This is a genomic window from Pseudoalteromonas sp. 0303 (genome assembly GCF_013349995.1).
Classification (GTDB): Bacteria; Pseudomonadota; Gammaproteobacteria; order Enterobacterales; family Alteromonadaceae; genus Pseudoalteromonas.
In genome coordinates this window covers 1-57,671 of sequence record NZ_JABVXF010000015.1, presented here as the reverse complement: position 1 = coordinate 57,671, position 57,671 = coordinate 1, and the positions used below count along the sequence as shown (strand labels likewise).

Genomic DNA, 57,671 nt, shown 5'->3' with positions numbered 1-57,671 from the left:
TGATAAAGATAATATTTTTGCTATGGGTGGCAGTGCAGGTGGCTTGCTAATGGGGGCTGTTGTGAATCAAGCGCCTGAACTTTATAAAGGGGTCATTGCAGCAGTGCCTTTTGTTGATGTAGTCACGACCATGCTAGATGCCAGCTTACCACTGACAACAAATGAGTATGACGAGTGGGGTAACCCGAACGATAAAGTCTATTACGATTACATGCTGTCATATTCGCCGTATGACCAAGTTAAGAAGCAGGCTTACCCAAATATGTTAGTCACCACCGGCTTACACGACTCTCAAGTTCAGTATTTTGAGCCTGCAAAATGGGTTGCTAAGCTACGTGAATATAAAACCGATGATAACCTATTGCTGTTCAAAACCGACATGGAAGCAGGGCATGGCGGTGCTTCTGGGCGCTTTAAAAGCTTGCAAGATACCGCTTTATATTACGCCTTTATGCTCGATTTGGCGGGTATCGAAAAATAATAACAACACAGGCATCCGTGATTAAGCGGGTGCCTGCATAGCTAAATTAAAACGAAATTCACTGCCTTTTCCTAAGGTACTTTTTACGTTTATTTCACTATCCATTAGGGTGAGCAGTTGCTTGCAAATAGCGAGTCCTAAGCCTGTTGAGCCTCGTTTTATACTATTACGTGCTTGGTAATGAGGTTCGAAAATCGCATTGAGTTCATCCTCATGAATACCAACCCCGGTATCAGACACTGCCACGTATAACTGATCACTTTGCTGGCTAACCTTAACGGCAATTTCACCGCCATTTGGTGTGTGCCGAATGGCATTTTCGATTAAGTTTGTAAGCACCCGCTCTAATTTTGCGATGTCTGCCGTCACGGTAAAATCGCAAATTTCGGGAATAACCTTGAGTGAAATGCCTGCTGATTGCGCTGTTAGAGCAAGCTTTGCTACACAATCATAAATCAACTCGCCCAAATTAAAGGTCTCGGATTGTATTTTCACTTGGCCGCACTCTAAATTAGCCAGCTCAAAAATTTGTTCAATCAGCTGTTTTAGTTGCTGGCAGTTATCCATTGCAAGGTTGAGATAATGACGTTGCTCAGGCTCGTTTAAGTGGCTATCCGGTTTATTGATCACCTCCAAAAAGCCGTGCAGTGAAGAGAGCGGCGTACGTAAATCGTGTGATAAATGAGTGAGCAACTCACGGCGTTGTCTATCAGCGTGCTGTAATGACTGAAACTGCTCATCAATGCGCGCCAGCATGGCATTGACGCCTTTGCTTAAATTGCCAATCTCATCATGAGCCGTATAGCTAGAGTCCAATGACATTTTGGTTAGTCTGTAGTTAGCCGCTTCTATTTTATTAAGTTCTTTATTGAGTTTTTTTAACGGTAAGGTGAAAAACCGAAATAACAGCAACATCGCAATAAAGAGTGCAACTAAGGCGGCTACAAACCACATTGCGGCAAGCCAAAGGTTATCATTGGCTTTAATGTTTTTAAGGGTTGTATCGTAAGCTTGCCCGCCAATAATTACGTATAAATAACCTTGCAGTTGCTGCTGATTATAAACGGGCGCGGTCGAAAATATTTTTACGCCATCCTTGCTACGCGGATCGTCACCATAAATTGGTGTGGCAGTTGGATTGTCGAGTAGCTGCTGTATTGGGGTTAAGTTTATTTGCTGCCTAACGACTTGCCCTGGTTTAGCTGAATAAGTCAGTAAATGGCCTTCTGGGTCTACAAAATAAAACTCAAATGCAGGACCAAGTATCATCAGTGTGTGAAATAAGTTTTCTAGTGCTTCATAGTCATACACACCTTGTTTGATCAGTGGGTTGTCATGCACTAAATGTTCGGCTAGTTGGAGGTGCAAGTTTTGCTGAGCATGATGTACCGAGCTTTGTTCTAATTGCTTACTCCAATTTAAAACGAGTGCGCACAATAGGCTAAAAATAATTACCAAAGACCAAGCAAGTTTTTGATAAAGCGTCATTGATTTCATAAGTTTGCACTCAACTGACCTGGATTTAGTTTATAACCTACCCCCCAGACTGTTTCGATAAAGGTTGCAGGGTGATGTTGCTCAAACTTACTGCGTAAACGGTTTATATGGGAATTGACCGTATGCTCGTAACCGCTGTGTTGATAACCCCATACTTGGTCAAGTAACTGTTGGCGGCTAAAAACATGGTTTGGGTGTTTAGCAAAATAGACCAGTAAATCGAATTCGGTGGCGGTTAAGTTAATTGCTTGGTCAGCTAAAAATGCTTGGTGGCTGGCAAATTCAATGTGTAGTTCTCCAAGTTGAATTGCAGCTTGAGCGCTATCCTCATGGTGTGATTGAGCTGCTATAAGTTGTGACCTATGCCGTAATTGTGTTTTTATTCGTGCTTGTAACTCTCTAGCAAAGAACGGCTTGCAAATGTAATCATCAGCACCCATTTCCAAACCAATCACTCTGTCCATATCGCTACTGAGTGCGGTCAGTAAAATAACGGCAATACTTGGGTAGTGTTCTTTTATTTTGCGACATAAGCTCAAGCCATCCATTTCTGGCAGGTTAATATCAAGCAGTACTAAGCCATAACTTGAGCTGGCAAGCTTCTTTATTGCAGCCTCTGCGCTCGAGGCTTCATCAATATGTAAGTTTAGGCAGTGCAATTGTGTGCTGATAAGTTGGCGTATTGCTCTATCATCTTCGACGATTAATAATTTTTCTTGGCGCATTGCTCACTCCAAATCACAGAGGCACATCCTTATGACCTCGGTGTAAGGAGTGCGATTATTATTGCGTCCGCGTTATGGTGAACCGAGCTACCGGGTTATCAAACTTATGCTGGCTGGTGAGCACTGAGTTTGTCAGGCCATCATTTTGGCTGACCACACCTGGGTGCATTGCAACACGGTCAATATCGTCGCGCATTTCGTTGTAACCTTCGCCAGAATCAGCAGGGCCGGGGATTGTCCCAGCTGCTTCAGAGTTAGCTTCGGTGCCTGCATCATAGGCAAAACTAGTACGTGACAGTGACTCATTTACCGCTAACGAAGACACGTCTATAGCATTCAGACCGGTAAACGCGTCATTTGTATTCACCAACATGGTCGCTAAGCTGATTTTTAATTCATCAAGCTGCTCCGTGCTCAACATTAAAGTGACTTGCTCTCCTGGAGGGAGTGGACTCTCAGCTGAGCTTGAGGCCATTGCAAAATCAGTTGCTAATAATTCACTGTTATCTCCTCCTTCAGCCATTAATTCGAGCGCAGCTGAAGCTGGTTCACCTATTTGCCAAAGCATACCCTCAGAGTGAGCAATGGCTGCAATCGGTGACAATGGTTGGGCATTGGTTAAATTCGTAACTTGTACTGTAAATTCATAGCTCATAACGGGCATTACAGGATCTGTTACTTCCACCTCGTTATTATCTGAATCCCCACAGGCCGCAAGGCTGGCACTCAATGCGAGGATAATTAAGCTTTTTGAAAAGCGCATAATAACCTCCTATTTAACCGTAACTGTTAGCATCGCAACTGGGTTTAACCATCTGTGTACGGTGTTATCGAGGTCACTCATCCCCGCTTCTAAATCGTCGTCGCCTAAGTTACCCGGATGAATATGCACCATCATATTCGTTTCGCTACTGGTGACGCCGCTGCCATTCATACCCGCATTGCCACCCGGTGCAGCAGGAATACCTGGCGTGCCCGGCATGCCTGAGCCCTCAACAACAAGCTCATCATTGGCTTCGGTGCCCGCATCATAGGCATTGAGATAAACGGTGTAGGTACCAGCTTCTGTTGGGATCATCCAACTATCTAAACCTACAAAGCCATCATTGGTAGGCAGTAGCATGGCTGTTAGAGATAAGTAGTTATTGCCATCGCTGGTGGATAAGCTCGCCATCGTTGAGCTTGCTGGTGCCAGTAAACCTTCAGCTGGATTGGCAACCATGTCGCTGTTTGCGGCTGTGGCTTCAGTCATTAATGGCTCGAGATTACCACCTTCAGCCATAGTCTGTAGGGCTGTAGAAGCAGGCATAGCAACGCTGAAAAGTTTGCTGTCACTGTTATGAGCTGTAATGAGGATAGGGGTAAAGTGTAAACCTTGCGTCAGGTTAGTTAGTTTTATATCAAGCTCAGCGGCTTGGCTTGCAAGGCTGGTTACTGCGCATGCAGCGAACAAAGTTAAAGGTAAAGCTTTCATGTTAGATTCCTGTTTTTGATGATTCAAAACCAGTATCGAATAGCAATATCCAGAAACCCTCACGAAGTTATCACATTTTTATCACAACGTTGATTACAGTCTTTAGTGTTGGTCGAGAGTATTAAATTTAACCAATTTAGCTAGGGTAAAAGGTCATTAAGGTTTATAGTAGAGAGACAAACAGACCCATAACAAGGAATTTAAAATGGATGATAATCAAAAAGTTGAAATAATTGTGGCAGATAAAGAGCAGCGCACATGGGCAATGTTTTGTCACTTAAGTGCCTTAGCTGGCTTACTTTTCCCGTTTGGCTCGGTGATTGGGCCTTTGATTGTTTGGCTTGTAAAAAAAGAAGAAATGCCACTTGTAGCTGAGCATGGTCGCAAGTCATTAAACTTCCAATTAACCATGATGATTGCTTACATTGTGTGTTTTATGCTGATGTTTGTTGTCGTTGGTGTCATTCTGCTGCCATTAGTAGCGCTATTCTCATTGATTATGGTGGTCGTATCGGCGATTAAAGCCAACGATGGTAAAGAAGTTAAATATCCAATGGCGATAGAATTTATAAAGTAAACTAATTGCCATATACTAAAAGCTCAGCCATTTGCTGAGCTTTTTTATGTGATGTTTATGGCCTACTTATCGTTATTTCTCAGCGCGTTTATTTCCGCAACCTTATTACCTAGCTCTTCAGAATTAGTGATGACAGCTATGATAGCCAGTGGTGATTATCTACTTTGGTTGTTATGGCTAAGTGCAACCGTGGGTAATGTGCTTGGGAGCTGTGTTAATTATTGGCTGGGCACGCAAGTCATGCGATTTAAAGACCGTAAATGGTTTCCCGTTTCACAAAACTCGATAGACAAAGCCGAACAGCAATTCAATAAGTACGGTATTTACAGTTTGTTGTTTGCTTGGCTGCCTATTGTCGGCGACCCTTTAACGGTTGTTGGCGGAATTTTTAGGGTTAAGTTTTCAATCTTTTTGTTGCTCGTGACCCTAGGCAAAGGCGCACGTTATTTAGCTGTGCTTGCCTTTGCGGTAGGACTAGGGCGTGTTTACCTTTTATGATTAATTTTGCAGCAGGTGTGTTTGGTATTTAGACAAGGCAGAGCCTATGTAGTGTGGTTGTTTCACATAAATAGGTGATAACGCAGCATCAATGCCAAACACGCGCTGCCCTTCGGGTTCTTCCTAGGGGCGATTAACTCTTTGTTGCTCGATTTTTACTTAGCCCATTAGGTTACAAATCTCGCGCCGCGATTAAATCGCCCCTAGAGTGAACAAATTTTAATCCACAAAGGTGAACACGCCCTTATTCTAGCTTTTTTGCCAATCTAGGGTCAGTGATACAGAATCCGCAAAGCGCAGCGCGTGAGGTTTATCGACACGCACTTTGGCATAGTGAACACTTTGATGCTGGTGGCAAATTGCTAAAATTTCAGCAACCAATTTTTCTAACAGCAAAAAGTGGCCTTCTTCGACAAGGCTGATCACTTCTTTGGTGATGGTCTTGTAGTTTAGCGCCTTATCAACCGCATCAGTTTCACAAGCTTGATCCGCAGGGTAATGAATTTCTAAATTAATCACTACATCTTGCTTTTTCTCACGTTCCTCAGGGTTAAAACCAATAAAGGTTCGTAGCCTGAGGTTAGTGACATTAATAATTGCGTTGGCCATCATTACCCTCTAACTAGTTGTAAGAACTCGTTACGGGTTTTTGGATCGGCTCTGAAGTTACCTAGCATAACTGATGTACGCATGCTTGAGTTTTGCTTTTCAACGCCGCGCATCATCATACACATGTGTTTTGCTTCAACGATTACGCCAACACCTTTCGCACCAGTTACTTCTTCAACTGCTTTAGCAATTTGATGGGTTAATTGTTCTTGAATTTGGAAACGACGGGCATACATATCAACAATTCGCGCAAACTTAGATAAACCAAGCACTTTGCCATCAGGAATATAAGCAATATGGCAGCGGCCAACAAATGGCAGCAAGTGATGCTCACACATAGAGTAAAGCTCAATGTCTTGGATCAATACCATGTCATCGGCATCTGAAGTGAATACCGCATTATTGGTAATTTCATCTAATGTTTGACGATAGCCTTTAGTCAGATACTCCATCGCTTTTGCTGCGCGTTTTGGCGTGTCGAGTAATCCTTCACGAGCAGGATCTTCACCTACCGCGGTAATTATTTGTTGGTAACTGTTTTTTAAATCATCGTGCATAGCTTTCTCAGTAATTCGTTATTTTAAATGTCTGCCACCATCAACAGGCATAGAGCGACCTGTGATGTAGTGACTGTTTAGTAATAGTTCTACGCTGTTAATAATCTCGGCGCAGCCGGGCTCAATGCCCATTAGCGATTTCTTTAATGTTTTTGCCTTGTATTCGTCGCTATCGTGCTCGTTAAAAATAATAAGCGAGGGAGCGATAGCATTCACTTTAATGGCGGGTGCAAATTTAGCGGCAAACGACTTGGTTAAATTATCAAGCGCCGCTTTACTTGCTGCATAAGCAAGATGCTTAGGGCTACCTTTTTCAACCACATAATCGGTTAGGTGAATAATATCTGCGGCTTGGCCACTGTTTTGTTGATAATGCAGTAGCAAATCAGAAGCTGCTAAATTAATTAAATAGGGCGCTTTGGCGTGGATACGCATCATGTTATCAAACAGGTCTGCGTAATCGTGGTTATTTGCTTCGCAATCCCAGCTAGACGCATTATGGATAATTGCCTTGAGCTGGTTGGTATGGGTTTTTAATTCTTCGATAAAATGCCCGATAGCTTGGTCACTATTAAAATCAGCATGGATGCAAATAGCGCCTTTACCTGCAAGCACATCAATTGCTTCATGGCGGGTACGGTAAGTGACTATGATTTCTTGCCCTTGCGCTAAAAAGTGCTCGGCCAGAGCGAGTCCAATACGTTGGCCTGCGCCAGTAATTAAAATGGGCGATGACATAAACTAATATAAAACCTTAGATTTTTGATTTGAAATGTAATGTATTTAACTGTAACAACTATAAACCAAATTACAGAACTATTTCATCTTTACTGCAATCATGTTGCTAACTTTTACGTCAAGCATAGCGCTCTAGATCATTTAGCGCGGCCGATAATGAGTGATTGAAGGTTTTGAATATTGCTAAGGGTCTGTACGAGGAAGGAAAAAGGGCAATTATTATTGCCCTTTTAGTGTTTTAACCGTTTTTAAAGTTCGTCGTATACCGTTGGGATCGCTTGGCGCTTATGTTGAGTACGTAAGTAAATTGCTGTTAGCTTTTCTTCGACTTCATTGCTGACTTCTTTACCTTCTAAGAAATCATCAATTTGATCGTACGTTAGACCAAGCGCTTCTTCGTCAGTTAGACCTGGGCGATCACACTCTAAGTCGGCCGTTGGTGCTTTGTGAACCAATACAGCTGGTGCCCCTAAGTGCTCAGCAAGCGCACGAACTTGACGCTTTGATAAGCCAAATAAAGGTGCTAGGTCACATGCTCCATCACCAAATTTTGTGTAGAAGCCAGTGATGTTTTCAGCACTGTGATCGGTACCAACAACTAAGCCTTGGCTGAAACCGGCAATTTCATACTGCGCAACCATGCGTTGGCGTGCTTTTACATTACCTTTGATAAAGTCGATTTTAGCTTGCTCTGGTAATTCAGCACCACCACCAACAACCGCTGCCATTGCTTGTTCATGCATGCCATCGACAGCCGCTTTAATGTTAACCGTCATACGCTTACTTGGTTGAATAAAATCTACGGCTAGTTGTGCTTCGTCTTCATCTGCTTGTACGCCGTAAGGTAAGCGCACAGCAATAAATTGATATTCGTTGGTGTTATGTTCTTGGTTTAATTCATCAACCGCTAATTGGCATAAACGGCCACAGGTTGATGAGTCAACACCGCCACTGATCCCTAATACAAGTGAGCGAGAGTGCGCAGCAATAAGTCGGCTTTTAAGAAAGTTAACACGACGGGTAATTTCCGCTTTTACATCAATAGTTGGTTGGACTTTCATTTCCGCCAGAATGTCGGCACGCATGGTAGAGCTCCTATTTTTCGTTGTGGTTGTCAGCGTTTTGAGGGCCACCTCTGATGAGAGGCAAGAACTATATTATGTTACGGGCGCGGTTTTTATTAAAGACCTAAATGCGCTTTTATTGCGTTAATTTGTTGCTTAAGATCTTCGATTTCGCTTCGTAATTGTTGCACTTCACTACTGTTATCTTGAACTGGCTCATTAGCAGCCATGTCCTCAGTAATGCTGTCTGGGTCAACAAATAAGTGCATGTAGCGGCTCTCTCGCTTGCCGGGCTCTCGTGATAAGCGTGCAACATGTTCTTGTTCAATGAGTGCGTTTAATGCGGCTTCGACTTCATTGACGTTACTGAACTCAGCGAGGCGGTTGCTGCGAGTTCTCAGTTCGCCTGGTGTTTGCGGGCCACGTAACAGTAACAAACAGATAATGGCGCGTTGCTGCTCTGTAAATTGCAAACTGCCAAATTCGGTATTACAAAAGCGGTGAGCATATTTATTTACACGCCCAGATAGCCCTTCATCAACCGTCACTAAGCGTGATTCAATAAGCTCATCGAGGGTATCTTGTACTTGCGCTTCAGTGAGAGACAGTACAGGTTCACGGTTAGATTTTTGATTACATGCATTAGTCAGTGAATTTAAAGATAACGGATAATGTTCGGGTGTTGTACTTTGCTTTTCGAGTAAGCAGCCAATAACGCGTTGTTGTATTGATGATAATTGCATGGGTTTACTCTCTTTTTATTCTTCAGTGCTTAGCCACACTGTTAACTTTTTATTGAGCGAGTCAAACTTAAGAGGTTTGGTGACATAATCGTTCATACCTGCGTTTAAACAACGCTCCTTGTCACCTTGCATCGCGTTTGCTGTTAGAGCAACGATATTAACCCCTTGATGAGCTGCGCCTGCTTCACCTGCCCGAATGGCTCGCGTTGCTTGGTAGCCATCCATTTCTGGCATTTGGCAATCCATTAACACTAATTGATAAGGGCTTTGCTCCCGGCTCGAAAGTTTTGCAATCGCTTCAAGACCATTTTCGGCAATATCAAAACTAAGGCCGGCTTGTTTTAGCAAAGAACCCGCCACCATCTGATTTACTTTGTTATCTTCAACCAGTAAGACTTGCGACTCAGTATTATCGCTACTGGTCACGGCCTTGGTTATTAAGGCTTCTTTATTAACCTGTTGCTGTTCAATGTATTTGTCGTTAGCCAGTGAGTTAAATAAATCAGACTGTGTTAATGGTTTAAAGATAATACTCTCAACTTTTAATGTTTGTCTCGTTTGTTTTTCAGTGAGACTCATTGGTGCCATCAAAATCCGTTTACAGTGGGTGGCATTAAAGTATTTTAAGAATGCTTGTTGGTGCTCTTTTGTTGCGCTGCTATAAAACTGATAATCCACTAAAATTGCATCGCAGTCTTTATCGTTTTGCATTGCAGCACGATTAAGTAAGCTTGGCATATCACTATAGGTCTCGACCTCTGCTCCCCATAGCTGCAATTGTTTTTTGGCAATATTGATACTGAGCTTACAATCATCAGCAATTAAAATATGCTTTTTATCTATAATATGGCTTGGCTCTGGTACTTGCTTTGAGTGATCACGCTTAACTTTTACAGTAAAATTAAAGGTGCTGCCTTCTCCGTATGAACTAACCACACTGACATCACCCCCCATTAAATGGCACAGCTGTTTTACTATCGCAAGGCCAAGCCCTGTCCCGCCATATTGGCGTGTAGTTGATGCATCAGCTTGAGTGAACGAGTCAAATAGAGTGGCTTGCTTTTCGGGCTTAATCCCCACACCCGAATCAATAACAGAGCAGTTCAAGAATAATTCTTCGTCGCTTGTCTCGAGTTTGGCGATGACGATAATTTCACCATCTTTTGTGAATTTAACCGCATTGCTAACTAGGTTATTGATGATTTGTCTAATCCGATTTGGGTCGCTAATGATAAAGCCGTGATTAAGTTGTGTGGTATCTAGCAGTAACTTGGTATTGTTTTGTTCTGCTTTAATGGCAAACGATTCGATAGTATCGCCAAGTAGTTTTGATACATTGAAGCTCACATTTTCAATATCGAGCTTACCGGCCTCAATTTTAGAGAAATCTAAAATATCGTTAATGATATGCAATAGTGATTCGGCCGATGATTGCGCCAAATCTATATGGTGGTTTTGTTGGGTATCTAGTTTGGTTTGTTTGATGATATTGAGCATCCCGATCACGCCATTCATAGGGGTGCGGATCTCATGACTCATGCTTGCTAAAAATTCACTTTTGGCTTTTACGGCTTGTTCTGCTGCTTCTTTCGCTTGAACTAGTTGCTGTTCTGTCTCTATGCGGCGCTGACTGGCGTGTAAACTACCTATTAATGCCGCAACAGCGATTAAAAAGCTTTTCTCATTTTTACTCCAATGTCTGCGGTTATGACACTTTTCGGCGCACACAACCCCCATAGTTTTGCTACCAGTAGGGATTATTACAGTCAGCATTGAGCGTATATTAAACCAATCAAGGTAGTTGCTGCGTAAGTCACTCGTCAGAGGATGTTGCTGTGCATCACTGGCATTAATTACAGCGTGATTGTTAATGGCATCAAAATAATTCTGAAATTCAAACTGTTGTAGTGAAATCGGCTCGCTAAATTCAGGCTGGCTTTGGTCGTGAATAGCAAAGGTATTGAGCGATTGGCGATCGTCACTAAATAGCCAAATACTAGCGCGATCAATATCAAAAGCGTGACAAATTGCTTGCACAATCACATGTTTAGATAAGTTAAGGTTACCTGTCAGAACGGCATCATTAACAGTGAGAGACGCTAAAATCTCGTTATGTAAGGCTATTTTGTTATTTTCGAGCTCAACCCGCTTACGGGTATCAATATTTTGCAGTGAGCCAAATAGCTTTATACAACGGCCATTTTTATGCTCGGCTTCACCATGTAACAGTACCCAAACTTCATCACCTTCAGCAGTGATGATTTGAACTTGGGTCTCAAAACTCTCACCATACTTGATTGCGCGCTCGTTAAGGCGACGAATTTTATCTCGGCTTTCACCAGCTTTGAAATGTGTAAAGTTAGCAGGCCACTCTGGCTGTACATTAAGAGGAAACTTAAAAATTTGCTTGGTCATATCAGACCAATAGACGGTTTTTGTCTCTAGATTAAAAGACCAAGCGCCGACTTTAGCAAGGCTACTCATGGTTTCTAACATACGTTCGCTTTTGTACTGTCTTTCGACCATGCGTAAAAAGAATACAGAGGCGCCAGCAAACAAGATACAGAATAAAATAATGGCCAGTCTAAGCGGCCAAATAGCAGAACTTGGTGGCTGCCATCCAGATTTTGGTGTGGTGTACATCTGCCACTCACCACCTGGAAAGTTAATTCTAAAGCTCAGAGGGTCGGTGTTGAGCACTTCCTGTGAACCGTAGAAAAAATCACCTTTAGCACCAAGGCCATTCCTGCCTTGCAGGGCAATATCATAGTGCTGACTTAGCGCGATTAACCCCGAGTTTGTGTAGATTTTATCTATATCGAGGACAACTGACAGCAGCCCCCAAAAAGTGAGTTCTGGTGGAGTGAATACGGGCATTCTTGCTATTAATGCTTGACCACCTTGCACCAACTCTAAGGGGCCGGCCATAACAATACGGTTTTCATCTCGCGCTTTAATTGCGTCATCACGCTGCGCTGGGTTTTCTAAAAAGTTTAGCCCGATAGATTTCTCATTACCCACAAGAGGATAAGTCATCTGAATAACCATATCAGGGGCTGCGCCGATGTTTCTAAGCTCTGAGGAGGTTGAAAATAAGGGGCTAGCAATTTGCGTGAAGCGGCTTTGGTCTAAATTGGGCTCGGCTGAAACGGCAACCGCCAAGCCGCGTACAAGTTGAATGTTAGATATTAAGGTGGCTTCAAGCTCTGCACGATAGGCGCTTACTTTTGCCAGCTCCTGGGCTCGAAAAGCATCTTTCTCGCGGCTGTAATTAATTTGGTCGATTACAAGGCCAATCACGATGATACAGGCAAGTGAAAACCAGAAGGCTAGCTTCAGTTTTTGTAGTTTTTTATTATCTGTATCGGTCGCTAGCGGCATGAGAAATATCAGGTTTTATACTATCTACCTACTATAGACAATTTCTTTGGTAATTAACAATGAACAGCAAACTAAGAGTACTAATTTCAATTATTTGTATCGCAACACTATTCTTTCACAAAACTCAGGTTAATATACCAGGTTAATACAGTGTTACTCTGGCGCAAGGATAATTGGCATGTTTAAGATAATCAAATGGTTACTCATAGGTTTGTTCGTGGTGGTGTTACTCGCAACCGGGCTTGTTTATGGTGTACTAAACTTAAGTTTACCGGCACTTGATGGTCGCGGTAAAAGCGACGCGATTTCGCAATCAGTTAAGATTGAGCGAGACACGTTGGGGCAAGCTATTATTCATGCCGAAAACCGATTAGATGCAGCCTATGCTCTTGGTTTTGCTCATGGTCAGGACCGATTCTTTCAAATGGATTTACTGCGCCGTAATGCTGCAGGTGAGCTTAGTGAGTTATTTGGCAAAGCCGCGGTTGGGCTTGATAAAAAAATGCGCTTTCATCAGTTACGTAAACGCAGTCAGATTGCTGTCGCGCAGTTACCTGCTAAAGATAAAGCGCTATTAAAAGCGTACGCGAATGGGGTTAATGAAGGCCATGCGCAAGTGGGTTTCGATAGCTTTGAATATTTACTCACAGGCGCTGAAGCAAAACCTTGGCAAAGCGAAGACAGCTTACTAATCATTTTTAGTATGTATTTAGATTTACAAACGGCCACCTTTGAGCGCGACAAAACACTGATCGAAATCGAAGATTTATATGGTAAGGCGATGGTCGACTTTATTACTCAGCCTAGCCTTTATCAAGCGGCACTCGACAACAGCCAATTAGCGCCTTATGACGGCGGTATTCCTAATCTCAAAGACCCTCAATGGGCTATGACTGAAATTGCAGACCGTAAAGAGTTAGGCAGTAATAACTGGGCGGTTACTGGGCAGTTAACTGAAACTGGTGCTGCGATGTTGTCTGACGATATGCACTTATCGTTTGCTGTGCCAATCATTTGGTACCGTGCTCAGCTCAATTACCCACTCAATGGAGAAATGCAGCAAATCACTGGCGTGTCTTTACCAGGCGCTCCTGCCATTGTTGTTGGTACTAATAATAAGATAGCGTGGGGATTCACCAATGGTTATTTAGATACAGCCGATTGGATAGCCCTTGAGAGTAAAGAGAAAACCTGGCAGATAGATGAACCTATCTTACTCAATGACGGCAACATCGAAAATTACGCTTTAACCATGAGTGAGTATGGCCCAGTTAAAGAAATTAACGGCAAACCTTATGCACTAAGTTGGGTTGCTCACCATGAGTATGCGGTTGATATGGAGTTACTTAAGCTTGAGCAGGCAAACACGGTTGATGATGCACTAGCGCTTGCTGCTGAGGTGGGTATTCCTGTACAAAATCTGATGGTTGTTGATGATAAAGGTAATGCAGCTTGGAAGAATATGGGAGCCGTGCCTGCCCGTAAAGAGCCCCATCAATTAGCTGTGGCTGAGCAAGCGTATCCTGCACAGTGGCACGAAAACGAAACCCAGCGCCCATTTGTTAAAAACCCAGAAAGTGGCCGTTTATGGACGGGCAACTCACGCGTTGTTTCCGCAGAGGATGACCAGCGCTTTGGTAATGGTGCTTATGCCATGGGGGCTCGCTCGGCACAAATTCGCGACCGCTTATTTGAAAAACAACAGTTCAACGAACAAGATTTTTATGACTTACAACATGATAACGAAGCGCGTTTCTTAACGGCTTGGCATAAACTGCTGGTCAAACAGCTTAGCACTGCAGGCGATAAATATGCCCTGTATTTAAAAGAGCTAAATAATTGGCAGGCGTGTGCTTGTAGCGACTCAATTGGCTACACCTTAGTAAAGCGCTACCGCAGTGAAGTGATTAACGGCTTATTTAGCCCATTAGAGAATAAGCTAAAAGCCCTCGACAGTAGCTTAAAACCAGTAAAACGAGACTTAGAACCTGCTGTTTGGCAACTTATCGAAGCGCAGCCTCAGGCATGGTTAAACCCTGAGTATGCAAACTGGCAACAACAAATGATAGGAGCTTTTGACCGCGTTATCACTAAACTAACCGAGCAGTATGGTAACAACCCGCATAGCTGGGAGTGGGGCAAGGTTAACGAATTAGTGATTGAGCACCCATTTGCCAAGCAAATACCCGCACTGAAAAGCTTATTGAATATGCCTACGGAGCCTGGGTTTGGTGATACTTTTATGCCTTCGGTGCAAGGACGTAGCTTTGGTGCTTCACAGCGCTTTATTGTTCAACCTGGGCACTTAGATAAAGCTATAATGGCTATTCCGGGTGGGCAGTCGGGACATCCATTGTCAGAATTTTATCGTGCCGGGTTTAACGATTATGTCAGTAATGGTTTAACGCCATTATTACCGCAGGAGATTGCCCACAGTATCACCATAGATGCGGTTAATTAACCGCATCAGCATCTTTGAAAGCAGGGCGATGGCCTTTAGCAATAGTTGTTTGGTTGCGCCCTGCATGCTTACTTTTATACAGCGCTTCATCGGCGTGTTGCAGCATTTTTTCTATTGAAGCGAGCGGTTGCCATTCAATAAGCCCAAAACTCATCGTGACATTGAGATCAGGGAATTCATGATGCGCTTTTAGTTCGGCGATTTTGATACGTAAAGTTTCAATTTTTGCGAAGGCTTGTTTTGCATCAGTGTTGGTTAATAAAATTAAAAACTCTTCGCCACCCCAGCGTACGGCAATATCGTCATCATTAATGAATTGGCGAATTAGCTTCGCAATATTAATGAGTATTGTATCTCCCTTATCATGGCCGTAATTGTCGTTAATACTTTTAAACTTATCAATATCAGCCATAACAATACAAAGATTGCTCTCTTGCTCAATACTTTTTTGATGTGCTGCGGTAATTAATTTTTTAGCAAAACGGCGGTTATAGAGCTTGGTGAGAGGGTCGCGGGCTGCCATTTCTGTTAACTCAACCCTTTGTGACAAAGTGATTTCTCTGATTAGACCCATGCCATAGACCATAGGTAAACCGGCAATAATAATATTGATTACATTTACATGTGGTAGTAACTCTGGGTAAGCAAAGCCGTACTGAACATCTGAAAAAAATACATATAGCAGGGCGAATATCGCAATCATCACTAAGCTATATAAAGCTGCACGCTTAAAGGTTAATTGATAATCGATCATTAAAATACAAGACACGGTCCATAGGTAAAACTGGAACCCTGCGCCTAAGCCAAGGGTGGCACAGACAATTACCGCATGAATAATTACTTCAAGGCAAAATACTCTAAGTGCCAGTGAAGTCAGTCCTTGCTTAATTAAGAAAATACCGCTTGCCCAAGCAAGCACACTCAAAATATTCACTAAAGCAAGCGTAATAGCCCCTATGTGAGCAAATACGGGGATAAGCAATACATGAACTATCAGCGCGAAATAGGCGATTTTACAAATAATCAGAAATTTTACGTGTTCAATCTCTTCTAAGCCAGATTGCTTTGATTGTTTTAATAAGTGTTTGATCAATCCAACCTCAAATACACGCGGAGAGTAGCATAATTATAGATGAAAAGTTGAGCAATGCAGGTTTATAATTGCTCGAATTTGCTTTGTAAACGCTTGTCGCTGATGTTTATGAATGAAGCTAAGCGTTTGTTCACATCATGTTTGTTAGGCTTTGGGGCTTGGCAGAGTGGGCATTTGATGCCACTCTAGTTAAAGCTAATCAAGAAACATGCTGAGCAATGTTTGCTGTGATTATTCTCTCGTGCCTTAAAAGGAGTAGCTATGCCGGCGGAAAAAACGCATTTAGAGATCTGTAATCTAACCAAAGAACAGTACCCACAAATAAAGACCCTCATGGATCAAGCGTACCCAGGGCTTGGAGGTGCTTGGCCAAGTCACACTATTTTTAGGTTGATAGACCAGTTTCCGGAAGGGCAAATAGGCATTGTTGACGATGGTGTTTTAGTGGGTATCGCCTTGAGTGTACAGGTCGATTACGCGCGCTTTTCTAACCCACATACCTACGAAGATATTGTTGATGGTCACGACCGAGTATTTAGTGATCCTGAAGGTGATGCACTTTATGGTCTAGATGTAGTGATTTCATCAACTCACCGAGGGATGCGATTGGGTCGTCGCTTATACGATGCACGTAAAGAGCTGTGTCGTCAGTATAACTTACGCGCTATTTTAGCGGGTGGGCGTATTCCGCGTTATTACAATCACAGTGCAGAGATGTCGCCGATGGAGTACATCGAAAAAGTTGACCATAAAGAACTGTACGATCCGATTTTAAGCTTTCAGCTATCTAATGACTTCCAAGTTAAACGTTTACTTAAAAAATATCTGCCTGAAGATCAGGAGTCAGTTGGTTATGCCACTTTACTTGAGTGGAATAACATTATGTTTGAGCCGACTGATACAGTACTTGAGTCGACCAAATCAATTGTCCGTGTCGGTGCCGTACAGTGGCAAATGCGCTGTGTTGAGTCTGTTGAGGAGCTGCTCAAGCAAGTGGAATACTTTGTTGATACGGTGTCTGACTATAAAAGTGACTTTATTCTGTTTCCGGAGTTTTTCAATGCCCCGTTAATGGGTCTCACTGAGCAAAGTAATCAAACGGAAGCCATTCGCTATCTGGCCGAGTACACCGAAACATTCCGTGATGCGATGTCGCGCATGGCGGTTGAATACAATGCCAATATTATCACAGGTTCCATGCCGCTTGCTGAAGATGACAAAATTTATAATGTCAGCTACCTATGCCACCGTAGCGGTAAAATTGATGAGCAGCGCAAAATTCATATTACGCCCCATGAGCAAAATGATTGGGTGATCCAAGGTGGTGACAAAATTGCCGTATTTGAAACGGATGCGGGTCGTGTCGGTATTCAAATTTGTTACGATGTTGAGTTCCCTGAGCTGTCGCGTATTCTCGCTAAGCAAGGGCTGGATATTTTGTTCGTGCCATTTTGGACGGATACTAAAAACAGTTACTTACGTGTTCGTCATTGTGCGCAAGCACGTGCAATTGAAAATGAATGTTATGTTGTGATTGCAGGTTCGGTTGGTAACTTACCAGAGGTAGAAAGTTTAGACGTACAGTATTCGCAATCAGCAGTGCTTACTCCTTCTGACTTCTCGTTCCCGCATGATGCGACCTTGAATGAAGCAACACCGAATACCGAAATGCTGTTATTTAGTGATTTAGATATGGATAAACTGAAAATTCTTCACAGTGAAGGTACCGTCAGGAACTTAAAAGACCGCCGTGAAGATTTGTATGACGTGATCTTGAAAAAGCGAGATCACTAATGGCGTGGTTGTATTTAATTGTCGCAGGTCTATTAGAAATTGGCTGGCCTGTTGGCCTTAAGATGTCTCAACAGCCAGACAGTCGCTGGTTAGGCATTGCGATAGCCATCGCCTTTATGGTCGCTAGTGGCTTTATGTTGTGGTTGGCGCAGAAGGATATTCCGATGGGGACATCCTATGCTGTATGGACAGGAATCGGTGCAGCGGGCACTTTCTTGGTCGGTATTTTATTTTATGGTGATGCCGCCACATTTGGCCGCATTGCCGGAGTACTGCTGATAATTAGTGGTGTAATAACCCTAAAAATTAGTCATTAAAAAAGCGGCAATAGCCGCTTTTTTAATGACTAGAAACGCACCTAGTTGGGTAGCATTACCAGAATGGCAGCCAGTGCAATTAACACAAGCCCCGCCGTGTCTTGGCGTTTTAGCGGTTGTTTTAGCCAAAGAATCGATACCATAATGGTAAAAAATACTTCAATTTGCCCCAGTGTTTTTACATAAGCAACATGCTGCAAGCTCATGGCGCTAAACCAACCGATGGAACCTAAACAGCTACACACACTAACAGCGGTCGTGGTGCCTTTGTGATGCCACATTTTCTTAAATGTATCGCGCTCTTTGAGGGCAATATAAACGCACAGCATCAACGTTTGTAAGCTGATTATCAGTACCAATACCCAAGCGGCCGAGTGCGGGAAAGTCAGCCCTGAATTTAAACTTGCTTCACGGATCCATGAAGATGAAAGAGCAAAAGAAGTACCACAAGCAAGCCCAAGCAGTGCAGTGCCCAAATTAAAGTGTTTAATATTCGCGATGCCACTTAATAGCAATACCGCAATTGCACCAATAAATACGCCAACCCAACCTAGCAGTGATAGTGCTGAGCCAAAGAACATTACACCTAAAATGGCCGCCATTAGCGCTTCACTTTTAGCAAGCCCTGCACCGACTGCAAAGTTATTCATTTTAAACAGTTTTACCATCAAACCAGTGGCAACGATTTGGACGATACTGGCGCCAACAATGTAGCCAATAAAAGCTAGGTTAAAATCAGGAAGTGCGGCGTCTTGATACTGATAAAGTACAAATAAATACAGAGCAGCAATTGGGCTGGCAACGATAAAGCGAGCAAGCGTTACCCCGGCAACACTCACTGTTGCACTGAGTTTACTTTGCAGAGCGTTGCGCCACGACTGCATAAAAGCTGCAAAAATGGTTAAGAAAATCCAAGTCATATTGAAAATAAATTAATAAGGAGAGGCGCTTAGAGTAACAAAACCAAAGTATGAGAGCATTAGCTTATCGACCAACTTGAGAAAAACTCAGCTGTGACAATATGCCGCAGGGCTTTTATGTTGGCTTTAGACTATAGTGACAATGATGCTATTGCTGGCCGCTGCTGTTTTAAGTAGCGGCTTTTTTTTGTTTGCGGTAGGGTGAGCTATTACAGTTAAAAGATAAGGAAGTATCATGACCACATTGATTATCTGCGCACTCATCGCAGTGCTCATACCTTATTTAGCTAAAGCCCCCGTGGCTTTTGCACAAAATAAGTTGTCAGGCTACGACAATAAGCATCCGCGTGAACAACAAGCTAAACTAACCGGCTTTGGTGCTCGTGCATTAGCAGCACATCAAAATAGCTTTGAATCTCTGATTATTTTTGCAGTAGCGCTGGCGGTGGTAATCGGTAGTAATAATATCTATCAGGTGACTGAAATCCTGGCGATTATGCATGTTATCGCCCGCGTGTTGTATTGTATTTTCTACTACATAAACCAGGATATTTTACGCTCATTAGTTTGGCTTGTTGGTTATGTTTGTGCTGTGGCGATGATTGCTGTTTGCCTCTAGTCACAAGGCAATGAGTTAAAAACCACAAAGCAAGCGGCTTAAATAAGGCGCTTGCTTTAGGGTCTTAATGGCTTCTCTTACTTAGAGCTAACTTTAATTTTCTCAATTAAATCCTTTGCTTGATAGTTTTCGTCTAAGGCGAAATCGAGTTGTACTAAGGCGTTTTTAAAGCCAGATTCAGACGGCGCATATTGCCATTGTTTTAAGGCTCTTTTCGCTTCTCGATTGAAAACATTCTCAGGCTCTGCACTTACCACACTAACATTGCTGGTGGCGCCACTTGGTAAAATATCGTATTTCAAAACGACTGAACCGCTAATGCCTTGCTCTGCAGCTTGAATTGGGTATATCGGCTCTACGCGCATAACCGCTTGATAGTCTTTTGTCTTTTCAACTGACATAGGCTGTTTTGCAATGGCAAAGCTGCTAAGCATGCCCGTTGTAAAAATAACTAACGCTGTTTTTGCGATAAATGAGCTGTTGTCGATCTGCTTTATTTGATTTAGACGTTGTAACATGGTGTTTTTATCTCCGTATTGTGAATAAGCCATTAAGCCTGTTCTGCTAAAGCTTGCACAGTGCACTAATGCCTTACTGTATAAAATTCGTTGCTCTGTCGATTTATTTTTGAGTACCTGCTCATCACATGAAAGCTCTTGAATACGGCGCAGGCTTGCATAGCCAAGCCAAGCGATTGGGTTAAACCACTGCACAATAGTGGCACTCAAAGCGATGGCATTAATTAGATTGTCTTTACGTTTAATGTGCACAGATTCATGCTCTAAAATAAGCGCTAAAGCATGGCTATCGTAGTGGCTTTGATAGTTTGTAGGCAGTACTAACTTGGTGTTAATAACGCCTACAACCATGGGGGAGCTCACCTGTTTGCTTTGGTATAAGCGCATACTTTGGCTGTTGTGATGAACAACCGTAATTGGCTCTAATTGCAGTTTTGCTAAAAAGCGGAAATGAAAATATATGGCAGTGATCAGCAGTGCTGCACTAATAAAGCCATAAATAGCAAACCAAGTGAGCGTAAACTGCGGCATTATTGCTGTGTTTGGCGTGATAGTCAGCTTACTGATAAAGTCGTTTTGTATCGGCTTTAAGTGATTTGGCAGGTTCGCTAACAGTAAGCTAATAGGTAGTAGTGCCCACAGCGTATAAACCAAGCGTGCTGATAATTGGCTCAATAATTTTCGCTCTAGCAGCAATAAAAACAAAATTGCAGATGAGATCAAAAGCTGTTGTTCTAACAGCCAATTAAAAAATGCATCTAACATAACAAAGCCTTACTTTTGCTGTTTTTCCCAGTCATCAATGACCTTTTTTAGCTCATCAATATCATGTTGCGAGAGTTGCTCTGATTTAGCAAAACCACTCACCAATGGCGCAATACGGCCATTAAAAAAGCGCTCAATAAAGCTTTGACTTTCTTTTAATGTGTATTCTTCACGGGCGATGCAAGGAGTGTAGTTATATTGGCGGCCTTGTTTCTCGAAGCTAAGTGCGCCTTTTTTAACTAAACGGCTTAGTAGCGTTTTGATGGTTTTTCCGTGCCATTCTTTATCGTCACTTAAACGCGCAATTACTTCACTTGCCGTGGCTGGGTAGCCAAGCCATACCGCATCTAATACTTCGAATTCAGCTTTAGAAAGTTCAATCATTTTTATGCCTACAGATGTAATCTTTAATTTAAGATTACACGCGTAATCAATTAATGCAAACTTTTTTGCTAGAGAATGTCACATTTTTTGATATTGACTATCTGTCCTTCGGGCAAGTTCAGCGTAGTGAGTGATAGCTTTGCGATATCTGTGCGGTACAGATCGATGACTTTGTAGCCACAAAAACGAGCCATTTTTCGTATTTGCCGATTTAAGCCTTGTTTTAAGACGATGCAAAACTGCGTTTCGTTGACTTGAGTCACCGTGCAAGGGAGGGTTATTTGTTTATCGACAGGCACACCGCTCGCCATTTTTTCACAGAAGTCGCCATCAAGGGGCTTATCTACCGTAACTAAATAGCGTTTGGGTTGGTGGTAATCAGGGTGGATCAGTTGATTACAAAACTCACCGTCATTGGTCAAAATCAACAAACCTCGGGAGTCTTTGTCGAGCCGACCAATTGGGTAAACCCGAGTGGTTTTAGGTAGACTATGAATAAGACTGGTTGGGTCGTCAGCATTTAATTTGCAATCTATACCAACGGGTTTGTTATACGCAAAGTAGGTGAGTGGCGCTTTTTCTGATATTTTTTCGCCAAGTACAATCACATCATCGTGCTCATCAACATGATCTATATGATTTGCAGCACGACCATTTACTGTTACCTCACCTTGGTCAATCAAGCGCGATGCTTGCTTTCGAGAGCAGATACCTGCATGGGCAATAAATTTGGCGAGTCGCACTTTTTCAGTCATGGATGCTTTTTGTACAATTAATTTGATCACAGTATACCAAAATCACGTATAAATAGTTCCACCATCAAAGAGGAACGCACATGCCTATCAAGTTATCAGAGCTTGCAGATCATCAGCCACTGCAAAAGGTTATCCTTCACTCGTTGGAAATGGCACTGTATCAGGTGTCTGTGGTCATCAATAACGTTGAATATTATGTCACTGATGAGCAAGGTGAGTTTATTCGTGATATTAGCCCGTTGCACATTCAAAAACGTCTTGATCACCTAAGTTATGGCGATATGGTTTTACGCCACACCAGTGCTTATGATGAGATGTGCGGTCAGCCCGAAAAGCTGGCGAGTAATATGCTCGAAGTACCTTATGGTAAGAACCACTTATACTGATTAACGATATAAGCGTATACTGAGTCATAACATTTTATAGGTATGCTATGTATCAATTAAAAAGTGATGACTCAGCTGATTTAAACAACCAGCTCAGAGAACATATTGTTGCTTTCAACGCCGCGCATTTTAATGCCGAGCGTATTCCTTTAGGCTTTAAGTTCGTTAATAAACATAACATTGTTGTAGCTGGTATTCATGGCCAAGTATTTGGTAACTGGCTACTTATCAGCTGGCTTTGGTGTGATGATAAGACTCGTGGTAAAGGGCTTGCGACACGATTACTCGCTGAATTAGAGAGTAAAGCTAAAGCGCTTGGTGCAAACACCGCACAACTTGATACGCTCGATTTCCAAGCTAAACCCTTTTACGAAAACAACGGCTACCAAGTTAAATACGAAATGAGTAACTACCCACTCGACGGCTGCCGTTATTTTATGGAAAAAAGCCTTTAAATATCAGCTTTACTCACTTCGCTTTAAGCACGTCTTGCTCGGTAAAAGTAACACCTAAGAAAGGCGTTGTCTCAGGGGCAAGCATGAAAGTGCGAATGTTCATATGGTCTTGCCCTTCAGGATTGGGCAACACATCATCACGATAAAACGCGCCAAAGCAATCTAGGGTGTTTTGTTTACTTAGTTGATTAAGCTTTGCAAAGGCAAAAATTTTACATGAGCCATTATTTTCATTTGCTTCGCTAAGCAAGCCATGATTGTTAAAACCGCTTGGGGTAAAATCATAATTGCTGTCTATAACCGCCATGGTATCGGTAAACTCAATTTGCTGTGGTGTGCTTGCTAATGTCGCAAGGAATTCGTTAAGAGTCATTGCTTGTCCTTAAAAATTGTTCTTTATCAACTCTAACTCATTCACTTGCTGATTGATATTAAACTTAAAATTCTCTAAAAAGTTCATACCTAATAAGCCATAGCCAGCATGATTTTTTATTACCAGCACTTCAAAATTACTAATACGTTGTTGACCGACTTGAAATGATTCGAGCTGATAACGATGTGCTTCAACAATTCCATTAGCTGTGTTTACCTTAAGTGTGCCAAGAAAATTGGCTGGGGTGTTAAGCGAGTTTAATAATGTTTGGTTGATTACAGTAAAGCTAGCGCCTGTGTCGACCATCAGTTCGGTTTCAATATCATCGTTGATAATACTGTTTACTAAATAATGTGAACCTCGAGCGGTTAATTTTATAACTTCAACACCTGCTAAGGCTTGTTGAATCAATAGGTGTAATTGCTCGGCCTGTTGTTTATAGTCATGATCTTCAGGCAGTTGATCTAGGGTTATTTGGCTCGCGACATAATCTTCTAAATGATAGTTAGCTAATGCATAGTTATATAAGTACTGCGCGTTGCCAGGCGTGTAATCAAGCCATTGTTGACTGCTATTAAGTAGAGCTTGCCATTGTTGCGTCGCAATAAGTTCATCAATATAGGATGTGCTTAGCTCGTCTATTTGTTTGTTAAGCTGTTGCTTATCATTGCTGTCTAACTGGTTGCTAAGAGCCAGTAAATTGATAATACCTTGTTGGGTATCACCTTGTGCGATTAAACGCTTAGCTTCAAGTTCAAGCATGGTGACATCGTAAGGGTGGCTATTTAAAAAGGCCGTTAAAAATTGCTCACTTAAAGTGAATTTTTTATGGGAAAGCCATGATTCTAGTTGCTGTTGCCAAGCTTGCTTTAGCTGCCTTGCATAGCGAGGTTCATTCACAAGTAATTGAGTGTACTCAGCGACGGCTTTATCAAATAACTGATTGCTAAATAGTGCAACTGCTTGCTGGAAGTGGGCAGGTAAGACCGTGCCTTTTTGTACTTTAGGCGCTGGTGCGACAGTTTCTATTTTTACAGGCTTTGCTGGGTTAAAAAGCTGCCAAATAAAGTAACCATTTAAACAAAGAGAACACAGTAATATTAATTTAAGTAAAGCATTCATCCGTTTCGCCCACCTGTTTTAAATCTTCGTTGCCTATTTACTCAGCATAAAATAAATCTTTGAAAGTCGTTACTTTTTAACTAAATGATTGAGCGACATGATATTGTTTATTTCAATATCAGCTAATCCTTGATAACGATATTGCGTTGCTTGGTTATTTAGCCAAACACTTTGGCAGCCGGCATTATTGGCGCCTTGCACATCAGTATCTAGGCTATCGCCAATGTGCAAAATTTCCTTGTGAGGCACCTTTAAGTGTTTGGCTGCGCTATCAAATAAGGCGCTATGCGGCTTCGCTTTTCCATGTGGGCCAGCTTGTAAAACTAACTCAAACACGCCATTAAGGTTAAACTTTTCTACTTCGACATTACCATTGGTGATGGCGATGAGGCGGTAGTGTTTACTGAGGTTAGCAAGTAATTCAAGCACTTCATCAGTCACGGTTATTTGACTGCGGGCATCAGCGAATGCCTGATAAGCATTTTCGGCATGCAACTGAGCTTGCTCTGCTGAAAAACCCAGATCGGTCATGGCATAGTGTAATGCAGCTTGTCGCCAGCGCGTAACATCATCAATTAAAGTTGCATCATGTTTTAAGGCATTATCGCGGCATGTTAACCAGTAGCTCATGCTATCGGCTGGCCATTGGTCTAGCGCTTCGAGGTAATCAGCTTGTGCTTGTAAGGCTGATTTTATGATCGGATGGTTGTTGTAAAGTGTGTCGTCTAAATCAAAACTTAAAACTGAAACTGGCGATAGGGCACGGTTAAATCGGATCATAATGACAAGGGTTTACTCTGATGTTGAGCGCTTTTTAGCGCGTGGATGGGTATTATCGTACACTTTAGCTAAATGCTGAAAATCTAAATGTGTATAAACTTGCGTTGCAGACAAACTACTGTGTCCTAACAGTTCTTGTACGGCACGCAGATCCCCAGATGATTCTAAGATATGTGACGCAAATGAGTGGCGTAATTTATGCGGATGCACTTGCGAGCTGATCCCTTGCTTAATACCCCACTCTTGCATGCGAAGGCGAACTTGGCGTACGGAAATTCGCTTTTTTTGGCTGCTAACAAACACGGCTATTTCATCAGGATGTGCAAATTGAGGGCGAATTTTCAGCCATGCTTTTAATGCACTGAGCGCTTTGCTGCCTACAGGTAATAAACGTTCTTTGTTACCTTTACCACGGACTAAAATTTCGCCTTCAGTCGGGTTTATATCTTGTATGTTAGCACCAACTAACTCGCTAATACGCAGACCCGATGAGTACATTAATTCCATCATGGCTTTGTCACGAATAGCTAAAGGCTCATCATCGGGCAGTTCTAGTAGCTTAGCCATTTGATCAACGTCCAAATTTTTGGGTAAAGGTTTGGAAAACTTCGGACCTTTAATGGCTTCTGCTGGATTGTGATAATGTGCCTGACTGGCTATATTTTTGGCTTTTAAAAATTTATATAAACTGCGAATACAACTCAGTTTTAAACTGATTGTGCGACCACTCAATTGTTTGCTGCGCATTTGCATGCTGTAACGGCGAATATGCTCACCTTGAACAGCAAACCAGTCTTCACATAGCTTACTAAAGTACAAAGCTGCAAATCCTAGCTGGCTCGTGTATTGGTTTACTGTGTGCGCTGAGTATTGTTTTTCGTAGCGTAAGTAATCTGCAAAAAGTTGGATGGGTGTACGCCAAGCATCACTTAATTCATCAATGTTTGGCGTCGTCACATCGCTCATGCGAGTTCCAATAAGCGCAGTTGCAATGAGCGCACAAACTCAAGGACAAAAAAGCTGTCTTTTGCCGGTTCGAAGTGGTTTACGTCATCACTACCAAACGCCAAAATTGCCACAGGGTGTTTCGTGTTACCAATTAAATATAAAGCTGTCGATTGAGTCGTGTCTGAAAACAGTAAGTCTCTTTCTTGTTGGCTTACTCGACCCAAGTAAATGCCGTCGTTTTGCAGGCGGTGAGCAATTAATTCATCAAACTTTTTATCGTACTTAACTAAGTGGCATTCGTTAATGGATGGATTAGTGCAAATAATATTGCGCAAATTGCTAGCCAGTGTCGTAAAGTCGTAGTTAGTCCATAACTGACGATGACAGTCGCTAAATAAGCGGTAAATTAACTCGTTTTCTTTTGCTTGTTCAACGAGCTGATCAATCTTATTTTTTAATAACGTATTGTGTTCGCGTAATTGGCGCTGTTGGATATGTACCAAAGAGGTTGTTCCCGCCGTTTGCTGTTGTAGTTCAGCTTCGGCGAGCACATCAGGGTTTTTAATAAAAAAATCAGGGTGTGCTTTTAAATATTCAGCAATTTGTTGTTCTGTTAGTTTGCTCATAGTGCCACTTGTCCATCAAAAACATGCTCAGCAGGGCCTGTCATTCGTACAGGGTGGCCTTCGCCTTGCCAACGCACTTGTAAACTGCCGCCGGGTAAGTCAACTTGTACGGTAGTCGCAAGTTTACTCTGAATTTGACCAACCACGACCGCAGCACAGGCACCTGTACCACAGGCTAAGGTTTCACTAACGCCACGTTCCCACACTCTTAGTTTAATGTGATCTTGCGAAATTACCTGCATAAAGCCAACATTTGCGCGTTGTGGAAAGCGTTCATGATTTTCAAGGAGTGGGCCTAAGGTGGCGACTTCTGCGGTATGAATGTCATCAACTTCTAACACGCAATGTGGGTTACCCATCGACACTGCGCCACTAAATACAGTGTGTTCTTCCGTACGAAGAATATAGGTCAACTCACGCTTGCTGGCTTTTAATGGGATTTTGTTCGGTTCAAAACTGGGGTGGCCCATATTTACCGTTACTTGGCCATCTTTCTCTATATAAAGCGTGAGGTTACCAGATTTTGTTGAAACCGATATTTTATGCTTATTGGTCAGGCCTTTCATACGTACAAAGCGAGCGAAACAGCGCGCGCCGTTGCCGCATTGTTCAACTTCGTTACCATCGGCATTGAAAATTCGATAATGAAAATCGAGATCAGGAGAGTAAGGGGCTTCAACCATAAGCAGTTGATCGAAGCCAATGCCGAAATGGCGATCTGCCAGCTTCTTTATTTGATCACGTGATAAAAAAACATTTTGAGTAATGTTATCAATAACGACAAAGTCATTACCTAGGCCGTGCATTTTTGAAAAATTAACTAACATAACGCTCTAATTCGGGTTTGCTCTGAGCTAATCATGCCACAGAGCTGCCCGGTTATAAAAACGTTTATGGTAAAATTTTCTCACCTTGCCAAAGGCTTTCTAAGGTTTCGCGTTGGCGAATTAAATGGCTCTGCTGACCATCCACCATAATCTCTGCAACACGAGGGCGTGAGTTGTAGTTTGAGCTCATGGTAAAACCATACGCGCCAGCGCTGCGCTGCGCTAAAAGGTCACCGGCTTGAAGTGCAAGCTCACGGTCTTTACCTAAAAAGTCGCCGGTTTCACAGACAGGGCCGACAATGTCGTAGTTGTAAGTAGGCGTATCATCTGCGCGAGGCTCAACTGGTACAATACTTTGCCAAGCTTGATACAGCGATGGACGCAACATGTCGTTCATGCCTGCATCAACAATAGCAAAGAACTTGTCTTGGTTTTGTTTAATAAACTCAACTTTAGTAACTAAAATACCTGCATTGGCTGCAATCGCACGACCAGGTTCAAAAATAAGTTCTAAATCTTGGTAGTCTGCTAATCGAGCGGTAATTTTATCAACATACTCGCTTGGGTGAGGAGGCGTTTCGCCATTATAAGGCACGCCAAGACCACCACCGATATCTAGGTGAGTTAGCTTGATGCCAACCGCTTTTAACTCTTCGATAAGAGTCAGTACTTTTTCAAGTGCTGCTAAGAAAGGTTTTATTTCCGTTAGCTGCGAACCGATGTGGCAATCTACACCGGTAATTTTTAAACCGGGTAATGATGCTGCATGTTGATACACAGTTACCGCAGTTTGAATATCAATACCAAATTTATTCTCTTTCAAACCGGTTGAGATATAAGGGTGCGTTTTTGCATCTATATCTGGGTTTACCCGAATCGAAATCGGTGCCACCAAGTTAAGATCCGTTGCCACTTTTGAAATTCGCTCAAGCTCAGCCACTGACTCAACGTTAAAACACTTGATCCCCAATTCAAGTGCATAGGCAATTTCATCAGCGGTTTTTGCAACGCCAGAAAATACAACCTTATTTGCGTCTCCGCCTGCTTGAATAACGCGCGCAAGCTCACCTTTTGAAACGATATCAAAACCTGACCCAAGTCGCGCTAAAATATTCAGTACGGCAATATTTGAGTTGGCTTTTACGGCATAGCACACCAAGCTTTTATGTGACTTAGCAGCGTCTGCAAAAGCTAGATAATGACGTTCAAAGGTTTTGCGTGAATAGATATAACAAGGCGTACCATATTGTTCGGCAAGCTCTTTGACAGCGATGTCTTCAGCGAACAGCTGATTATTATTGTAGTTAAAAAAGTCCATCTATTGGTCCTGTTTTTGCTCTGGTTGTTCGGATGGATCAGCTTGCGGCTGAGACTTTGCAGGCGGCTTAGTATCATCTGGCAGATAAAGAGCACCACTTTGTCCGCAACCTGCTAGGGTTAGTAGAAGGGCGCTTAGAGGTAAAATGGTTTTTAATTTTTGGCTATGAGTCTCTTTCATTAGATTAATACGGTTGCTGGCTTTATAATCGCAGAGTAACAGAATATTTAAAAAATGCAGCTATTCGCGGATGAATTTATTCCTGTTACACTTGATGTACACAATCTGCCCCCAGATCTAGGCTTAAAGCCAGTTAAAGGACATTAAAATGACTGATCATGAATACCACACACTAGCCGATGCATTAATGCTAACTATTGAAGAGCAAATCGATGAATGTGATGCCGATTTAGACTATGAATCAGCGTCAGGTATTTTAGAAATCATCTTTCCTGATCGCAGTAAAATTGTGATCAACAAGCAAGCACCATTACACCAAGTTTGGGTAGCGACTAAATTTAATGGTCACCATTTTGAACTACGCGACGATAAGTGGATTGATAACCGCTCGGGTGCAGAGTTTTGGCAATTTATGTGTGATGCGGCAACTCGCCAAGCAGGTCAAACAATTGAATGGCGTTCTGAACTATGAGTTTAGAGTTTGTTGAATATCCAGCGCAAGGCGATCACAAAGCAACGGTTATCTGGCTACATGGTTTAGGTGATTCTGGTGATGGTTTTGCCCCAGTTGCACCGCAACTTGCTTTACCACAAGAGCTTGGCGTGCGTTTTGTGTTTCCACATGCGCCAGTACAACCGGTCACCTTAAATGGTGGCATGGCGATGCGCTCTTGGTACGACATTAAATCAATGGATTTAGATAAGCGTGCTGATGAGCAAGGAGTGCGTGAATCTGCTGCAAAAGTGGCTGCAATTATTGACCAAGAAATTGCAAAAGGAATTGCTGCTAACAAAATTATTCTTGCCGGTTTTTCGCAAGGGGGTGTGGTATCGCTGCACTTAGCGCCACGTCTAGATTATAAATTAGCGGGTGTAATGGCACTTTCAACCTACATGTGTGTGCCTGCAAAATTAGCCGATGAAGCCAAGCAGCAGGGGTTAAATATTTTTATGGCACATGGTCGATTTGACGATGTGGTACCGCATAGCGCAGGCAGACAAGCATTTGACGTGCTTAGCGCTAATAACATGGAAGTAAGCTGGCAAGACTATCCGATGGCGCACCAAGTTTGTGGTGAAGAGTTAATGGCTATTCGTGAGTGGTTAATTGCTCGCTTGAGTTAATTTTTGGTTTTAGAGGCCAACATGACAAAGAAACTTGTAATTACAGCAAATATGAATGCCGTTGAATCGGCAGGTTCAACTCCTACAGCAGTGACTTACCAATGGCATTGGCGACGCATTTTTATGGTTAGCAGTGTTATCTTAGTAGCATTGGCTATTTTAGTGTATAGCTTTATTGGTGCTGTAAATGCTGAACAATCACCGCAAGATGAACCGCAAGCAGAGTTTACAAATGCTGAATTACAAGCTCCTTCAAATGACGCTGAGCAAGAAGAGCCAAAAGAAGTCGATGCTTCGTCAATGAATGAGCAAACACCGGAGGCTGATAACACTGAAACTGCTGAAGCAGAGGTTGTGAGTTCAAACATTGTAGAACCTGACGTTACAACAGTAGAGAATGAGATCGACAGTGAGCAGGTTGTTGATGAGCAACAACCTGAAACACCAGCTGTCACCCTTGATGGTGAAGAAGTACCACAAACTGAACAGCAAGTAGAGATTGCTGCAGATCCTGATGCTCAGCAGCAGTTTTCGCAGTCAGCACATATTGCCAGTGTCGCAATTGGCGCTAAAATAGACACAGATAAAGTAAGCCGCGCGGTATTAACAACCGATGTTGTTGATCGAGAACCAGTAAACGTTTTAAAAAACGATGTAAAATTAGCGCAAATAAGCAATAGCCTGAGCTTTTTTAGCGAGCTTAGAAATTTGCAAGGGCAAACTGTTCGTCACCAATGGTATTACCAAGGTCAACAGCTTGCTTCGATTGAATTGGCCGTAAGTAGTCCACGTTTTCGTACTTATTCAACGAAAAACATTATGCCAGAACAACTAGGTGATTGGCGTGTTGAAGTTATTGACGCAGATGGCAACTTACTGGCCCAAAAAGAATTTAGAATTTTAGCTGAGTAATATTTAGTATCAGCCTGATAATTAATTGGATTTTTCATGACACAGACAACAAAACTAGTTCGTATCGCTACCCGTAAAAGTGCACTTGCTTTATGGCAGGCTGAATTTGTAAAAGCTCAACTAGAGCACTTCCACGACGATGTAACGGTAGAGTTGGTTCCTATGTCGACGCAAGGCGATATTATCCTTGATACACCATTGGCCAAGATTGGTGGTAAAGGCTTATTCGTAAAAGAGCTTGAGCAAGCCATGCTTGATGGTCGTGCAGATATCGCGGTGCATTCAATGAAAGATGTGCCTGTTGAGTTTCCTGAAGGGTTAGCGTTACACACAATTTGTGAGCGTGAAGACCCGCGCGATGCGTTTGTATCAAACAACTACAAAAGCTTAGATGAGTTACCACAAGGCGCTATTGTTGGTACATCAAGCTTACGCCGCCAATGCCAAATTCGCGAAGCTCGCCCAGATTTAGACATTCGTGATTTACGCGGTAATGTTAATACTCGTTTAGCAAAACTAGATGATGGTCAATATGATGCAATCATCCTAGCTGCAGCGGGTCTAATTCGTTTAGAAATGCCTGAGCGTATTACAGCTTTTATCGAGCCAGAGGTATCATTACCTGCAAATGGTCAAGGTGCTGTGGGTATTGAGTGCCGTATTGATGATGAAGTGACAAAAGCACTGTTAGCGCCACTCGAACATAATGAAACACGTATTCGTGTTAATGCTGAGCGTGCTATGAATCGCCGTTTAGAAGGTGGTTGCCAAGTGCCAATTGGTGCATTTGCATTGGTTGATGGTGAGCAAGTGCATTTACGTGGTTTAGTGGGCGCTATTGATGGCAGCCAAATGCTGCGTGATGAAGTGACAGGTCCAGTGGCTGACGCAGAGCTGTTAGGTATTACACTTGCTGAAAAGTTACTTGAGCAAGGTGCTGATAAAATTTTAGCTGAAGTATATAGAGACGCTTAATATGCATATTTTGATAACTCGTCCAGAAGGAAAAGGCACTGAGCTTGCTCTTGAGCTTCAGCAGGCGGGTTATCAAACAACCCTGTGTCCAGTCCTTACCTTAGATTACCTCACAGTAAATAGTAGTGAGCTCGCGCCGCTAGAAAATGCCGATAAAATCATTTTTATCTCGCAAGATGCCGTGCATGCCTTATTAAAACTCACACCAACCATCAACAAAGCAGCGCAACTTTATGCGGTCGGTCAGCAAACGGCTGATGCGGTTTATGAAGCCTTTGGGCGACGAGCCGCAGTGCCCAAACAGCATGATTCAGAAGGTCTGCTTGAATTAAAAACACTACAAGATGTTGAACTAAGTAACATCGTTTTAGTGAAAGGTGAAGGTGGGCGCACGACCATAGCAAAAACCTTAAAACAACGTGGTGCTTTATTAAATCAGTTGGTTGTTTACAAGCGGAGCGCAATTGAGAGCGAACCGAGCAAGTGGATGGACCACTGGCAAACAATTGATGTAGAAGGTATAGTCATTACCAGTAATGCAGCGGTGGATGCCATTTTTAATGGCTTAAATGAGTCTCAGCTTGCATGGTTGAAAGAGCGACAATTTTTCGTTGCTAGTGAGCGTATCGCTGACTATTTAAAGCAACAAAATGTCGCAAGAACACAGATACATATTGCTGCAGGGGCGAGCGATGGCGCTATGTTTACCTGCATTAATCAGCAAGGTAGCAAAATGAGTGAAGCAGAATCAAAACAACCCGCAAAGTCAGTGACTGCACAGCCAGAGAAAAAAGCGCAAACGGCAAACACTGGGGCGAAAGCGCCCGTACAAGCTAAAAAAGGCATCAGCAAAACAGGTAGCTTAGCGTTACTTATTTCACTTTTAGTGGCTGGTGCAGTTGGCTATGAGTTTTATCTAAAATTAAATAGCGATCAGCAATCGGCTGTGGCATTGACTGAGCTGACAGATGAAAATCAACGTTTACAGCAGCAAATTGATGCATTAAAAAGTGCACAACAAACAATGCAGCACTCGCTTTATAACAGTGAACAAAAAGTCACTGAGGCGCTAAATGAAAGTGCTGAGCAAACGCAGCAGCAATTACAAGCGGCTTTAAAACGTGCCGAGCAGCAAACTTTCACGCTTAATCCGCAAGAAGTCACAAGCCTGCAGCGTATGGCCGAGTTTAAATTGTGGGCAGAGCACGATTATCAAGGTGCTGCTGCTGTGTTATCTCGCTTAGATAGCTTGCTTGCAGAGCACCCTGGCACTGGAGCTATTCGCCAAGCAATTCACCAAGATTTGCAAACCTTGCATGCTATAGAACCTGTAGCTGTTGAAGCAATTTATTTAAAACTGCATGGCATTAATCAAAAAGTTGATGAATTGGTATTTAATGCTATTTCTCTACCTGAAGAAGTCGTCAAAGAAGACCCAAATCAACTAAGTGAAAATGTTAGCGAGTGGCGTCAAAACCTTGCGAAGTCGTGGCAGCAGTTTAAAGACTTCTTTGTAGAAGTGCGCACACGTGAAGATGTGGTTATCGCACCATTTTTAAGTGAGCAAGAGCGTCACCTAGTAAAGCAACGCCTAAGTTTATACTTAGCTCAAGCGCAAGACGCTGTATTAAGTAAACAAAGCAGTGTGTATTTTAGTGCTGTTGATGCTGCACATAGCTTGGTAAAAGATTACTTTAAGCAAGATGATGCACAAACAAAAGCGGCCTTAAAAAGTCTTGCTGAGCTTTCTAAAGAGCAACTCGATTTTAGCCCAAAAGTGTCACTGCAAAGTACTGAGCAGGTGAAGGAGTGGGCGCAATGATCCGCTTTTTATTAATTATTATTGCGATAGCCGTCTGCTTGGGAATTGCCCCCTTTTTTATTGATCAAAAGGGTTATGTGCTAATTGCCTTTAATAAAACAACCATTGAAGGCACTATTTGGGGCGTTACTGCACTCTTACTGTTAGCACTAACTGCAATATACGTGCTTTATAAATTGAGTCGTTATTTATGGTCTTTGTATAGCCACACTCGTCATCGCTTTTTTGCTCGCAGTGAAGAGCGTAAACAAGCGGCTATTGAGCAAGGTGTATGGAGCTTAATAAATAACGATTATACGGAGCTTGAGCTTGCACTTGATAACAACAGTGTTGCAGAAAAGTGGAGCGATATACGTTTTGCGCTTCTAGCTAAAGCGGCACTGGCGAATAATGAAAATGAAAAAGCAATTAGCTATCTTGATAAAATAAGCCAAGATAAGCAGCTAAAAGTGGCTAATTTATGGATTGCTAGCGGCGAAACCAGCACTATTTTTGCTGACCTTAAAGCGTTAGCTGAACGTAAAAAAGCCTCTCGTTTAGAGCTTAAAATGTATGCCCATGTTTTAGTGCAAGAGCAAAAGTGGGCGGCACTTAATGACTTTATGCCACGTTTATTACGCAAAAAAGTACTTTCAGAGCAAGAATGGCAACAACTGTTTGACCTTTACTTTGCAGCCCAGTCAAACGGGGATTTAACTGAGCGTTATGAGCAATTAGCCAAAAACTTGAAGCCACACGCAGAGGTAAGCTATTTAACGGCGATGGCGAAGGCAGGTGAGTTAAACAAAATTGAGCTAAGCTTAATTAAAATGATCAAAAAACCGCTACAGCATAAAGATTTAGCACGTATTTTACGTACTAGTAGCGCTGGCGATGCACTCAAGCTGCAATCAAGTTTGCAGGATGTATTAAAAAAAGACACCGAAAATACAGACTTATTACTAGCCCTAGCATGTTTAGCTAATGCTCACGGTGAATACGACTTAGCCGCGCGAGTGTTTGATAAAGCGCTTAATGCAGATAATCGCCATGCTTATTTGCAGCAAGCGGTGCTAAGCTACAGTAAGAGTGCCCAACCAGAAAAAGCATTGGTACTCTATCAATAATTTTACTCCAGCCAGCAAAGGAGCGATGGCTTGAAGAACTTATTTACACTGACAATAAGCATTGCACTTGCTTACTTTCTTACAGGGTACTTAAGTAATTCATTGCTGGCGATTGATGGCTATGCGGTTGCAGCATGGCCGCCTTCAGGTATTGCGCTTGCCAGTATCTTGCTACTTAGAAATCGTGTCTTGCCAGGGGTTCTGCTAGGGGCATTCTTTGTAAACCTTATTCACCTTGATAAAGCCACTGATATTTTTCACTGGCAAATGATGCTGCAGGCAATTGGCGTAACAACTGCATCTACATTCCAAGCTTGGCTTGCCTATTACATTATCATTCATGTCGTTAAACGCCCGATTGAATTATCATCATTAAAGCAAAGTATGCTTGGTTTAATGATTGGCGGCCCTTTGTGTAGCTTGATTGCTGCATCAATTGGCACCGGCTTACTGGTCATTAACAATGTTATTCCGAGTTATGCGGCGCTTAATAATTTTATCGCATGGTGGATTGGCGATAGCATTGGGGTACTGATATTTACGCCATTAATTTTAGCGGCATTTAGTTACCACCATACTCGCCAACGGCTGCAAATCATTGTGCCGTCGCTATTAATTTACGTGGTTATTTGTGTCAGCTTTTATGGAGCAGCCAGTGTAAAAAAAGACAAAGACTTTCAGCGCCAGCAAGCTAAAGTCAGTGCTATTCACACGAACCTTGAACATAAAGTCGATGAAATTAAGTCGCACTTATCTTTATTAGCGACCTTTTTTGCTAGTAGCGATATGGTTGATTTGAATGAATTTAAACGCTTCACATCAAGGCAACTACAATACAGCGAAGAAATTCTTGCCCTTGAGTGGGCGCCTAAGGTTATTCACTCACAACTAAATAATTATCAAAATTTACTGCGTGATGAACTCGGCGCTGACTATTACGTGAAAGAAAAAAATGCCGCAGGGCAGTGGCAGCCAGTGAGTCAGCGAACGGTTTATTTTCCGGTGCAATATATTCACCCATTAGCAGGGAACGAAACCGCGCAGGGTTTTGACTTAGCCTCAAACGAGTTACGCAAACAAGCATTAACAGACTCTCGGTTAATTAAAAATGTCACCGTCAGTGAGCCTATTACCCTGATGCAAGGTGATGGAAACGAAAAGGGCGTTTTATTCTTTAATCCTGTTTACTCAGACATTAATCATCAGGTCGGGTTTAGAGGTTATGTTGTCGCCGTGGTCAATTTAGAAGTGTTAGCACAAACACTTAATTTTAATCAGAACACTGATATAGATGCCAGCTTCTATGATGTTACTGACGGCAGTAATCCTGTCGAAATTTACAGTCCACACCGTGTAGGTACAACAGCTATTGCGAGCTTCAACTTTATTATTGGTGAGCGCGTTTGGCAGGTAAAATTATGGGAGTCAGTTGCACAGTCGTCATGGTTGCCTTATTGGTTGGCGCAAATAGTCGGTATGCTGTTTGTTTGGTTATTGATCACCTTTTTGATTTCTGTAACTGGTACTAATATTCAAATTCGTCAGCAAGTGGCAAAGCAAACTCAAAGCCTTCGCGAAGAAAAATTAAAAGCCGATAAAGCCGGCCAAATTAAAAGTGAGTTCTTGGCGAATATGAGCCATGAAATACGCACGCCTATTAATGGTATTAAGGGTTTGCATTATTTAGCAATGCAAGAGCCTGACTGGCAACAAGCCCGTGGTTATATTGATCAAGCCGATGGTGCACTGAATGTATTATTACGGGTAATCAATGATGTTTTAGATTTTTCTAAAATAGAAGCTGGGCGATTGGAGCTACATCAAGAGCCTATTGATGTGAATGCGTTGGTTAGTGAGCTGACTAACTTATTGCAGTTTGAGCTTAACTCACGCTCTTTAGAATTTAGAGTTGAGCTTGATGCTTCTGAACACTTACTGATCCACACCGACCCAATTCGTTTAAAACAAGTATTGTTGAATTTGTTAAACAATGCGGTGAAGTTCACTCAAGAAGGCACGATTACATTACGTATTTGGCAGCAGGGTGAATTTACTTACTTTAGTGTTATTGATACAGGCATCGGCATCAGTAAAGAGGCTCAGCAGCGCCTGTTTAAACCATTTTCACAAGCCGATAGCTCAACCTCTCGTCGTTTTGGTGGCACAGGTTTAGGCTTAAGCATTTGTCAAAAACTCATTGTTATGATGGGAGGCGAGATAAGCCTAACTAGCACTGAGGGGCAAGGTTCAACGTTTACAATTTCGCTGCCATTTGAGTCTCCTCTTGAAGAGGTGATTCATAGTGATGATGAGTTAGCTGATATTGATGTGACTGCTGTTTCATTTGCCAATGATGCAATTTTATTGGTTGAAGATAACCCATTGAATCAACATGTGGCGAGTTCGATTTTAAAAACTAAAGGTTGCCAACCTGATATCGCTAAAGATGGCCACGAGGCTATTAAGATGATCAGTGAAAAAAGCTATGACCTTGTACTCATGGATATTCAAATGCCGAATATGGATGGCTTACAAGCGACTAAGGTTATTCGCAACGAGTTACTGATCACCGATTTACCGATTATTGGCTTATCGGCAAATGCCCACGATAATGATCTTAAGAAAGGTTTAGCCAGTGGTATGAATGGTTATTTAACTAAACCAATTGATGCTGATAAACTTTTTAAAACCTTGTGGCATTTTTTGCATAATGTTAGCGGCCATTAAAGCAGACATTTGACCTCAAAAAAGTAAATAAAATCATCTAAACTTGAAATATCGCCGTGGGTACGTATGATCCGCGCAAATTTACTGAACCTGAGTGCTAATTATGATCAATAACAAACTCCCTTTGCTTGATATTCACCGTCATCTAGATGGTAATGTTCGCCCACAAACGATCTTAGACCTTGGTCGTCAGTTTAATCTTGAATTACCTGCTGACAACATTGAAGCGCTTATTCCGCACGTACAGGTTATCGACCCTGAACCAAATTTAGTGGCATTTTTACAAAAACTTGATTGGGGTGTAAAAGTACTGGGTGATTACGATGCTTGTCGTCGTATTGCTATCGAAAACGTTGAAGATGCGATTGCCCAAAACCTCGATTACGTTGAGCTTCGTTTTAGTCCATATTATATGGCGCAAAGCCAAGGCTTACACCCGCAAGGAGTTGTCGAAGCGGTGGTTGATGGTGTAAAAAGTGCGTGCCAAAACGCGCCAATTAAAGCTAACTTAATCGGCATCATGTCGCGTACATATGGCACCAAAATCTGTCAGCAAGAGCTTGATGCGCTACTTGCTTTTAAAAATGATTTAGTAGCGGTTGATTTAGCTGGCGATGAAATTGGTTTCCCGGGTGAGTTATTTGTTGATCACTTTAAGCAAGTTCACGATGCATACTTAGCTGCTACTATTCACGCTGGTGAAGCACGCGGTAGCGAAAGTATTTGGCAAGCAATTAACGAGCTTGGTGCAACGCGTATTGGTCATGGTGTAAAAGCGATTGAAGATGCTGCTCTAATGGATTACTTACGTGATAAGCGCATTGGTATTGAGTCTTGCTTAACCAGTAACATTCAAACCAGTACTGTTGCTGAGCTTGCAAAACACCCGTTAAAAACCTTCTTAGATCATGGTATTTTGGCATCAATTAATACTGATGATCCAGCAGTTGAAGGTATTGAAATAGCGTATGAGTATCAAGTAGCAGCACCTGCGGCAGGCTTAAGCCAAGCCGATATGGAAAAAGCGCAAGCTAATGCGCTTGAAATTGCTTATTTAAGCGATGCAGATAAAGCTGCTTTAAAACAGTTAGCTGTTAATCGTTAAGCAGCTAACTTACACTTGGTGCTCTTGGCATGAGACATAGTTTTCATACAATGCCTTGAGCACGTCTCCCCGGCTGATCATGCCAACAACCTTACCATCTTCAATAACTGGGTAGTTTTTTGGCTTTCCAGTTTGCATGCCATCAGCCAGCTCAATGATGTTTTGATCGCTACTCACGGTAACAACATCGGTGCGCATTAGCTGTTTTACCTTCACTACACCATCACAGAAATAACTGTTTTGCATGAGCGGTTGCAGCAGCTCTTGTTCAGAAATAAAGCCAACTAGGCTTTTGTTGTCATCAAATACAGGTGCGCCTAGTAATTTAAACTTTTGCAGCTCGCTAATCGCGGTGGTCATTTCAGTTTCAGGCGTAATGTGTGGCAACTTACGTTGCATAAAGTCTTGTACTTTTGTATTTAGCATTTGGGTCTCTCCCCATCGTTATTCTAATCAGAGTATGGTCAAGGAAATGCAGTTTGTGAAATCGTTTAGACGGATTAAGGCGATAGGTAAAACAAATAAAAAAGGCATCCAATTGGATGCCTTAAAAATAACCGGTATGAGTTAGTTATTTAATGAATGCAAATGCATCGGCGAACATGTTCTCACGTACCGCACCATGATTAATAAAATCATCGCGAACCACGCCAATCATGTCGAAGCGGCCTGCCATGTATATATCATATGGTTCTAAAGACACGATATCTTCCATAACAGCCTTGTGGACGTAACCGGTTTTGCCATTCCAGCTTTGCGGCGCATTTTCAACTACTGGAATGTATTGGAAATGTGGGTTGCTGTTTGCCCATGCTTGCATTTCATCATGAGCATAAAGTGCAGCTTGCTCACGTACACCCCAGTAAAATAATACAGGACGCTCACAGCCGATTTCAGCAAGGTGATCAGCCATTGATTTGGCATAAGAAAAACCTGTACCGCCAGCAAGTAGAATAATTGGGCGCTCACCCTCAACTCGCAACTGTGATACACCTAAGCCCACTTCAACATTAACTTGCTGTTGCTCTGTATGAGCTTGACGTAAATGGTCAAGCGCTTGCATTGCATACGAATCAGCACCCGCGGCACCAATGTGTAGTTCAATCTGTTCAGTTTGCGACGGGCGGCTTGCAATAGAAAAGGCACGCTTATCTTTTTCGCCTAATACTAGTTGCATATATTGGCCTGCCTCGAATGACACAGGTTGCTGTGGTTTCAAAATGACCTTATGTACGTGGTCTGTAAGCGGGCTGATCGCAACAACGTCAGCGAGTAGTGTTTGCATAGTTTACCTTTATAAGCACAGAAGCAAATTCGGTTATGAATCGCACTCATAACCGTTAAATTTTGAGCAGTTTAACATAGACACAGCCTAGAGAATATCTAAGCTGTCCCATAATTCATCAACACGTTCTTTGATTTTTGGATCCATGACAATGGGCTCACCCCATTCACGATCTGTTTCGCCTGGCCATTTATTGGTTGCATCCATGCCCATTTTTGAGCCAAGGCCAGAAACTGGTGATGCAAAATCTAAATAATCAATTGGCGTGTTTTCGATCATCGTCGTATCGCGAGCAGGGTCCATACGCGTGGTAATTGCCCAGATCACGTCGTTCCAATCGCGTGCGTTTACATCATCATCGCAAACAATCACGAACTTGGTATACATGAATTGACGCAAGAAAGACCACACCCCCATCATCACGCGCTTGGCATGACCTGGATATTGTTTTTTCATCGTGACCACAGCCATACGGTATGAACAGCCTTCAGGTGGTAGGTAAAAATCTACAATTTCCGGGAATTGCTTTTGCAGAATTGGCACGAACACTTCGTTCAAAGCAACCCCGAGTACTGCTGGCTCATCTGGTGGACGGCCTGTGTAAGTGCTGTGATAAATTGGGTTTTCACGATGTGTAATGTGAGTCACCGTCATCACCGGAAACTCGTCTACTTCGTTATAGTAACCTGTGTGATCGCCATAAGGGCCTTCTGGTGCTGTTTCACCCTGCATAATATAACCTTCAAGCACGAACTCTGCGGTAGCAGGCACTTGTAGGTCATTTGAAACCGATTTAACAACTTCAGTTTTACTACCGCGTAGTAAACCAGCAAACGCATATTCGCTTAGGGTGTCTGGTACTGGTGTTACAGCGCCTAGGATTGTCGCAGGATCGGCACCTAATGCGACAGATACAGGGTAAGGTTCGCCTGGGTGCTCTTTACACCATTCACGAAAATCTAATGCACCACCGCGGTGCGATAGCCAACGCATGATAATTTTGTTTTTACCCAATAGCTGTTGACGGTAAATGCCTAAGTTTTGGCGCTTTTTATAAGGCCCTTTGGTAACCGTTAGACCCCATGTGATCAAGGGAGCAGCATCACCCGGCCAGCAATGTTGGATAGGCAGCTTAGTTAAGTCAACATCATCGCCTTCAAGTATAACTTGCTGACAAGGCGCTTTTTTTACTTCTTTAGCTGGCATATTCAGTACTTGTTTGAATACTGGGATTTGCCCTAGTGCCTCTTTAATGCCTTTAGGTGGCTCAGGTTCTTTTAGAAAAGCTAATAACTTACCCACTTCGCGCAGTTCACTAACATCATCTTGACCCATGCCCATTGCAACACGCTTAGGCGTACCAAAAAGGTTGGCAAGAACCGGAATAGTGTGGCCTTTAGGGTTTTCGAATAACAGAGCAGGGCCCTCGGCACGTAACGTGCGGTCGGCAATTTCGGTCATTTCAAGGTAAGGATCAATTTCTTGTTTGATCCGTTTTAATTCACCTTTTTGTTCTAATAACTCGATAAATTCGCGAAGATCTTTATATTTCATTATAGCCGCTTAAACGCTGAATAAACTGTCGCTATTATACTCAAAACCACTGATTAAGCTAATTTAGCCACGAAAGCTTTTGCTATTACTGAGTTAAGCTACATTGGTACTTTTTACCTTTTAAAATCAACATGGCTTCATCGCCTTTTGACCAAAACAGCACATTATCGGCACTGTATTTAACCCCTGAGCCGCTTACTTGGCGATTGAGTAAAAATTCACTTTCCTTAAATGTCAGTCTTGCTTCCTCATCATTGTATTCAACAATACTGGCGCTAAGCGTTTCATCGCACTGATAATTGCTCGGTGCACTTTGCTCAGCACACGCGCACAAGGTAACTAATGCGAGCCCTGAGAGAAGTGGTTTAATCATAGAAACACCTCTATTTTTGAATGAGCTATAAGCCTAACAAAGAAAAATTAACCGTTGGTGAAAATGGTAGGATAAGTTATGTTGATAGTGTATTTAATGGGCAAGGAACTACCATGGCAGGCACTAATTTACTAACCTTACTTGATGATATTACAACACTTTTAGACGATATTGCGACGATGAGTAAAGTCGCAACAAAAAAAACAGCAGGGGTGTTAGGTGATGACCTAGCTCTTAATGCTCAGCAAGTCACAGGGGTAACTGCCGATAGAGAGTTGCCTGTAGTTTGGGCTGTGGCAAAAGGCTCGTTTATTAACAAAGCCATCTTAGTGCCCGCAGCATTATTGATTAGTGTTTGGTTGCCTTGGTTAATTACTCCGCTGTTAATGGTTGGCGGGCTGTTTTTGTGCTTTGAAGGTGCAGAGAAAATTATCGAAAAGCTGTTTGGTCATGCTCAACAAGAAGATGAAACTCTGGCTGAACAACAAGACTTACAAGAATACGAAAAGCAAAAAGTGAAAGGGGCGATCCGCACTGATTTTATCCTCTCTGCAGAAATTATCGTGATAACGCTAGGCACGGTTGCTGGCGCAACACTGGTGAATCAAGCTTTAGTGCTCAGTGTAATCGCAATTATTATGACCATTGGCGTGTATGGGTTAGTTGCCGGGATTGTTAAACTTGATGATGCTGGTTTGTATTTACTGCAAAAAGCGCAGCAAAGTGGCGGTAAGTTTAAAGAGCTAGTAGGTAAGTTTTTACTTGCTGCAGCGCCTAAGTTAATGCGCTTTTTAGCCTTTGCAGGAACGGTTGCTATGTTTTTAGTTGGCGGAGGCATATTGGTACATGGCATCCCCGTTTTGCATCACGCCCAACAGGGTAGCGCTGAGTTTGTAACGGGTTTACTTGGTAAAACAGGTGAGCTGGCTACGCCGATTATATTTGATGGATTATTAGGCGTTGTAGCCGGAATTATCGTTGTGTTAGTAGTTGAGTTTGGGCATAAAATTCGTCGTTAGAAAGTATTAAATAGGCCCTTATTTGTTAGGTTTTTATAGTAAATACAGGGTCTTTGCTTTAACATTGTTCAGCTAAATATAACAATTAAATCGTTAAATGGAGTTAATCATGTCTCGATACCTCACTTTTATGCTGGGGCTAGCGTTATTTACGCTGTCATTTACCAGCTTCGCTAAATCTGCAAAATTATCTGTAGAAGATTTTAGTAAAGGTAATGACTTTAGTCGTGTAACCATCTCTCCTGATGGCAATTATGTCGCAGCTATTAAAAAGCACGAAGGTAAGAATTCACTCATCATTGTTGATACAACCAAGTTTGCAGTGACCCATGCGGTTGCTTTTCCGGGTAATGCACAGGTTGGCGAATACCATTGGGTTAACAATGAACGAGTTATTCTTGAAAAAGAGTATTTAAAAGGTTGGCAAAATACCCCTATTTATTATGGTGAGTTATTTGCCGTGAACGTCGATGGTAGCCGTGGCGCATACGTAATTGGTTATCATGGTGAACAGCAAACTGGTACTCGGTTAAAAAAGCAAACACCAGTTCAAGGAACGTCATACCTTTTAGATCCCTTACTTCATGATGATAAAAAAGTTTTGGTTGTCACTTACCCATGGACTGCAACCAATGAACCAACTACCGTTGTATATGAAGTCGATGTTTATCGCGGTCTGCGCACCCTAATTACGCGATCACCTGCACCTATGGGACGTTTTTTAACAGACCATGATGGCAATGTTCGTATCGCTGTATCAAGTGACGATTACCTCAATGCGACAATTCATGTGCGAGAGCCTGAAGGCGGTTTTTGGAAAGAGCTTGATTTAGAAGGTATTAATTACACCGATATCTCATTAAAGGCGTTTGATAAATCTGGTGAGTCTGTCTATGCCACTGCATCAAAAGGTGGAGAAGCAGAAAGCCTTATTAAAATTAACCTAAAAACCAAAGAAGTGACGAAAATCTTTCAAGATAAGCATGTTTCGCCGTCGCATATTTGGGTTGATGAAATCTCTAAAGAGTTATTTGCAATAGAAACTGAGGCTGACTACCCAAGCTATGCGTTTGTTGATAGCAATTCGCCTAAATCACAGCGTCTTAAAGATTTATTGGGCGCACTGCCAGGCAGTCAAGTACAGCTAGTCAGCAGTACAGAAGACGATTCAAAAAATATTATTTTCGCATCGAGCGATATCAACCCTGGGCAATATTATCTGTATGACGCAAAGAAGAATAAGTTAAGAGTGCTATTTTCTGCACGTGGTTGGATAAACCAAGATGATATGGCGCAAACCACACCACTGCGTTTTAAAAGCCGCGATGGTCTAACAATTCTTGCTTATTTAACTGTGCCAAATGGTAAAGCTGAGAAAAACTTACCTTTAGTTGTTATGCCACATGGTGGCCCAATTGCACGTGATAACTGGGGCTACGATCCAGAAGTACAAATGTTAGCCAATAAAGGTATGGCGGTATTAAAGGTTAACTTTCGAGGTTCGGAAGGGTTTGGTATGAACTTCCAAGAAGCTGGCTATCGCCAGTGGGGGCAAAATATTCAACACGATATTATTGATGGTGTGAAATTATTAATTAATGACGGCACAGTTGATAAAGATAATATTTGTATTATGGGAACCAGCTTCGGTGGTTACTCAGCACTACAAAGCGCGATTATCGAGCCGGATATGTTCAAATGCGCAATTGGCCTGATGGGGGTTTACGACTTGCCTCTTATGTATGAAGAAGGTGACACGCAAGCCCGAAGCTATGGTATTAATTACCTTAAAACAGTGATTGGTACTGATGAGGCAGAACTAAAAGCATTCTCGCCTGCTTATAATGTCGATAAGCTAAAAGCACCTGTGCTTATTGTGCATGGTGGTGAAGACGAACGAGCTCCAATTGAGCAAGCAGAATCATTAGAAGCAGCGTTGAAAAAAGCTAAGCACCCATATGAAATCACTATTCTAGATGATGAAGGCCACGGTTTTTATAAAGAAGAGCACCGAACTCTTTACTATAAAAAAGTATTGGCTTTCTTAGATGATCATTTAAAGCTTTAAAAGAAAAGTGCCGGCGAGCAAGCTCGCCGGCAAGGATTTAGCACGGGAACGTAAGCGTGCTAGTGTGCAAGGTCTTCCTTCAAGTTATACAAACTCAAAAGATGATTCTTTCATCAGGCTGCGTAATCTCAAAAGCAGAGCAGAGAGAGTAACTCGGCTTTAAAAGAGTATAAATACTACGCCACTACAAAAATGTTATAACATAACAAATTCAAAGTAAATAGTGAGAACCATATAATTTGGCTGGTTTCTTATGTGTGATATTTATGGGTAATAGATTATTGAGTATTCAATTTACTACAATCGTAGCTCAAGCATAGCTCTGCGAGCTCAATCTTTGCTTTAGGATTCCCTTGTAAGGTAGCTTTGTTGAGCCAGTAAGCTGCTTTTTCGTTATTCACTTCTGTCCCTTGGCCATCACGATACATCTGACCCAAATTTAACTGCCCCCATGCATAACCATCTTCCGCAGACAGAGTAAAACTTTTCAACGCTTCCTCGTATAAGCCATCTTTGAAGTAAGTAATCCCTTCCTGATTATGTTTATCGAGCTTAACGCCCGTATATAAAGGCTTAGGTCTAGGGGGGTGCATAACAAAACCACCAAATAAACTATAAAGCTCAGGTCGCATAATTTTATAAATGCTGCCTTCATCATAAAGCTGCTTTATTTGTGACTTACTGAAAGTCAGGGTTTTACTAGAAAAGTAATCATCTTGAACTAGCATGCTGGTACGCATGGCAATTTCGATGTCTTTATTGTATTTGTAAGTGTAGTTAGCAACTCTAAAAGTCATGTCCTTGTCATCGAATTCAACGAGCTGAGCTACTTTTAAGTTGTTTATACGCTTTGGTTTGCCAGTAAATTTATCTGAATAGACAAAATAGGTATCAAATAACTTTGGCTCGTTTAAGTAATTTTGCTCATTTTCAGTTTGTTCATTCGCACCGATTAATGCATTTGTTAATAGGTAAACGATAATGAATAGACCAATAAAGTATTTTATGAACGACGCTAACTCTAAGACGGGCAATGAATACCAAGGTGCAGGAGTAACATAGCCACAGTCATCACATTGTCTTTGATAATTAATAGAAAGTGGCATGATTGGCAAAATAGTAAAGCGCAAAACTTTACTGTGATTGCTTAAAGAATAATGTTCACTATGACAGTGAGGGCACGTTTTTTGTTTTTTATAGAAAACATCAGCTGCAGCGGTATTAAATAGAAGCATAGTTTCTTCCTGAAGGTTGCTATCAATAAACTAGAACAAATGCAGAGAGTTAGAAAGCAGCAAACTGTAAGCAAATATGAATTAAATATGCTGAACAGTGTTTTCGTTTAGAGAAACAGCACATTCTCTGCTATGATCCACAGCATCTTCGAGGATGTCCCTCAATTATCAAGTTTGGAATATTACTGTGACTGCTACTGCTTTTTCATCTTTGGCTTTGCCGCGAGAGTTAACCGATAACTTATCAACTTTAGGTTATACGCAAATGACGCCAGTGCAAGCGCAAAGTTTGCCAGTGATCTTGCAAGGCAAAGATATTATTGCCCAAGCCAAAACGGGGTCGGGTAAAACGGCTGCATTTAGTTTAGGTGTGCTGGCTAAGTTAAATGTGAAACGCTTTCGTATTCAGTCTCTCATTTTATGTCCAACCCGAGAGTTAGCAGAGCAGGTAGCTGAAGAAGTTCGTAAGCTTGCCCGTGGTATTCATAACATTAAAGTTTTAACTTTATGTGGTGGTGTCTCTATTGGTCCACAAATTGGCTCATTAGAGCATGGTGCGCATATTATCGTTGGTACTCCAGGTCGTGTTGATGACCATATTCGCAAAGGCACATTGCGTTTAGATGATGTCGAGACCCTAGTGTTAGATGAAGCTGATCAAATGCTAGATATGGGCTTCCAAGATACCCTTGATGCTATTGTTGAGTGCATTCCTAACCAACGCCAAACATTATTGTTTAGTGCGACTTATCCAAAATCAATTGCTGCGATAGCTGAGCGAGTGCTTAGCAACCCAGAAATGATTAAGGTAGAAGAAGAGCAAACAAAAAGCACAATCAAGCAATACTTTTACAAGCTAGATAATAATAAACAGCGCTTTAACACATTGAAGCTGTTGTTGTTGAAGTTCCAACCAGAAAGCTGTGTGGTTTTTTGTAACACCAAGGTTGAAACACAACAGATTTGTGATGACCTTTACGCTGAAGGGTTTAGTGCTGTTGCCTTGCACGGTGATTTAGATCAACGTGAACGTGAGCGTACTTTAATTCGCTTTGCTAATAAAAGCGCCTGTATTCTTGTTGCAACGGATGTTGCCGCGCGTGGCTTAGATATCAACGATATGGACATGGTAGTGAATTACCACCTAGCGCATGACCCACAAACCCATGTACACCGTGTTGGCCGTACTGGTCGAGCAAGTAAAAAGGGTATTGCATGTTCTATTTATGGTGAAGCTGAGCAATTTAAAGTGGCACAAATTGGCGACCACTACGAGCGTGATTTTGACCCTGAACCAATTCCGCCATTTAGCTTGCTAGAAAAGCCCGCTTATAAGCCAACCATGGCAACTATTATGATTGATGCAGGCAAGAAGCAAAAAATTCGTGCCGGTGATATTTTAGGAGCATTAACAGGTAAAGAGGGAATTGCCGGTCATCAGGTAGGTAAAATTAACGTACTTGATAATGTTGCCTTTATTGCTGTTGAGCGAGCTGCTGCAAAACCTGCGTTACGTAAATTGACTGAAGGTAATATTAAAAAACGCAAGATCCGTGCGCGACGTTTGAGCAGGTAAATTGTTGAGTTATGAGCAGCTTACTTTAAGTTGCTCATATTCGAGTTGTATTTTCTTAAACTCAGTTGCACAGCCTTGGCGATCAGGGTGATGTTTTAATGCCAGTTGTCGCCAACGTTTTTGTAACTGTTTTTCTGAAAAATCAGTAGGTAGCTGCCATGCCTTTAGTAATTGTAATAGCTGCTGCTGAGGTAATGAGTGAATGCCCTTGTTTGGGCTAAATGACGAAAAACGCTGCCAAAAATCACTTAACAACGCATCTATTTCATCGCTCGTTGTATCAAAGTTTTGCCAATCTAAATAGTAATCCCGTAGTGGATCATGACTTTCTAATGCGTTACCCGTTTGCTTACTAACAAGTTCAATGTGAAGTGACGCAATCTGTAGATGTTGCTCAGGTGCAAGTTGTGCTTGTAGTTGATAAAGACCATTCATAACTAAAAAGTTGCGTTTAAACAGATCTTTTTGTGGGTCATTATCTAATTGCTTTATTTTTCCTGATTCACTAAGTGCGCTGGCAAGCGTATGAACCTTCCAAATAGGCTGTTCCAAAAGAAGGTAAAAAATCTCATCAATCAGTGGGTTAACCATTGTTCGCAAGCCTATCTTTAGTGTAATCTACAGTGGTATACGCTATCACAGCTGCTTTTTTGAAACTACGCTAATGTTTTTAGATACTAGGGAATGCATTTAGCCGAGCTTAAATAACTTCATTTTCAGGCTAAGTTGATTTTAAGGGATTTCGCCATATGTTCACATCACTGCGTGTAAGCTTGTTCACTGCTTTATTGTTCAGCTGTAGTTTGTTTGTTTCGCAGTCTAGCTTTGCATCCACTTCGCTGATAGAGCAATTTAGCCAATCCGAGCAATGGCAAGAAAAGCAACAGCTTGCCAAAAAGCTGCTTAATCAAAGTACGACAAATCAAGAACTAAGCCTCGATATATACATGCAGCTTGCCGACTTTGCTTTAGATAAAGGTAATTTCTCTGCGGCGGTAAAAAACTACCAATTGGCAGAGCAAGTAACTAGTTTTACAGCAACGCCAAATCGCTATTTTCGTAGCCTAAAAATGCAAGGCGTCACTTATTATTATCAAGGCTTGATGCAACAAGCGGTGCTTGCTTATAGCAAGGCATTAAGCGTTGCAGAAAAACTACCAGAGCCAATTGCCGAAGCAAACTTACTCAGTAATATTGGCCTTGCTTACTTTGACATGTTCAATATGGATCAAGCACTTAAATATTACAAAGAAGCGAAAGAAATTTATGAAGAGCATGGTAGCGAGCAAGATAAAGCCGATATTTTACACAATATAGCGGGTATTTATATTCGTTTGTCGAGCTATGATATTGCGCTTGATATGTATCGAGAAACGCTAGAGATTTTCCAAAAATTAGGTGATGAAGATGGCGTTGCTCAGTCGTATGGCAATATGGGAGTGGCTTACTCAGAGCTTGGCCAGTATCAACTTTCTTTACACTACTATCAGCGTGCCTTGCGCTACTACCAAGAAACGAATAACGCTTACTTTCTCTCTTCACGCCACGCTAATATTGCTAATGTGTATCTGCGCACCGGTGATTTATAGCTTGCCTTAAGTCATGCAGAAAAAGCCGTTGAGTTTGCAAAAAGAATTGATAATAAAACATTAGAGCTAGCTGGCTTATTGTCGCAAGCAAAAATTGAGTTATTACAAGGAAAGCTCACTGAAGCTGAGGCCACTCTGACTACCTCAGTTTTTATGGCTAAACAATATAAAGATGATTTGAGAGTACAAGACGGCGCCGGAATGATGGCCCTAATTAAGTCAGGTAAGGGTGACTATGCAGCAGCCGTTGCTAGTTTTGATGAGTTTGTTCGCGCTTTCAAAAGCGAGCAAAGCCTAAAATTATTAAAGTCTATGGGTGAGCTGCAAAGCCAAATCCAAGCAAGTCAGCTTAATCAAGAAATTGTTGAATTAAAGCAGCTACAGAATGTGCAAGAGCTCGAAATGTCTAAACAACGTCAGTTGGGCATTATGCTATTTATCTTGTTTGTGATGATAGTGGTGACGGGTATTACTATTTATCGTCGTAACATTGAAAAAGGGGCAAAAGAGCAACTTTCGTTAATGGTTGCTAAACGCACCAAAGAGCTTGAAGAAACCGCAGAACAATTACGCAGCGCTAATGAAATTAAAAGTCAGTTTTTAGCAAATATTAGCCATGAAATTCGTACACCTTTAACAGCAATCCTAGGCCAAACCGATAATTTGATGAATGGTTATTATAAACCAGAGCAGTTAAACGATGAGCTGGCTGTTATTCAAAAACAAAGCGATCACTTAAAAGAGCTGATTAATGACGTACTTGATATCAGTAAAATCGAAGCTAACAAGCTAGAGTTAAGCCTAAAAGAGGGGGATTTAGTTCGATTACTTACTGATGTTCATTCTATGCTTAGTGGTCAAGCCAAAGATAAAGGGCTGAACTTTTCATTTCATAATGAGCTTGGCGAACAGTTTTACAGTCAGCTCGACTTTACCCGCATTAAACAGATTCTTATCAACCTATGTGCCAATGCAATTAAGTTCACTAATCAAGGTGAAGTGGAGTTAAAAGTCTATAAAGTAGAGCAAGGCGTATGGTTTCGTGTAACTGACACCGGTATTGGTATGAACGCTGAGCAGCTTAAGCAAATCTTTGAATGTTTTAGGCAAGGCGACAATAGCATCAGCCGTCGCTTTGGGGGCACCGGGCTTGGTTTAAGCCTATCGCAACAGCTTGCGATGATGATGGGTGGCTATATCAGTGTTGAAAGTGAGCTAAATAAAGGCAGCATATTTTCGTTTTACTTGCCGTGCAAAGAGCGTACTCCAAGCACGGAAACAGTTGAGCTTGCAAAGTATGTCCAGCCAGCAACAAAAGGCCTATCAGGTAAAGTGTTACTTGCCGAAGACCACCCAGATAACCGCCGTTTAATTTCTCGTTATTTAGAGTCGATGGGCCTTGAGGTGATTGCGGTTGAAAATGGTGAGCAAGCTGTTGAGCATTGTCTCAAGGAATTCCCTGATGTGGTGCTGCTGGATATTCAAATGCCAGTATTGGATGGCTTACAGGCGCTCAAGCTATTACAAGAATGTGGCTTTACCCAGCCTGTGTATGCATTAACGGCTAATGCAATTAGCCATGAAATCGACAGTTACCTTGAAGCTGGTTTTACAGGTTACCTTGCCAAACCAATTGATAAAAAAGTGTTTTACACGCAACTTGCGAAGCATTGCAAAAAAGACAGCACCACAACTAAATCCCAGCATGATATGAGTGACTTAGTGGCAAGCTTTATCAATAGCTTTGAGCATGAAAGCGCATTGATACAACAGCACTTTGCAGCTCATGAATTGTTTAACTTACAGCAGGATGCTCACCGTATAGGTGGTGCAGCTAAAATGTTTGAGTTAGATGATGTCGCGATGAGTGCCATGGCACTTGAGTCGGCATTAAAGCAAGATAAGCTTACTGACTTAACAAGCTTAGTTGCTCAGCTGCTTGAGCAACTGCATAACGCATCGGTTGATCAAAACAGTTCTATATCACCGTCTTGAATTTGCTCAACTTCTTGAGTCATTTCGAACCTAGAGCGATCAACACGCTGTTCTTGATTGGTTTCTGGGTGAGTGATCAGAAACATTGATAGTTTTTCATCTAAAGAGTGTGCAAGGCGCACCAAGTCTTTGCTCGATACAGCTTGTATTTGTGAGCTTGAAAGTGCATCAGAGTTAAGTTCAACCATAGCATCTATACTGGTTTGTGCTTCATCTGACATTTGACTTTGCATCGCTACTTGCTCATGAACGCTTTCAGAAAACGCATTAATTTCAAGCATCGCTTGTTCAATTTTATTGGTTTCTTTAGTTGATGCTTCAGAGAGCTTTACCGTGCGCTCGGTTTCTTTAAGTGCAGTTTGCATTAGTGAATTTGCTTGTTCAGTACTATGCTGAATTTTAGAAACCATCTCACGCACTTCTTGTGTCGATTGACTAGTACGGGCAGCTAGGTTTCGTACTTCATCAGCGACCACGGCAAAGCCTCGACCTTGTTCACCCGCTCGAGCTGCTTCAATTGCAGCATTTAGCGCAAGTAAGTTAGTCTGCTCGGCAATACTATTGATAACGTCAATAACTGAGCCAATCGCATCACTGTCTTGCTTAAGTAAAATAATCTGCTCACTGGTAAGATTGATATTATCGGCAAGCTTGATAAGACTTGCTTGGCTTTTATCTGTGTCTAAGCGGGTTTGTTGTACTGATCTAGTGGCATCTGATACTGAGCTTAATATTTGTTCAAGACTTCTATCCAGCTCTTTAGATACTTCAATCATTCGATTAATCGTATTTGCTAAATCAATACCGTGGGCATCTTGTATCGTGGCTTTTTGAGTCATTGACGCATAAGTGTCACGCAGTGCATCAGCCATAGGTAACAAGCGGGCCGATGATGCATATATTTCGCCAAGCATATGCTCAGCCATTGTCAAACCTGCGTTAAGTGCATGACACGCATTTGGCAGCTTGCTATCGTTTTCGTCAAAGCGAAAAGTAAAATCGATACCCCTTTCAGAAGCCGTCTGTGTTACAAAGTAGCTTAAATAGTCTTGTTGCTTTTGATCTTTTGTATAAACAAAAGCAATCAAAGCAAGCCATGGAATGATTACAACAAGTGTAAGCACAGCCATAGCAGCAGTAGAAAAATCAAATACGGCAAAACTAGCAATACAACTAAGTAAGCTTACTATAAATAGAGCTACAGCTACTTTAATGCGAGTCATTGAGGGATCCTTACCTTTTAACCCTATAATGTATAGAACAAATTTCTATTAATTACCAATAAACTTATTCTCTTAAAGTATAACTTTTAAGGTGTTATGTCCTTAGTTTTACGCAAAAAAAATGCCTGTATTAAACAGGCATTTTTAAAAACTAGTAATCGTTACTGACGTTTCATCGAGTCAAAGAATTCATCATTGGTTTTGCTCATTGAAAGCTTATCAATTAAGAATTCCATCGCGTCAATTTCTGACATCTCATGAACGATTTTACGTAAGATCCACATTTTTTGAAGTTCATCAGGTTTAGTGAGTAACTCTTCGCGACGTGTACCAGAGCGGTTAAAGTCAATCGCAGGGAATACACGCTTTTCAGCAATCTTACGATTTAAGTGTAATTCCATGTTACCTGTACCTTTGAACTCTTCGTAGATAACTTCGTCCATCTTCGAACCCGTATCGATTAGGGCTGTTGCGATAATTGTTAAGCTACCGCCTTCTTCTACGTTACGAGCTGCACCAAAGAAACGTTTTGGTTTGTGTAATGCGTTCGCATCAACACCACCAGTTAATACCTTACCTGATGAAGGGATAACGGTATTGTAAGCACGAGCAAGACGCGTGATTGAATCAAGTAAGATAACCACATCTTTTTTGTGCTCAACAAGGCGCTTCGCTTTTTCAATTACCATTTCAGCAACTTGAACGTGACGGCTTGCTGGCTCATCAAACGTTGATGCTATTACTTCACCTTTAACAAGACGCTGCATCTCTGTTACTTCTTCTGGACGCTCGTCGATAAGAAGCACCATAAGCTCACAATCAGGTTGGTTGTAGCTGATTGATTGCGCAATGTTTTGCAGTAGCATCGTTTTACCCGCTTTTGGCGGAGCAACGATAAGCGCACGTTGGCCTTTACCAATTGGAGAGGCTAAATCAAGTACACGTGCTGTAATGTCTTCAGTACTACCGTTACCACGCTCCATACGTAAACGTTCGTTTGCGTGTAGTGGGGTAAGGTTTTCAAACAGAATTTTTGTGCGAGAGTTTTCAGGTTTGTCGAAGTTTACTTCATTTACTTTTAATAGTGCGAAGTAACGTTCACCGTCTTTAGGTGGACGAATAAGACCTGAAATAGAGTCACCAGTACGCATGCTGAATCGACGGATTTGACTCGGTGATACATAAATATCATCTGGGCCGGCTAAGTAAGATGCTTCTGATGATCTTAAGAAACCAAAACCATCTTGTAAGATCTCTAGTACACCGCCGCCATAGATGTTTTCACCGCTTTTAGCGTGCGCTTTAAGGATGGCGAAAATAATGTCTTGTTTTCTTAAACGGGCTACGTTTTCGAGCCCCATGGACTCAGCTAAGTTTACAAGCTCTTTGATAGACTTGTCTTTTAATTCGCGTAAATGCATATTGGTGGGTTCTTTATTACAATTGTCATACTCAAAATCATCGTTTGATACATGAGTGAGGTTTGTTGGTATAACTAAGGATTAGTTGGCTTTATAAACTAGCAGGTCACTAGCAAGGCGTCCAGTCTTTAAACAAAATAAAGCTAAAAAAAGGGCAAAAAGCCCTTTTTCTATATTTTCATTAGATGTTGTTTTCTAAAAACTCTACTAATTGAGTTTTAGAAAGTGCACCAACTTTAGTTGCTGCAACTTGACCATCTTTGAAAAGAAGTAATGTAGGGATACCACGGATACCGAACTTTGGTGGTGTGCCTGCATTTTGGTCGATGTTAAGTTTACCAACGGTAACTCGGCCATCAAACTCGCCAGCTACTTCGTCAAGAATAGGGGCGATCATTTTACAAGGTCCGCACCATTCAGCCCAAAAATCAACAAGTACAGGTTTGTCTGATTGTAGTACGTCAGCTTCAAAGCTATCGTCAGTTAATTGAATAATTTTCTCGCTCATTGCGATCTCCGATTAGTTAGGCGAAATATTTAATGCGTATTTAAACACTCTTGTTTCTTATTGCAAGTTTAAACGTTATGCTTAAACGCTATGACTAAGACACATTTGACCGATAAAAAGTTTTCAGACTTTGCTATCGCACCGGAAGTGGTTGCCGGTTTAACCGAAAATGGGTTTGAATATTGCACACCCATTCAAGCTAAATGCCTACCTTTTATTTGTGAAGGCCGCGATATTGCGGGCCAAGCGCAAACAGGTACAGGCAAAACGTTGGCGTTTTTAACTGCCACGTGCCATCGGTTATTACAATCTAGCAAAGCATCTAGTAAACATCCAAGAGCCCTGATCATGGCCCCAACAAGGGAGCTGGCGATTCAGATACACAAAGATGCAAAAATTTTAGCGCCACACTGTAATCTTAACTTAGGATTAGTATATGGTGGCGAAGATTACGAAAAACAACGTGCACAACTAGAAAAAGGCGTTGATATTTTAATTGGCACTACTGGACGCCTAATCGATTTATATAAACAGGGCTGTTATACCCTCAATGAAATCGAGGTTGTAGTGCTTGATGAAGCGGATCGTATGTTCGATTTAGGCTTCATAAAAGATATTCGTTATATGTTTAGACGTATGCCAGAAACGTCTGAGAGACTAAATCTATTATTCTCTGCAACCTTGTCTTATCGCGTGCAGGAATTAGCGTTTGAACATATGACTAACCCTGAGCATGTACAAGTCGAGCCTGATGTAAAAACAGGTAAGCGTATTCAAGAAGAGCTATTCCATCCATCACAAGATGACAAAATTAAGTTACTGTTAACTTTGATTGAAGAAGAATGGCCAGATAAAGCGATTGTGTTTGCAAATACGAAACACAGTTGTGAGAATGTTTATGCATGGATGAAAGCCGATGGTCACCGAGTTGGATTATTAACCGGTGATGTAAACCAGAAAAAGCGTCAATCAATTTTGGCTCAATTTACCAAAGGCGATTTAGACTTTTTAGTAGCAACAGACGTTGCAGCGCGAGGTTTGCATATCCCAGAAGTAAGTCATGTATTTAATTTTGATTTGCCAGATGATTGTGAAGACTATGTACACCGTATTGGTCGTACCGGACGTGCTGGTGCATCAGGACACGCTATTAGCTTTGCCTGTGAACAGTATGCCTATAATCTCCACGAAATTGAGCAATATATAGAACACAGCATTCCATTATCACATTATGATAAAAGTGCATTGCTTGATGATTTAACTAAGCCTACTATTCAGAAAAAGCGGAACTATTCTACAGGCCCACGTAGTCGTAACAACAACGGACGTCGACCAAATAATAGTTACCAGAAATCACGGTCGTAATAAACGACCGCTATTGAAGACTTAGTAGTAACTAGAGGTTTTTGAACGGTGGGGCAACTTCAACCGCAAAAAAATGTGTATGCAGTAATCGACTTAGGATCAAATAGCTTTCACATGCTGATCGCTAAATCGATTGCTGGCGGTCTACAAACGATCGGTCGAGTCAAACGTAAAGTAAGGCTTGCTGCAGGGCTTGATGAAAACAATGTCCTCAGCACTGAAGCCATGCAACGAGGCTGGGAATGCCTAGCCCTGTTTGCTGAGCGTCTGCAAGACATACCAAAGAAAAACATCACAATAGTTGCGACCGCAACTTTACGTCTTGCTACTAATGCTGATGTATTCAAGCATAAAGCTGAACAGATCCTTGGTCATAAAATCAATGTCATCAGCGGTGAGCTAGAAGCTAAGACAATTTATAAAGGTGTGGCGCATACCTCAGCTTGCAGCGGTAAACAACTAGTGATCGATATTGGCGGAGCCAGTACCGAGGTTGTTATCGGTCAGGGTTTTGATGCACTGCATTATAAAAGTCTGCATATGGGCTGTGTTACCTTCCTAGAACGCTACTTCAAAGATCAAAAGCTCAGTAACGAAAACTTTGCTGCTGCAATTAAAGCTGCAAGTGAAGTGGTTACAGAAATTGTCGATGAATACCAAGCAACCGGATGGCAAATTGCGAGCGGCGCGTCAGGTACAGTGCAAGCGATTCAAGAAATCATGGTTGCACAAAATCAAGATGAGCTTTTAACGCTTGATAAACTTCTCGCTATTAAAGAGCAATCAGTGCAATTTGAAACAATTGCTGATCTTGAGCTTCCAGGCTTGAGCGAAGAGCGCCGTCTAGTGTTTGTTTCTGGCCTCGCTATATTGATCGCCTTATTTGAATCGTTAGATATAAAACAAATGGGTCTTGCGCGCGGTGCATTGCGTGAAGGCGTTTTATACAGCATGGTGCCAGAGCTTCATAACCATGACATCCGCAAGCGTACTGTTGATGGTTTAATGAATCGTTATCATGTAGATCAAAAACAGGCTTGTCGTGTTGCGCAACTAGCAGAGCAATTGGCTAAAAGCGTCATGGGGCAATGGCAGTCGATCGATGATAACGCAATCGCATTATTAAGAACGGTTGCAAAACTGCATGAGATTGGCTTACTGATCGAGTATAAGCTTTATCATAAGCACACGGCTTACATTATAGAAAACACAGATATGCCAGGGTTCTCGCAATCTGAGCATAAACTGATCACAGCTGTTGCTAGTGAACATCGTGCTGATCTTGTTAAAAACAGCTTTGCTCACTTAGGCTGTCATCAAGTACTCGCAGAATGTTTAACAAGAGTTGTGCGGATCGCCGTGATCTTATCAATGCGTCGCCAAGATGATGTACTACCAGCGATTGATCTCAGTGTAAATGAAAACACCCTCGCACTGACATTTGATGGTGATTGGTTAAAATATCACCCATTAATGGCCAGTGAGCTGCAACTAGAGTCCAAGCTACAAGCAAAAGTAGGTTGGAAGCTCATAGTAAAATAACGTTAAAAGGCCCTTCAGGGCCTTTTTTAGTGCTATTTTTACCCGTTTCGTTCGTATTTTGCGCGAACAGTCATTTTTTTCATAAAAACTTCAAAAAACAGTTGATCTCAATTCGGATCTCCCTATAATGCGCATCCACCGACACGGCGGACTGCTTACAA

56 protein-coding genes (1 of these 56 running past the window's edge) are annotated in these 57,671 nt (G+C 42.0%); 24 read left to right on the top strand and 32 right to left on the bottom strand.

Annotation, left to right across the window (positions count from 1 at the left end; all coding sequences use genetic code 11):
- Nucleotides 1–481, top strand: the final stretch of a protein-coding gene (locus HUS62_RS11595) for a S9 family peptidase (protein ID WP_175079635.1). The gene continues 1,685 nt to the left of window position 1, outside the view; the window shows 481 of its 2,166 coding nt (coding positions 1,686–2,166); the start codon falls outside the window, past its left edge; the stop codon is at nt 479–481.
- 21 nt (nt 482–502) lie between these two features.
- On the opposite strand, the gene HUS62_RS11590 is transcribed toward HUS62_RS11595, so the two are convergent.
- The 4 genes from HUS62_RS11590 to HUS62_RS11575 are packed head-to-tail and all read right to left on the bottom strand — an operon-like array spanning nt 503 to nt 4,177.
- On the bottom strand, nt 503–1,978 hold the full coding sequence (locus tag HUS62_RS11590; RefSeq protein ID WP_175079634.1) for a HAMP domain-containing sensor histidine kinase: 1,476 nt from the start codon (nt 1,976–1,978) through the stop codon (nt 503–505).
- Nucleotides 1,975–2,703, bottom strand: coding sequence for a response regulator transcription factor (locus tag HUS62_RS11585; RefSeq protein WP_175079633.1), 729 nt, complete (start codon nt 2,701–2,703; stop codon nt 1,975–1,977). Before HUS62_RS11585 ends, HUS62_RS11590 begins: the two co-directional genes overlap by 4 nt.
- 58 nt (nt 2,704–2,761) lie before the next feature.
- Nucleotides 2,762–3,466 (bottom strand): spondin domain-containing protein, encoded by a 705-nt coding sequence (locus HUS62_RS11580; RefSeq protein WP_175079632.1) that lies wholly within the window; start codon nt 3,464–3,466, stop codon nt 2,762–2,764.
- A 9-nt stretch (nt 3,467–3,475) separates the two neighbouring features.
- Nucleotides 3,476–4,177, bottom strand: a complete 702-nt coding sequence (locus HUS62_RS11575) for a spondin domain-containing protein (RefSeq protein WP_175079631.1) — start codon at nt 4,175–4,177, stop codon at nt 3,476–3,478.
- A 205-nt stretch (nt 4,178–4,382) separates the two neighbouring features.
- Here HUS62_RS11575 and HUS62_RS11570 point away from each other — a divergent pair, with 205 nt between their 5' ends.
- Complete coding sequence (locus tag HUS62_RS11570) at nt 4,383–4,754, top strand: DUF4870 domain-containing protein (RefSeq protein WP_054563699.1); 372 nt, start codon at nt 4,383–4,385, stop codon at nt 4,752–4,754.
- 57 nt (nt 4,755–4,811) lie between these two features.
- Complete coding sequence (locus tag HUS62_RS11565) at nt 4,812–5,252, top strand: YqaA family protein (protein ID WP_175079630.1); 441 nt, start codon at nt 4,812–4,814, stop codon at nt 5,250–5,252.
- Between the two features lie 249 nt (nt 5,253–5,501).
- Here HUS62_RS11565 and folX read toward each other — a convergent pair whose 3' ends face one another.
- The 6 genes from folX to HUS62_RS11535 form a co-directional block, all read right to left on the bottom strand.
- On the bottom strand, nt 5,502–5,861 hold the full coding sequence (gene folX, locus HUS62_RS11560; RefSeq protein WP_054554637.1) for a dihydroneopterin triphosphate 2'-epimerase: 360 nt from the start codon (nt 5,859–5,861) through the stop codon (nt 5,502–5,504).
- A 2-nt stretch (nt 5,862–5,863) separates the two neighbouring features.
- On the bottom strand, nt 5,864–6,418 hold the full coding sequence (folE, locus tag HUS62_RS11555) for a GTP cyclohydrolase I FolE (protein ID WP_058585381.1): 555 nt from the start codon (nt 6,416–6,418) through the stop codon (nt 5,864–5,866).
- 18 nt (nt 6,419–6,436) lie between these two features.
- On the bottom strand, nt 6,437–7,156 hold the full coding sequence (folM, locus tag HUS62_RS11550; RefSeq protein WP_175079629.1) for a dihydromonapterin reductase: 720 nt from the start codon (nt 7,154–7,156) through the stop codon (nt 6,437–6,439).
- A gap of 248 nt (nt 7,157–7,404) precedes the next feature.
- Nucleotides 7,405–8,241 carry an ammonia-dependent NAD(+) synthetase gene (gene nadE / locus HUS62_RS11545; RefSeq protein WP_054563697.1) on the bottom strand — a complete coding sequence of 279 codons (837 nt, stop codon included), beginning with the start codon at nt 8,239–8,241 and terminating at the stop codon, nt 7,405–7,407.
- A gap of 95 nt (nt 8,242–8,336) precedes the next feature.
- On the bottom strand, nt 8,337–8,963 hold the full coding sequence (locus tag HUS62_RS11540) for a YceH family protein (protein ID WP_175079628.1): 627 nt from the start codon (nt 8,961–8,963) through the stop codon (nt 8,337–8,339).
- A gap of 15 nt (nt 8,964–8,978) precedes the next feature.
- Entirely contained in the window at nt 8,979–12,344 is a 3,366-nt protein-coding gene (locus tag HUS62_RS11535; RefSeq protein WP_175079627.1) for a response regulator, read from the bottom strand.
- Nucleotides 12,345–12,522: 178 nt separating this feature from the next.
- Here HUS62_RS11535 and HUS62_RS11530 point away from each other — a divergent pair, with 178 nt between their 5' ends.
- Nucleotides 12,523–14,805 (top strand): penicillin acylase family protein, encoded by a 2,283-nt coding sequence (locus HUS62_RS11530; RefSeq protein ID WP_175079626.1) that lies wholly within the window; start codon nt 12,523–12,525, stop codon nt 14,803–14,805.
- On the opposite strand, the gene HUS62_RS11525 is transcribed toward HUS62_RS11530, so the two are convergent.
- Nucleotides 14,798–15,898 carry a GGDEF domain-containing protein gene (locus HUS62_RS11525; RefSeq protein WP_220095020.1) on the bottom strand — a complete coding sequence of 367 codons (1,101 nt, stop codon included), beginning with the start codon at nt 15,896–15,898 and terminating at the stop codon, nt 14,798–14,800. The genes HUS62_RS11530 and HUS62_RS11525 overlap by 8 nt on opposite strands.
- Before the next feature lie 261 nt (nt 15,899–16,159).
- Here HUS62_RS11525 and HUS62_RS11520 point away from each other — a divergent pair, with 261 nt between their 5' ends.
- Together HUS62_RS11520 and HUS62_RS11515 are read left to right on the top strand one after the other, a co-directional pair.
- Nucleotides 16,160–17,692, top strand: coding sequence for a carbon-nitrogen hydrolase family protein (locus tag HUS62_RS11520; protein WP_055199243.1), 1,533 nt, complete (start codon nt 16,160–16,162; stop codon nt 17,690–17,692).
- Nucleotides 17,692–18,009 carry a multidrug efflux SMR transporter gene (locus tag HUS62_RS11515; RefSeq protein ID WP_175079625.1) on the top strand — a complete coding sequence of 106 codons (318 nt, stop codon included), beginning with the start codon at nt 17,692–17,694 and terminating at the stop codon, nt 18,007–18,009. The genes HUS62_RS11520 and HUS62_RS11515 overlap by 1 nt, the downstream gene beginning before the upstream one ends.
- Before the next feature lie 41 nt (nt 18,010–18,050).
- On the opposite strand, the gene HUS62_RS11510 is transcribed toward HUS62_RS11515, so the two are convergent.
- Nucleotides 18,051–18,929, bottom strand: a complete 879-nt coding sequence (locus HUS62_RS11510) for a DMT family transporter (RefSeq protein ID WP_175079624.1) — start codon at nt 18,927–18,929, stop codon at nt 18,051–18,053.
- Between the two features lie 235 nt (nt 18,930–19,164).
- Between HUS62_RS11510 and HUS62_RS11505 the strand changes: the two genes are divergently transcribed.
- Nucleotides 19,165–19,548: an MAPEG family protein gene (locus tag HUS62_RS11505; protein WP_175079623.1), complete on the top strand. Its 384-nt coding sequence runs from the start codon at nt 19,165–19,167 to the stop codon at nt 19,546–19,548.
- A gap of 77 nt (nt 19,549–19,625) precedes the next feature.
- On the opposite strand, the gene HUS62_RS11500 is transcribed toward HUS62_RS11505, so the two are convergent.
- From HUS62_RS11500 to HUS62_RS11490, 3 genes are all read right to left on the bottom strand, one after another.
- Nucleotides 19,626–20,831, bottom strand: a complete 1,206-nt coding sequence (locus tag HUS62_RS11500) for a TonB family protein (protein ID WP_175079622.1) — start codon at nt 20,829–20,831, stop codon at nt 19,626–19,628.
- 9 nt (nt 20,832–20,840) lie between these two features.
- Nucleotides 20,841–21,215, bottom strand: a complete 375-nt coding sequence (locus HUS62_RS11495) for a BlaI/MecI/CopY family transcriptional regulator (RefSeq protein WP_175079621.1) — start codon at nt 21,213–21,215, stop codon at nt 20,841–20,843.
- Nucleotides 21,216–21,283: 68 nt separating this feature from the next.
- Nucleotides 21,284–21,970 carry a pseudouridine synthase gene (locus HUS62_RS11490; protein WP_175079656.1) on the bottom strand — a complete coding sequence of 229 codons (687 nt, stop codon included), beginning with the start codon at nt 21,968–21,970 and terminating at the stop codon, nt 21,284–21,286.
- 80 nt (nt 21,971–22,050) lie between these two features.
- On the opposite strand from HUS62_RS11490, the gene HUS62_RS11485 reads away from it, so the two are divergent.
- Nucleotides 22,051–22,356 (top strand): DUF6482 family protein, encoded by a 306-nt coding sequence (locus tag HUS62_RS11485; protein WP_062566248.1) that lies wholly within the window; start codon nt 22,051–22,053, stop codon nt 22,354–22,356.
- A gap of 47 nt (nt 22,357–22,403) precedes the next feature.
- The gene (locus HUS62_RS11480) at nt 22,404–22,811 is read left to right on the top strand and encodes an N-acetyltransferase (protein ID WP_175079620.1); all 408 of its coding nucleotides are present in this window, start codon (nt 22,404–22,406) and stop codon (nt 22,809–22,811) included.
- Between the two features lie 13 nt (nt 22,812–22,824).
- On the opposite strand, the gene HUS62_RS11475 is transcribed toward HUS62_RS11480, so the two are convergent.
- From HUS62_RS11475 to HUS62_RS11440, 8 genes are all read right to left on the bottom strand, one after another.
- Nucleotides 22,825–23,184 carry a HopJ type III effector protein gene (locus HUS62_RS11475; protein ID WP_175079619.1) on the bottom strand — a complete coding sequence of 120 codons (360 nt, stop codon included), beginning with the start codon at nt 23,182–23,184 and terminating at the stop codon, nt 22,825–22,827.
- Nucleotides 23,185–23,193: 9 nt separating this feature from the next.
- On the bottom strand, nt 23,194–24,306 hold the full coding sequence (locus tag HUS62_RS11470) for a retropepsin-like aspartic protease (protein ID WP_175079618.1): 1,113 nt from the start codon (nt 24,304–24,306) through the stop codon (nt 23,194–23,196).
- A gap of 69 nt (nt 24,307–24,375) precedes the next feature.
- Complete coding sequence (locus HUS62_RS11465; protein WP_175079617.1) at nt 24,376–25,086, bottom strand: HAD-IA family hydrolase; 711 nt, start codon at nt 25,084–25,086, stop codon at nt 24,376–24,378.
- A gap of 12 nt (nt 25,087–25,098) precedes the next feature.
- Nucleotides 25,099–26,052: a tyrosine recombinase XerC gene (locus tag HUS62_RS11460; RefSeq protein ID WP_175079616.1), complete on the bottom strand. Its 954-nt coding sequence runs from the start codon at nt 26,050–26,052 to the stop codon at nt 25,099–25,101.
- Nucleotides 26,049–26,660, bottom strand: a complete 612-nt coding sequence (locus HUS62_RS11455; protein ID WP_175079615.1) for a DUF484 family protein — start codon at nt 26,658–26,660, stop codon at nt 26,049–26,051. Before HUS62_RS11455 ends, HUS62_RS11460 begins: the two co-directional genes overlap by 4 nt.
- On the bottom strand, nt 26,657–27,487 hold the full coding sequence (dapF, locus tag HUS62_RS11450; RefSeq protein ID WP_175079614.1) for a diaminopimelate epimerase: 831 nt from the start codon (nt 27,485–27,487) through the stop codon (nt 26,657–26,659). Before dapF ends, HUS62_RS11455 begins: the two co-directional genes overlap by 4 nt.
- Nucleotides 27,488–27,551: 64 nt before the next feature.
- Nucleotides 27,552–28,805, bottom strand: coding sequence for a diaminopimelate decarboxylase (gene lysA / locus HUS62_RS11445; protein ID WP_175079613.1), 1,254 nt, complete (start codon nt 28,803–28,805; stop codon nt 27,552–27,554).
- On the bottom strand, nt 28,806–28,985 hold the full coding sequence (locus HUS62_RS11440; RefSeq protein ID WP_054554660.1) for an LPS translocon maturation chaperone LptM: 180 nt from the start codon (nt 28,983–28,985) through the stop codon (nt 28,806–28,808).
- A 148-nt stretch (nt 28,986–29,133) separates the two neighbouring features.
- Here HUS62_RS11440 and cyaY point away from each other — a divergent pair, with 148 nt between their 5' ends.
- The 8 genes from cyaY (at nt 29,134) to add (ending at nt 38,757) form a co-directional block, all read left to right on the top strand.
- Nucleotides 29,134–29,457 (top strand): iron donor protein CyaY, encoded by a 324-nt coding sequence (gene cyaY, locus HUS62_RS11435; protein WP_054554661.1) that lies wholly within the window; start codon nt 29,134–29,136, stop codon nt 29,455–29,457.
- Nucleotides 29,454–30,110: an alpha/beta hydrolase gene (locus HUS62_RS11430; RefSeq protein WP_175079612.1), complete on the top strand. Its 657-nt coding sequence runs from the start codon at nt 29,454–29,456 to the stop codon at nt 30,108–30,110. The genes cyaY and HUS62_RS11430 overlap by 4 nt, the downstream gene beginning before the upstream one ends.
- Before the next feature lie 21 nt (nt 30,111–30,131).
- On the top strand, nt 30,132–31,022 hold the full coding sequence (locus tag HUS62_RS11425; protein ID WP_175079611.1) for a DUF2914 domain-containing protein: 891 nt from the start codon (nt 30,132–30,134) through the stop codon (nt 31,020–31,022).
- A gap of 36 nt (nt 31,023–31,058) precedes the next feature.
- Entirely contained in the window at nt 31,059–31,997 is a 939-nt protein-coding gene (gene hemC / locus HUS62_RS11420; RefSeq protein ID WP_175079610.1) for a hydroxymethylbilane synthase, read from the top strand.
- Between the two features lies 1 nt (nt 31,998).
- Nucleotides 31,999–33,819, top strand: coding sequence for a uroporphyrinogen-III synthase (locus HUS62_RS11415; RefSeq protein ID WP_175079609.1), 1,821 nt, complete (start codon nt 31,999–32,001; stop codon nt 33,817–33,819).
- Nucleotides 33,816–34,925: a heme biosynthesis HemY N-terminal domain-containing protein gene (locus tag HUS62_RS11410; RefSeq protein ID WP_175079608.1), complete on the top strand. Its 1,110-nt coding sequence runs from the start codon at nt 33,816–33,818 to the stop codon at nt 34,923–34,925. The genes HUS62_RS11415 and HUS62_RS11410 overlap by 4 nt, the downstream gene beginning before the upstream one ends.
- A 30-nt stretch (nt 34,926–34,955) precedes the next feature.
- Nucleotides 34,956–37,652: a CHASE domain-containing protein gene (locus HUS62_RS11405; protein WP_175079607.1), complete on the top strand. Its 2,697-nt coding sequence runs from the start codon at nt 34,956–34,958 to the stop codon at nt 37,650–37,652.
- A gap of 103 nt (nt 37,653–37,755) precedes the next feature.
- On the top strand, nt 37,756–38,757 hold the full coding sequence (gene add, locus HUS62_RS11400; RefSeq protein ID WP_175079606.1) for an adenosine deaminase: 1,002 nt from the start codon (nt 37,756–37,758) through the stop codon (nt 38,755–38,757).
- A 9-nt stretch (nt 38,758–38,766) separates the two neighbouring features.
- Here the strand turns inward: add and HUS62_RS11395 are convergent, their stop codons facing one another.
- From HUS62_RS11395 to HUS62_RS11380, 4 genes are all read right to left on the bottom strand, one after another.
- Nucleotides 38,767–39,183: a CBS domain-containing protein gene (locus tag HUS62_RS11395; protein WP_054563674.1), complete on the bottom strand. Its 417-nt coding sequence runs from the start codon at nt 39,181–39,183 to the stop codon at nt 38,767–38,769.
- A gap of 145 nt (nt 39,184–39,328) precedes the next feature.
- Nucleotides 39,329–40,042 carry an NAD(P)H-flavin reductase gene (gene fre, locus HUS62_RS11390; RefSeq protein WP_175079605.1) on the bottom strand — a complete coding sequence of 238 codons (714 nt, stop codon included), beginning with the start codon at nt 40,040–40,042 and terminating at the stop codon, nt 39,329–39,331.
- 87 nt (nt 40,043–40,129) lie between these two features.
- Entirely contained in the window at nt 40,130–41,596 is a 1,467-nt protein-coding gene (ubiD, locus tag HUS62_RS11385; protein WP_175079604.1) for a 4-hydroxy-3-polyprenylbenzoate decarboxylase, read from the bottom strand.
- A gap of 85 nt (nt 41,597–41,681) precedes the next feature.
- The gene (locus tag HUS62_RS11380; RefSeq protein WP_175079603.1) at nt 41,682–41,969 is read right to left on the bottom strand and encodes an MliC family protein; all 288 of its coding nucleotides are present in this window, start codon (nt 41,967–41,969) and stop codon (nt 41,682–41,684) included.
- A 113-nt stretch (nt 41,970–42,082) separates the two neighbouring features.
- Here HUS62_RS11380 and HUS62_RS11375 point away from each other — a divergent pair, with 113 nt between their 5' ends.
- Nucleotides 42,083–42,988: a DUF808 domain-containing protein gene (locus tag HUS62_RS11375; RefSeq protein WP_175079602.1), complete on the top strand. Its 906-nt coding sequence runs from the start codon at nt 42,083–42,085 to the stop codon at nt 42,986–42,988.
- A 109-nt stretch (nt 42,989–43,097) separates the two neighbouring features.
- Nucleotides 43,098–45,056 (top strand): S9 family peptidase, encoded by a 1,959-nt coding sequence (locus tag HUS62_RS11370; RefSeq protein WP_175079601.1) that lies wholly within the window; start codon nt 43,098–43,100, stop codon nt 45,054–45,056.
- Between the two features lie 278 nt (nt 45,057–45,334).
- Here HUS62_RS11370 and HUS62_RS11365 read toward each other — a convergent pair whose 3' ends face one another.
- Nucleotides 45,335–46,291 (bottom strand): tetratricopeptide repeat protein, encoded by a 957-nt coding sequence (locus HUS62_RS11365; RefSeq protein WP_175079600.1) that lies wholly within the window; start codon nt 46,289–46,291, stop codon nt 45,335–45,337.
- A 187-nt stretch (nt 46,292–46,478) separates the two neighbouring features.
- Here HUS62_RS11365 and dbpA point away from each other — a divergent pair, with 187 nt between their 5' ends.
- Nucleotides 46,479–47,867, top strand: coding sequence for an ATP-dependent RNA helicase DbpA (gene dbpA, locus HUS62_RS11360; protein WP_175079599.1), 1,389 nt, complete (start codon nt 46,479–46,481; stop codon nt 47,865–47,867).
- Between the two features lie 9 nt (nt 47,868–47,876).
- Here the strand turns inward: dbpA and HUS62_RS11355 are convergent, their stop codons facing one another.
- On the bottom strand, nt 47,877–48,458 hold the full coding sequence (locus HUS62_RS11355; protein ID WP_175079598.1) for a DNA-J related domain-containing protein: 582 nt from the start codon (nt 48,456–48,458) through the stop codon (nt 47,877–47,879).
- Nucleotides 48,459–48,616: 158 nt separating this feature from the next.
- Between HUS62_RS11355 and HUS62_RS11350 the strand changes: the two genes are divergently transcribed.
- Together HUS62_RS11350 and HUS62_RS11345 are read left to right on the top strand one after the other, a co-directional pair.
- Complete coding sequence (locus HUS62_RS11350; RefSeq protein ID WP_175079597.1) at nt 48,617–49,456, top strand: tetratricopeptide repeat protein; 840 nt, start codon at nt 48,617–48,619, stop codon at nt 49,454–49,456.
- Between the two features lie 78 nt (nt 49,457–49,534).
- Entirely contained in the window at nt 49,535–51,451 is a 1,917-nt protein-coding gene (locus HUS62_RS11345) for an ATP-binding protein (RefSeq protein ID WP_175079596.1), read from the top strand.
- Here HUS62_RS11345 and HUS62_RS11340 read toward each other — a convergent pair.
- From HUS62_RS11340 to trxA, 3 genes are all read right to left on the bottom strand, one after another.
- Nucleotides 51,424–52,674, bottom strand: coding sequence for a methyl-accepting chemotaxis protein (locus HUS62_RS11340; RefSeq protein WP_175079595.1), 1,251 nt, complete (start codon nt 52,672–52,674; stop codon nt 51,424–51,426). The two genes, HUS62_RS11345 and HUS62_RS11340, sit on opposite strands and share 28 nt — an antisense overlap.
- 161 nt (nt 52,675–52,835) lie before the next feature.
- Complete coding sequence (gene rho, locus HUS62_RS11335; protein WP_062566226.1) at nt 52,836–54,095, bottom strand: transcription termination factor Rho; 1,260 nt, start codon at nt 54,093–54,095, stop codon at nt 52,836–52,838.
- Nucleotides 54,096–54,276: 181 nt separating this feature from the next.
- Complete coding sequence (gene trxA / locus HUS62_RS11330) at nt 54,277–54,603, bottom strand: thioredoxin TrxA (protein WP_054554679.1); 327 nt, start codon at nt 54,601–54,603, stop codon at nt 54,277–54,279.
- Between the two features lie 90 nt (nt 54,604–54,693).
- Between trxA and rhlB the strand changes: the two genes are divergently transcribed.
- A complete protein-coding gene (gene rhlB / locus HUS62_RS11325; protein WP_063529730.1) occupies nt 54,694–55,968 on the top strand; it encodes an ATP-dependent RNA helicase RhlB in 1,275 nt (424 codons plus the stop codon).
- Nucleotides 55,969–56,016: 48 nt separating this feature from the next.
- Nucleotides 56,017–57,510, top strand: a complete 1,494-nt coding sequence (gppA, locus tag HUS62_RS11320) for a guanosine-5'-triphosphate,3'-diphosphate diphosphatase (RefSeq protein ID WP_175079594.1) — start codon at nt 56,017–56,019, stop codon at nt 57,508–57,510.
- Nucleotides 57,511–57,671 lie beyond the last annotated feature (161 nt).

What these genes read in the sequence shown, in the direction of transcription:
- HUS62_RS11500 (WP_175079622.1), bottom strand. Translation starts at nt 20,831, where the DNA reads ATGTTAGATGCATTTTTTAATTGGCTGTTAGAACAACAGCTTTTGATC.
- rhlB (WP_063529730.1), top strand. Translation starts at nt 54,694, where the DNA reads ATGACTAAGACACATTTGACCGATAAAAAGTTTTCAGACTTTGCTATC.
- HUS62_RS11440 (WP_054554660.1), bottom strand. Translation starts at nt 28,985, where the DNA reads ATGAAAGAGACTCATAGCCAAAAATTAAAAACCATTTTACCTCTAAGC.
- HUS62_RS11490 (WP_175079656.1), bottom strand. Translation starts at nt 21,970, where the DNA reads ATGACTGAAAAAGTGCGACTCGCCAAATTTATTGCCCATGCAGGTATC.
- HUS62_RS11585 (WP_175079633.1), bottom strand. Translation starts at nt 2,703, where the DNA reads ATGCGCCAAGAAAAATTATTAATCGTCGAAGATGATAGAGCAATACGC.
- HUS62_RS11520 (WP_055199243.1), top strand. Translation starts at nt 16,160, where the DNA reads ATGCCGGCGGAAAAAACGCATTTAGAGATCTGTAATCTAACCAAAGAA.
- HUS62_RS11480 (WP_175079620.1), top strand. Translation starts at nt 22,404, where the DNA reads ATGTATCAATTAAAAAGTGATGACTCAGCTGATTTAAACAACCAGCTC.
- HUS62_RS11475 (WP_175079619.1), bottom strand. Translation starts at nt 23,184, where the DNA reads ATGACTCTTAACGAATTCCTTGCGACATTAGCAAGCACACCACAGCAA.
- HUS62_RS11415 (WP_175079609.1), top strand. Translation starts at nt 31,999, where the DNA reads ATGCATATTTTGATAACTCGTCCAGAAGGAAAAGGCACTGAGCTTGCT.
- HUS62_RS11425 (WP_175079611.1), top strand. Translation starts at nt 30,132, where the DNA reads ATGACAAAGAAACTTGTAATTACAGCAAATATGAATGCCGTTGAATCG.
- HUS62_RS11370 (WP_175079601.1), top strand. Translation starts at nt 43,098, where the DNA reads ATGTCTCGATACCTCACTTTTATGCTGGGGCTAGCGTTATTTACGCTG.
- HUS62_RS11495 (WP_175079621.1), bottom strand. Translation starts at nt 21,215, where the DNA reads ATGATTGAACTTTCTAAAGCTGAATTCGAAGTATTAGATGCGGTATGG.
- HUS62_RS11460 (WP_175079616.1), bottom strand. Translation starts at nt 26,052, where the DNA reads ATGAGCGATGTGACGACGCCAAACATTGATGAATTAAGTGATGCTTGG.
- HUS62_RS11565 (WP_175079630.1), top strand. Translation starts at nt 4,812, where the DNA reads ATGGCCTACTTATCGTTATTTCTCAGCGCGTTTATTTCCGCAACCTTA.
- HUS62_RS11535 (WP_175079627.1), bottom strand. Translation starts at nt 12,344, where the DNA reads ATGCCGCTAGCGACCGATACAGATAATAAAAAACTACAAAAACTGAAG.
- ubiD (WP_175079604.1), bottom strand. Translation starts at nt 41,596, where the DNA reads ATGAAATATAAAGATCTTCGCGAATTTATCGAGTTATTAGAACAAAAA.
- hemC (WP_175079610.1), top strand. Translation starts at nt 31,059, where the DNA reads ATGACACAGACAACAAAACTAGTTCGTATCGCTACCCGTAAAAGTGCA.
- HUS62_RS11365 (WP_175079600.1), bottom strand. Translation starts at nt 46,291, where the DNA reads ATGCTTCTATTTAATACCGCTGCAGCTGATGTTTTCTATAAAAAACAA.
- HUS62_RS11340 (WP_175079595.1), bottom strand. Translation starts at nt 52,674, where the DNA reads ATGACTCGCATTAAAGTAGCTGTAGCTCTATTTATAGTAAGCTTACTT.
- add (WP_175079606.1), top strand. Translation starts at nt 37,756, where the DNA reads ATGATCAATAACAAACTCCCTTTGCTTGATATTCACCGTCATCTAGAT.
- fre (WP_175079605.1), bottom strand. Translation starts at nt 40,042, where the DNA reads ATGCAAACACTACTCGCTGACGTTGTTGCGATCAGCCCGCTTACAGAC.
- HUS62_RS11530 (WP_175079626.1), top strand. Translation starts at nt 12,523, where the DNA reads ATGTTTAAGATAATCAAATGGTTACTCATAGGTTTGTTCGTGGTGGTG.
- HUS62_RS11470 (WP_175079618.1), bottom strand. Translation starts at nt 24,306, where the DNA reads ATGAATGCTTTACTTAAATTAATATTACTGTGTTCTCTTTGTTTAAAT.
- HUS62_RS11590 (WP_175079634.1), bottom strand. Translation starts at nt 1,978, where the DNA reads ATGAAATCAATGACGCTTTATCAAAAACTTGCTTGGTCTTTGGTAATT.
- HUS62_RS11350 (WP_175079597.1), top strand. Translation starts at nt 48,617, where the DNA reads ATGTTCACATCACTGCGTGTAAGCTTGTTCACTGCTTTATTGTTCAGC.
- HUS62_RS11575 (WP_175079631.1), bottom strand. Translation starts at nt 4,177, where the DNA reads ATGAAAGCTTTACCTTTAACTTTGTTCGCTGCATGCGCAGTAACCAGC.
- HUS62_RS11505 (WP_175079623.1), top strand. Translation starts at nt 19,165, where the DNA reads ATGACCACATTGATTATCTGCGCACTCATCGCAGTGCTCATACCTTAT.
- HUS62_RS11515 (WP_175079625.1), top strand. Translation starts at nt 17,692, where the DNA reads ATGGCGTGGTTGTATTTAATTGTCGCAGGTCTATTAGAAATTGGCTGG.
- nadE (WP_054563697.1), bottom strand. Translation starts at nt 8,241, where the DNA reads ATGCGTGCCGACATTCTGGCGGAAATGAAAGTCCAACCAACTATTGAT.
- HUS62_RS11510 (WP_175079624.1), bottom strand. Translation starts at nt 18,929, where the DNA reads ATGACTTGGATTTTCTTAACCATTTTTGCAGCTTTTATGCAGTCGTGG.
- HUS62_RS11465 (WP_175079617.1), bottom strand. Translation starts at nt 25,086, where the DNA reads ATGATCCGATTTAACCGTGCCCTATCGCCAGTTTCAGTTTTAAGTTTT.
- folE (WP_058585381.1), bottom strand. Translation starts at nt 6,418, where the DNA reads ATGCACGATGATTTAAAAAACAGTTACCAACAAATAATTACCGCGGTA.
- rho (WP_062566226.1), bottom strand. Translation starts at nt 54,095, where the DNA reads ATGCATTTACGCGAATTAAAAGACAAGTCTATCAAAGAGCTTGTAAAC.
- trxA (WP_054554679.1), bottom strand. Translation starts at nt 54,603, where the DNA reads ATGAGCGAGAAAATTATTCAATTAACTGACGATAGCTTTGAAGCTGAC.
- HUS62_RS11570 (WP_054563699.1), top strand. Translation starts at nt 4,383, where the DNA reads ATGGATGATAATCAAAAAGTTGAAATAATTGTGGCAGATAAAGAGCAG.
- dapF (WP_175079614.1), bottom strand. Translation starts at nt 27,487, where the DNA reads ATGTTAGTTAATTTTTCAAAAATGCACGGCCTAGGTAATGACTTTGTC.
- HUS62_RS11540 (WP_175079628.1), bottom strand. Translation starts at nt 8,963, where the DNA reads ATGCAATTATCATCAATACAACAACGCGTTATTGGCTGCTTACTCGAA.
- cyaY (WP_054554661.1), top strand. Translation starts at nt 29,134, where the DNA reads ATGACTGATCATGAATACCACACACTAGCCGATGCATTAATGCTAACT.
- HUS62_RS11430 (WP_175079612.1), top strand. Translation starts at nt 29,454, where the DNA reads ATGAGTTTAGAGTTTGTTGAATATCCAGCGCAAGGCGATCACAAAGCA.
- HUS62_RS11375 (WP_175079602.1), top strand. Translation starts at nt 42,083, where the DNA reads ATGGCAGGCACTAATTTACTAACCTTACTTGATGATATTACAACACTT.
- lysA (WP_175079613.1), bottom strand. Translation starts at nt 28,805, where the DNA reads ATGGACTTTTTTAACTACAATAATAATCAGCTGTTCGCTGAAGACATC.
- HUS62_RS11580 (WP_175079632.1), bottom strand. Translation starts at nt 3,466, where the DNA reads ATGCGCTTTTCAAAAAGCTTAATTATCCTCGCATTGAGTGCCAGCCTT.
- HUS62_RS11485 (WP_062566248.1), top strand. Translation starts at nt 22,051, where the DNA reads ATGCCTATCAAGTTATCAGAGCTTGCAGATCATCAGCCACTGCAAAAG.
- HUS62_RS11455 (WP_175079615.1), bottom strand. Translation starts at nt 26,660, where the DNA reads ATGAGCAAACTAACAGAACAACAAATTGCTGAATATTTAAAAGCACAC.
- HUS62_RS11355 (WP_175079598.1), bottom strand. Translation starts at nt 48,458, where the DNA reads ATGGTTAACCCACTGATTGATGAGATTTTTTACCTTCTTTTGGAACAG.
- folM (WP_175079629.1), bottom strand. Translation starts at nt 7,156, where the DNA reads ATGTCATCGCCCATTTTAATTACTGGCGCAGGCCAACGTATTGGACTC.
- HUS62_RS11395 (WP_054563674.1), bottom strand. Translation starts at nt 39,183, where the DNA reads ATGCTAAATACAAAAGTACAAGACTTTATGCAACGTAAGTTGCCACAC.
- folX (WP_054554637.1), bottom strand. Translation starts at nt 5,861, where the DNA reads ATGGCCAACGCAATTATTAATGTCACTAACCTCAGGCTACGAACCTTT.
- HUS62_RS11410 (WP_175079608.1), top strand. Translation starts at nt 33,816, where the DNA reads ATGATCCGCTTTTTATTAATTATTATTGCGATAGCCGTCTGCTTGGGA.
- HUS62_RS11380 (WP_175079603.1), bottom strand. Translation starts at nt 41,969, where the DNA reads ATGATTAAACCACTTCTCTCAGGGCTCGCATTAGTTACCTTGTGCGCG.